Source organism: Dyella jejuensis (genome assembly GCF_044904675.1).
Lineage (GTDB): Bacteria > Pseudomonadota > Gammaproteobacteria > Xanthomonadales > Rhodanobacteraceae > Dyella_B > Dyella_B jejuensis.
In genome coordinates this window covers 1-57,671 of sequence record NZ_JADIKJ010000014.1, presented here as the reverse complement: position 1 = coordinate 57,671, position 57,671 = coordinate 1, and the positions used below count along the sequence as shown (strand labels likewise).

Here is a 57,671-nt window from a genome sequence, read left to right as displayed (position 1 = left end):
TGTACGTCAACCGCACGCCGGCCGATCCTTATCAGGGCTTCCATGCCGGCTGGAAACGTTCGGGCCTGGGCGGCGACGATGGCAAGCACGGCATGCTGGAGTTCACCCAGACGCGCCTCGTGGTCATGAGGTATTGAACCGCATGCATGCCAAGGGAGACATCGCCGCACACGGCGAGCAACAAGGAACGATCGGCAGCAAGCTCTATCGCTATACGCAACTGCTGCTGCTGGTGCTCGCCGGCGGCACCATCTATCCGGTGATCTATCTGCGGCAGGTCTACCAGACCAGCATGATCGCCGCGCTTGCCATCGACAACCAGCAACTGGGCTATCTGTATTCGCTGCTGGGTGCCGTTTTCATGGTCAGCTACCTGCCCAGCGGCTGGCTGGCCGATCGCATTGCGCCACGTGTATTGATCAGCGTGTCGTTACTCGGCACCGGCGCACTGGCGTTGTGGTACGCGACCCTGCCGGAGTTCCATGTCCTGCTGCTTATTTATGGTGGCTTTGGCTTGACCGCCGGACTCACGTTCTGGGCGCCCCTGGTCAAGCGCGTAAAACTATTGGCCGGCAAGAAGGAGCAGGGACGCTTCTTCGGCATCCTCGATGGTGGCCGCGGCCTGGTGGAAGCCTTGCTGGCGACGGCTGCCATCAGCCTGTTTGCCTACGTCCGGGAAGATCGGGGACAAACCCTGGCCGAAGGCTTCCAAAGCGTCATCCACTTGTATGCCTATGCCTGCCTGGCGCTCGGTGTCGTGCTGGGCCTGCTGCGTGATCCCCGGCAAGCCGGCGTGGCGTCCCGTGCCGGCAAGGCATCTGCCATCAAGGGAAACCTGTTCCAGGACCTGCGGTTGCTGGCGGGCTTGCCGGAGCTATGGCTGGTCACCGCGATCGTGTTTTGCGGTTATCACTTTTTCTGGGCTACCTACAGCTTTTCCGCCTACCTGGAAGAGGGCGGCCTGGGCCTGAGCGCGACGATGGCCGGCGTCATTACCACCATCAAATTGTGGATGCGCCCGGTCGGCGGTATCGGCGGCGGCTGGCTGGGCGACCGCTTCACCAACTTGCGCGTGCTGACCTGGGTGCTGGTGCTGGCCGGCGTCGGCATGTTCGGCCTGATCACACTGCCGAGGCTGCAGATCGTGCCGCTGGTGATCGCGCTGATCATTTTCATCGGCCTGATGAGCTACGCGATCCGCGGATTGTATTGGGCGATCCTCGATCAATGCCCGATTCCGGAACGGGTCACTGGCCTGGCGATCGGCATCATTTCCGTCGCCGGCTATTCGCCGGACGTGCTGATTCCGCTGGTCAATGGCTGGGTTACGCAGAAAATTCCCGGGACGCTCGGCTACCAGATTTATTACACCTACATCCTGGTGATGGGATCGCTCGGCGTGGTGGCCGCGATCGCCTTGAAGAAGCGCCTTGCGAACAGGAGCCGCGCATGAAGATCGTTTCCTTGCAGACGCATGTCGTCGCCGTTCCGCCTCCGCATATCGGCGGCATGTACTGGTTGTTCGTCACATTGAAGACGGATACCGGCATCGAAGGCGTGGGCGAGGTCTATGCCGCGACGTTTCATCCCAGGGCCATGGTGCCGATCATCGAGGATGTCTTCGATCGCCATCTGCTCGACCACGATCCCCACCACATCGAGCGCTTTTTCCGCCAGGCCTATTCGAGCGGCTTCACGCAGCGGCCGGACCTGACCATGATGGGCGTGGCAAGCGGCCTGGAAATGGCCTGTTGGGACATCATCGGCAAGGCCGCCAACAAGCCGGTGTACGAACTGCTCGGCGGCAAGGTCAACGAACGCCTGCGGTCTTATACCTATCTGTATCCCGTCAACGACAAAGGCGAATACGACTATGGCGATCCGGACCTCGCGGCCGAATACGCCGTGCGTGCGATGGAGCAGGGATTCACGGCGGTGAAATTCGATCCGGCCGGGCCATATACCGCCTATTCCGGGCATCAGCTTTCGCTGGATGTACTCGAACGCTGCGAAGCGTTCTGCCGCAAGATCCGCGAGGCGGTGGGCAATCGTTGCGACCTGTTGTTCGGTACGCACGGGCAGATGGTGCCATCTTCGGCCATCCGCCTTGCCAGGCGGCTGGAGAAATACGATCCGCTGTGGTTCGAGGAACCGGTACCGCCGGGCCAGGAAGAGGCCATGGGGCAGGTCGCGGCCAAGACCACGATCCCGATCGCCAGCGGCGAGCGCCTCACCACCAAATATGAATTCTTCAGGCTGTTGCAGGCAGGGGCTGCGTCGATCCTGCAGATGAACGTCGGTCGCTGCGGCGGGCTGCTGGAAGCGAAGAAGATCGCCAGCATGGCCGAGGCTTATTACGCACAGATCGCACCGCATCTCTATAACGGCCCGGTGGGCGCGGCGGCGAGTTTCCAACTGGCGGCATGCACGCCGAACTTCCTGATCCAGGAAAGCATCGGCACCTGGGATGGCTTTCATGCGCAGGTGCTTGAAAAACCGCTGCAATGGGAAGACGGCTACATCATTCCTTCCAGGGAGCCCGGCCTGGGCGTGGCATTGAACATGGATGTGGTGCGCAGCCACTCGCCGTACACCGGCGATCGCCTGCACCTGCAAATGGCGCCCGACCCGGTTGACGTCAAGGACCACTCTCCCGCACGCGGCTAAGCCCCCTTACCTGGCATTTGCTCATGACCTTCGACTACATCATCGTCGGCGCCGGTTCGGCCGGCTGCATCCTCGCCGATCGTCTCAGCGAATCGGGACGGTATTCGGTACTCGTGCTGGAGGCGGGCGGCAAGGACAACTCGCCCTGGATCAAGATGCCGGGCGGTTTCGTCAAGCTCTACTACCATCCCCGCTACAACTACATGTACTACTCGCAGCCGCAACCGCAGCTCGGCGGACGCAAGCTATATGCGCCGCGCGGCAAGGTGCTGGGCGGTTCCGGTTCGATCAACGCGATGATCTATGTGCGCGGCCAGGCGCACGATTTCGACGACTGGGCCGCCGGTGGCAACGATGGCTGGGCCTGGCGCGATGTATTGCCGTATTTCCGCCGGCTGGAAACGCATCCGGAAGGCGACAGCGACTATCACGGCGGCCACGGCCCGATCCATATCAGCTCGATGCGTGGCAAGACGCATCCTATCTGCGATGCATTCCTCGCCGGTTGCGAACAGCTGGGTTATCCACGCAGCGCGGATTTCAATGGTGCACAGTTCGAAGGCGCGGGCATTTACGATCTCAACACGCGCCGCGGCGAGCGCTGCTCCAGCGCCGTCGCATGCCTGCATCCGGCCATGAAGCGCCGCAATGTGCGGATACTGGCCGATGCGCGGGTCGAGCGCGTGCTGTTCGATGCGGAACGCCGCGCCATCGGTGTCAGGACGAAGCAGGGCGGTGTGCAAAAGGACTTCCAGGCGCAGCGTGAGGTGATTCTCGCCGCGGGCGCCGTCGGCACGCCCCAGCTCCTGCAGCTTTCCGGGGTGGGCGACAAAGCCTTGCTCGACCAGCATGGCATCCAGGCCGTGCATCATCTGCCCGCCGTGGGCGCCCATCTACAGGATCATCTTTGCGCCAGTTACTACTACCGGGCCAACGTTCCGACGCTCAATGACGAACTGCGCTCCCGCTTCGGGCAACTGAAGGTGGGCCTGCAGTACCTGCTGAGCCGCGGCGGCCCGCTGGCCATGAGCATCAACCAATCCGGCGGATTCTTCCGTGGCGACGACCGGCAGCTTCATCCGAACCTGCAGCTGTACTTCAACCCGCTCTCCTACCAGATTCCCAAGAGCAACAAGGCCTCCATCAAGCCGGAGCCATACCCGGGCTTCCTGCTCTGCTTCAATCCCTGCCGCCCGACCAGCCGCGGCAGCGTGCGCATCGCTTCTCCTCGCGCGGAAGATGCGCCGCTGATCGATCCCAATTACCTGAGCACCGACAAGGATATCGCCGAGGTGCTGCAAGGCAGCCGCTTGATCCGCCGCATCATGCAGGCGCCCGCGCTGCGTTCGGTCACGGTGGAGGAAACGCTGCCGGGACCGGGCGTGCAGGATGATGAAGCCATGCTCGGCTATTTCCGCGCCCACTGCGGCTCGATCTACCATCTGTGCGGTTCGGCGGCGATGGGCAGCGATCCGTCGAGGTCGGTGGTGGACAAGCACCTGAAAGTGCATGGCCTGCGGGGATTGCGCGTTGTCGATGCCTCCGTTTTCCCCAACATCACTTCCGGCAACATCAACGCCGCCGCCATGATGGTGGCCGAAAAAGGCGCCGCGCTGATCCTGGGGGATCGGACGTAACCCCCTGCAAGGAAGGCGGCATTGGCAGGCGAAATCCGGCTGGCGCGGGAGGATTTGCCGAGCTTCGTCACATCGCGGCCGCTCCGGTAATTTCACGGGAAGCCTGAAGAGCGGGCAAGGCGGACCTTTCGCCCGGCCCCGACCGGCCGGCGCCAAGCTGGCCGCTGCTGCACTCCGGCATGACCGGTCATGGGCCGCCGGCTACAATGCCGGGCTCCCCATCGTTCCGGAACCTGTATGGCAGCCCGATTGAATCCGCTCGACCTGTATGACGTCCGCTCCCTGCTCACCGACGAAGAGCGCATGGTGCAGGACACCGTCGGCCGTTTCGTCGACGAGAAGGTGCTGCCGATCATCGGCGATTGCTTCGACCAAGGCCGGTTCCCGAAGGAGCTGGTCCCGGAGATTGCCGGCCTGGGCCTGCTGGGCGCCACCATCCCCGAGCAGTACGGTTGCGCCGGCATGAACGGTGTCAGCTATGGCCTGATCTGCCAGGAACTGGAGCGCGGCGATTCGGGCCTGCGCAGCTTCGCCTCCGTGCAAAGCTCGCTGTGCATGTATCCGATCTACGCCTACGGCAATGAAGAACAGAAGATGCATTACCTGCCGAAGATGGCGGCGGGCGAGATCATCGGCTGCTTCGGCCTGACCGAGCCGCATGGCGGCTCCGATCCGGCCAATATGAAGACCAGCGCCAGGAAGGATGGCGGCGACTGGATCATCAACGGCGCCAAGATGTGGATCACCAACGGCAACATCGCGCAGATCGCCATCGTCTGGGCGCAGACCGAAGACGGTATCCAGGGTTTCATCGTGCCCACCGATAGCAAGGGCTTCACCGCGCAGGAAGTGCACAAGAAGATGAGCCTGCGCGCCTCCGTGACTTCGGCGCTGTTCTTCGACAACGTGCGCATCCCGGACGCCAACCGCCTGCCGAACGTGAAAGGCCTGAAGGGGCCGCTCGGCTGCCTCACGCAGGCGCGCTATGGCATTACCTGGGGACCGATCGGCGCCGCGCAGGCCTGCCTGAAGGAAGTGCTCGATTACACCCAGGAACGTGTGCTGTTCGGCCGCCCGCTGGCCTCGAACCAGGCCATCCAGCTGAAGATGGCCGACATGGCCCGGCGCATCACCGGCGCACAGCTGCTGTCGCTGCAGCTCGGTCGCCTGAAGGATGCCGGCAAGATGGAACCTACCCAGGTTTCGCTGGCGAAATGGAACAACTGCCGCATGGCGATCGACATCGCGCGCGACTGCCGCGACATTCTCGGCGGCGCGGGCATCACCGTCGAACATTCGGCGATCCGCCACGCGCTGAACCTCGAATCCGTCATCACCTACGAAGGCACCGAAACCGTGCACCAACTGGTGGTGGGACGCGAGCTGACTGGAATCAATGCGTTCTGACGCCTATCACGCCCCTCTCCTCTCGGGGGAGGGCCGGATGAGAAGAACGCTTGCGGTAGGCCTGCTCCGGCTCGATCGGGCTTTTTTGCACCCCGACCTACGATGCAAGATCGCTTCTTTCCTCGGTCCTTCCCCGAAGGGATAGAAAGATAAAGAACAGGCACAGCGAGAGAAGACCTTGTCGATTCCTGACCTTCGCATCGAAACCGAACGCCTGATCCTGCGTCCGCCCATCGCCGGCGACTTCGACGCTTACGCCGCGAACATGGCCGATCCGGAAGCCGCCCGTTTCATCGGTGGCAGGCAGTCGCGCGAAATGGCCTGGCGTGGCTTCCTCACGCTGGCGGGTGCCTGGGCGATCCAGGGCTTCGCGATGTTCTCGGTGATCGAGAAAGCCAGCGGCCGCTGGATCGGCCGCCTCGGTCCGTGGCATCCGGAAGGCTGGCCGGGCACCGAAATAGGTTGGGGGCTGGCGCGCGAGGCATGGGGTAAGGGCTATGCCCATGAAGGATGCGTGGCGGCGATCGGCTGGGCGTTCCAGCATTTGGGCTGGAGCGAGGTCATCCATTCGATCCACCCCGATAATCTCGCCTCCCGCGCCTTGGCGCGCCGCCTGGGCTCGACCTGCCGCGGCTTGCAGAAACTGCCTCCTCCTTATGCGGATTCGCCGAACGAACGCTGGAGCCAGACGCGGGAACAATGGCTGCGGCGGTCATGACCCAGGTCAGCCACGCGCTAGGGGAGGCCATCGCGGCAAGCGTGCCGGCATTGCATGCGTATTGCCGTGATCCGTGGGTGGTGGTCGGTAGTGCCGCCGCGGCGCTGGCCGGCGCGGCGGTCGAAGTCGCGGACGTGGATGTGCTGGCGAGCAGCGCGGATGCAGAACGCCTGATGGCGCTGTGGCAATCGCTTCGGGATACCCGTTTCGTGCCCGCCGGTGCCGAACGTTTTCGCTCGCGCTTTGCCCGTTTCCATTTTCCTGGCCTGCCGGTCGAAGTCATGGGCGATCTCCAGCTGCGGGGCTCCCAGGGATGGCAGCCAGTACAAGTGAAAGAAATCGTGCAGGTTGCCGTTGCGGGTGTGCCGGTGCCCATCCCGGCGCGTGGCGAGCAGATCCGCATGCTGGAAAGTTTTGGCCGTCCCAAGGACTTGCTGCGTATCCAGCGGTTGCGTGCCCTGTGAAAACCTTATCTTCGTCGTGAACGGCGGCCACGCGGCGCGCCAACCGATCATTCTTCCAGTGCCGCCAGGCGGCACCTCCTGCAGAGAATTGTTGCCCTATGTCTTCCACGCCCATCGCCGCCCGCCACAAAGGCTTCAACCGCGCCGAGATCGTCGACCAGAACTTCATCGAGTTCGTGCAGCAGTGGCAGGGCGAGGTGCGGCCCACGCCGCGCGACAGCGAAGCGGTGTTGCCGGGCAGTGCGCTCGACGCACGCGGCTTCCGCGAGCTGCTGGAATCGCAATTGATCTCGCGCCACCTCGACCTGATGGCGCGCGTGCTGCGCGTGCAGAACAAGGTGTTCTACACCATTGGCAGCTCGGGTCATGAAGGCAACGCGATGGTGGCGCGGCTTGCGCGGCATACCGATCCGGCCTTCCTGCATTACCGCTCCGGCGGCTTCATGGCCGAGCGGTTTCGCAAATTGCCCGGCATGGATCCGGTGATGGATTCGGCGTTGTCGTTCGCCGCCAGCAAGGACGATCCTGCGTCCGGCGGGCGCCACAAGGTGTGGGGCAGCAAGCCGTTGTGGGTATTGCCGCAGACCTCGACCATCGCCTCGCACTTGCCCAAGGCGCTCGGCACGGCGATTGCCATCGAGCAGGCACGGCGGATTGGCCACCCGTTGCCTGTCCCGCACGATTCCATCGCCATCTGCTCCTTCGGCGATGCCTCCAGCAACCATGCCACCGCGCAGACTGCCTTCAACGCGGCTGCGTGGACGGCGTACCAGAAGTTGCCGGCGCCGGTGTTGTTCGTATGCGAAGACAACGGCATCGGCATTTCGGTGAAGACGCCGGGCGGCTGGGTCGCCAACAATTTCCGGCATCGTCCCGATCTCGACTATTTCTTCGCCGATGGACTGGACCTGGCCGAAGGCTACGCGCAGGTGCAGCGCGCGGTGGAGCATTGTCGCCAGACGCGCCGCCCGACTTTCCTGCACCTGAAAACCACGCGCATCATGGGCCACGCCGGCACCGATTTCGAGATCGAGTGGCGCAGCATCGAAGAACTCGTATCGGTGGAAGCGTCCGATCCGCTGCTACGCTCGGCTGCCATCGCGCTCGAATCGGGCGTGTACGACAAAGAGGCGTTGCTGGCGCTCAACGAAGCGCTGCGCAAGCGTTGTTTCATGGCCGCGGAAGAGGCCGACCGGCGCCCCAGGCTCGAACGCCTCGACGATGTGATGGCCCCGTTGGCGCCGTACACGCCGGACAAAGTAAAGGCCGAGGCCGAACGCACGGACTATCAGGACCGGCGTATCACCGTATTCGGCAGCGAAGACAAGCTGCCGGAAAAACAACCGCCGCGCCATCTGGCGATCCAGATCAACCAGGCGCTGCACGAGGTGATGGCGAAGTATCCCGAAACCCTGCTGTTCGGCGAAGACGTGGCGCAGAAGGGCGGCGTATACACCGTCACCAAGGGCCTGCACAAAACGTTCAAGGGCAGCCGGGTGTTCAACACGCTGCTCGATGAAACCGTGATCCTTGGCCTGGCCCAGGGCTACGCCAACATGGGCATGTTGCCGTTGCCGGAAATCCAGTACCTGGCGTATTTCCACAATGCCTGCGATCAGATTCGCGGCGAAGCGGCGTCGTTGCAATTCTTTTCCAACGACCAGTACCGCAACCCGCTGGTGATGCGCGTCGCCGCGCTTGGCTACCAGCGCGGCTTCGGCGGCCATTTCCACAATGACAACTCGATCGCGGCCTTGCGCGATATCCCCGGCCTGGTGGTCGGCTGCCCCAGCCGCGGTGACGATGCCGCCACCATGCTGCGCACCATGCTGGCGCTGGCCAAGGTCGATGGCCGTGTCTGCGCGTACCTCGAACCGATCGCGCTGTACATGACCAAGGACCTCTACGAAGCGGGCGACGGCCAATGGCAGTTCACCTATCCCGCGCCGGGCGAAGCGATGCCGCTGGGCGAGGGCCGCGTGTATGGCGAAGGCGCCGATGACCTGGTGGTGTTCACCTTCGGCAACGGTGTGCCGATGGCGCTGCGTTCGGCCCGCACCATCGAGCAGGAACTGGGCTGGAAGGTGCGCGTGGTGGATTTACGCTGGCTGGCGCCGCTCAACGACGCTTTTATCGCGGCGCAGGCGAAGACCGCCAGGCGCATTCTCGTGCTGGACGAAGGCCGCAAGAGCGCAGGCGTGGGTGAGGGCATCATTACCGCGGTGGTCGAAGCCGGCCTGGGCGGCACGCCGCTGGAGCGCGTAGTGGGTGCGGATACCTACACCCCGTTGGCGGGCGCCGCGTTCCTGGTGTTGCCGGGGGATGCGGAAGTGGTCGCGGCAGCCAGGAAACTGGCCGCGCGGCACTGAAGGCCTGCGTCTGGATGACCGATACGGCTGCGCGCACGCAGCCGCATCGGTATCAACTTTCCGGTTCGTGCTTGCTGCGTGGTGCAGGATGCCCCGCGATTTCCGCGCGCCGTTCAAAAGTATGGACCTGGTTGCGGCCGTGGAGCTTCACGTAATACATGGCCTGATCGGCGCGTTCGATCAATGTTTCCAGCGTGTCGCCCAAGCTGCGCATGGCCAGGCCGATGCTCACGCTCAACAGCAATTCGTTCTGGTCGACGGGAATCTCCAGCCGGTGCACGCGCCGGCATAAGCGTGTGGCGACATGCACCGCCTGTTCCTGGTTCACGCCGTGCAGCATGGCTATGAATTCCTCGCCGCCATAGCGTCCCAACAGGTCGGTGGGGCGCAGTTCGTTGCTCAGTACTTCGGCTACCGCCATCAAGGCGCGGTCCCCGGCGACATGGCCCTGGCGATCGTTGAGCAGCTTGAAATGGTCCAGGTCCAGGAACAGCATGGCGATCGGCTGTTCGGCATTCGTCGCCTCGGCCAGCATCCGGTTGGCCGCTTCGGTCCAGGCGCGGCGATTGAGCAGGTTGGTAAGCGCATCGCGGTCGGCGAGCACGCGCACGTTGTCGCGGTCGCGCCGCATGGTCAGGGCGCGATCGGCCAGGCCCAGCGACAGCACGATCGCCTCGAACGCGCCCATGGCGATGCTGGCATCGTTGAGCCAATCCAGGCTCGGCAGCGCGCCGGTAGCCTGGGCGCCGGTCATCGCGGTCAGCACCAGCAGCGGCGTCCATCCGGCCAGGAAGAACCAGGCCTGGCGCGAGCCTCTCACGCCGGCCGCCAAGGCCGTAAACAGCAGCAGCACGGCGCCGAGTATCAGCACCGGATTGACCAGGGTCTGCGCCATCACCACCAATGCGGAAATGTGGCTGCAGCGCAGCAGCACGATCAGCGGCATCGCGATGCCGAGCGCGATCACCGGCACGCGCAGCGAAGCGGCGAACTGCTGCAAGTCGCAAAAGCGGCTGATGAACAGCGCCGCGAAAGATACCGAAAGCGCCATGGCGCCAGCGCCCACCAGCGTTTCCGATCCGGCCAGCCAGCTAAAGCCCAGCGGGTGAAACAGGAAGCCGGTCTGCACGCCTTGCACCACGACATAGCAAAGCATGTAGCCGGTGTACCAGGCGAAGGTCATGTCGCGCAGCATGAGGGCGAAGCACAAGGCCATCATCGCCATGGCCACCATCACCGCGAAACAGGCGGTGGCGAAAGCGAGCCAGTTGGTATCTTCCTGCAAGTAGTCATCCAGGCCTTGCAGTTCAAAACGTTCGGGGGCGGCCATGGCGGCGCCGGGTTCGAACTTCAGCAGGATAGGCTTGGCCTGGCCGCGATCGACCGCCAGCTCGAACGCCAGCCGGCCATGCCCATGCAACGGCGCGGCGAAATCGTCGAGCGCCAGCGTGCGGGCCGGGCCGTTGCTGCCGTACAGGGTGATCGAGCCCATGGGCGCGGGATAGATCGACAGCACCCGTTCCTCGCCGGAACCGGACGGCGCCGGTTGCAGCACGATCCAGCTGCCCAGCGCCTCGCGGGGGAATCGCTGCAGAATCGAGGGATCGAACGCCTTTAAGGTTCCGTGAGAAAAAGCGGCCAATACCTGCGCGGGGGTGTCGCCGCGCGTCACTTCGCGCCACGCTCCGCTCAGCGGCGCACGCGCGCTGGCGTGGACCAGGGAGAACCACAACAGCCAGGCCAGGGGCAAGGCGGCCAATAGCCACCTGCGCGCACGCCACCCTCTCGACAAAACGTCCCTAGTCACCGCAACCCCTTGTTCCTGAACGGTCCCTCATGCCTACCTCCCTAGTGGCACGACGACCCGGTATCCCCGCCGCCGGGCGGTTTCCCCTGTCGCGGCAGCACCGTCATTGTGAACTTTCGGCCAAGCAATGGAACGCTCGCCGACATGTCGCACAACCCCTATGCAGGGTACATGCCAGCGCCTGCGTGCTTTGTCGCGGGTGATTTCACAAGAAGTTGCGCAGGACTGGCGCATCTTCCGTTGGCCTGCGACGGCACGTGGCAGGTTGCGATAGGTTCGTTACTTGAGGAGAACGGCATTGAGCGCAGTCAAGGTAGCGGTGCTGGTCGGCAGCCTGCGCAAGGAATCTTTCAACCGCAAGCTGGCGCACGCAGTGGAACGGCTGGCTCCGCCGGAACTGTCGTTCGAACACGTGCGCGTGGATAACCTGCCGCTCTACAACCAGGATTTCGACCAGGACTATCCGCTGGTATGCCGGCAGCTGAAGGAACAGATCAAGGCAGCGGATGCGCTGCTGTTCGTCACCCCGGAATACAACCGGTCGATTCCCGGCGTGCTGAAGAACGCGCTGGACATTGCCTCGCGGCCCTACGGCACCAATGCGTTCGCCGGCAAGCCAGGCGCGGTCGTGGGGATCTCGGTGGGGGCGACGGGTACGGCGCTGGCCCAGCAGCACCTGCGCAATGTGCTGGCCTATCTGGACGTGCCCTTGTTGGGGCAGCCGGAAGTATTCATCAAATTCAGCGATGGATTGATCGATGACGAAGGCAACATCGGCCCGCCGGACACCAGGAAATTCCTGCAAGGATTTGTCGATCGCTACGTGGCCTGGGTACGCGGGCACGCGCAGGCCTGACATTCGTCTGCGTTACGCCGCCTGGCAGCAAGGACGCTCAGAGCGCGGGTTTCGGTGCACCGATGCCGCAATATTTTTCCAGTAACTGTTGCTGCACATCGTGCGGCGATTGCGCATCGCCAGATTGCAGGCGCGAATAGTTGCCGTCCGCGTGCAATTGCCAGGTGGTAGCGGTATCGGACAGATACAGGTCCAGTTCCTTGCGGATGCGCTGGCGCAGCTTGCGATTCTCGATCGGGAAGCCGGTTTCGACCCGGCGATCCAAGTTGCGTTCCATCATGTCCGCGCTGGCCAGGTACATGCTTTCCTCGCCATCGTTGGCGAACCAATAGATGCGACTGTGTTCGAGAAAACGGCCGATGACCGAGCGGACGCGGATGTGCTGCGACACCCCCGGGATGCCCGGGCGCAGGCAGCACATGCCGCGCACCAGCAAATCGATCTTCACGCCGGCGGCATTGGCCTTGTAGAGCGCGCGGATGATCTTCGCATCGGTCAGCGCGTTGATCTTGAGGATGATGTGCGCCGGCTTGCCCGCTTCGGCGTGCGTCGTTTCGCGCGCGATCAGGTCGAGCAGGGATTTCTTCAGCGTGAACGGCGCATGCAGCAGCTTTTTCATCTTCAGCAGCTTGCCCATGCCGGTAAGCTGGCTGAAGAGCTTGTGCACGTCCTCGCATAGCGCGGAGTCGGACGTGAGCAGGCTGTAATCGGTGTAGAGGCGCGCGTTGCCGCTGTGGTAATTGCCGGTGCCCAGGTGTGCGTAACGCTGCAGCTTCTGGCCTTCCCGGCGCTGGATCAGCATCAGCTTGGCATGCGTCTTCACGTCGACCACGCCATAGATCACCATCGCACCGGCCTGTTGCAGGCGGGTCGCCAGGCTCAGGTTGGATTCCTCGTCGAAGCGCGCGCGCAATTCGACCACGATGACCACTTCCTTGCCGGCGCGCGCGGCTTCGACCAGCGCGTCCACGATCTCCGAGTTGGCGCCGGTGCGGTACAGCGTTTGCTCGATGGTCAGCACGGCCGGATCCTTGGCCGCCTGGCGCACCAGGTCCACCACCGGCGCGAACGATTCGTAGGGATGCAACAGCAACACGTCCTGCTTGCCGATCACCTGGAACAGGTCCTCGGCCTTTTTCAGCGCCTTGGGGATGGCCGGTACGAAGGGTGGATACTGCAACTGCGGGTGGTCGCTGCGGGTGACGATGCCGAACAGGCGGGTCAGGTTTACCGGACCGTTGACCTCGTACAGTTCCGCTTCGGCGAGACCGAATTGCTTGAGCAGGTAATCGGTGAGTGGCTTTGGGCAATTGTCCGCCACTTCCAGCCGCACGGCATCGCCAAAGCGACGGGATGAAAGCTCGCCGCGCAATGCACGTGCCAGGTCGTCCATTTCTTCCGGATCGATGGTCAGGTCGGCGTTGCGGGTCAGGCGGAACTGGTAGCAGCCGCGCACTTCCATGCCGGGGAACAGCTCGTCGGCATGGGCGTGGATGATCGACGACAACAACACATAATTCTCGCCGCCTTCGCAGATCTCGTCCGGCAGGCGCATGATGCGCGGAAGCACGCGCGGCGCCGGCAGGATCGCCAGGCCCGAGTCGCGCCCGAACGCATCCACGCCTTCCAGCTCGACGATGAAGTTGAGGCTTTTGTTGACCAGCAACGGGAACGGATGGGTGGGATCGAGGCCGATCGGCGTCATCATCGGCGCCACTTCCTGGCGGAAATAACGCTGTACCCAGCGTTTCTGCGCGACCGTCCAGCTTTTGCGCCGCACGATGCGGATGCCATGCTGGTACAGCTCCGGCAGCAGGCGTTCGTTGAGGATGCCGTATTGGCGCGCGATCTGCCGATGCGCGATATCGCTGATCTCGGCCAGCGCCTGTTTGGGCGGGATGCCATCCGGTCCGACGATCTCGTGGCCGAAGGCCAGCTGGCTCTTCAGGCCGGCGACCCGGATCTCGAAGAATTCATCCAGGTTGCTGGAGAAGATCAGCAGGAATTTCAGCCGCTCCAGCAGTGGCGTGTGTTCGTCCAGCGCCTGTTCCAGCACGCGGTTGTTGAACTGCAACTGCGACAGTTCGCGATGGATGTAATAGGCCTTGTCATTGAGATCGACGGCGGGTGCTGCCGATGCGTCCGGTGCGCTGGCGGCGGGCGTGGCGTCCTGGTCGTTACGTTTGCTCATCGATGCACCGTTGGGGTGGCGGCGTTGGCGATGCCGCACTCGCCTTGGCCAAATCACTGCGCTGACAGGATGCCGTAGCACGTTGACATGGATATGACATCACGCATCAGCGACGCACATCACGCTCCATCCTGCAGCAGCAGATACTGACTGGGTGCGGCGCCCAGGGTACGCCGGAACGCCGCGGTAAACGCGCTGGCGCTGCTGTAGCCCAGCTCGATCGCGACACGAGTCACCGAATGTCCGCGTCCCAGCCGGGCCAGAGCGGCCAACAGGCATGCCTGCTGGCGCCAGGCGCTGAAGCTCATGCCGGTCTGTTCGCGGAACAGGCGCGTAAAACTGCGCCGGCTCATGCCAGCCCGATGGGCCATGGTGTCGATATCGATCTCTAGGGAAGGTGATTCCAGCAGCGACCGGCATAGCCGTGCCAGGCGCGGTTCCCGTGGCAGCGGCGTGCTCAGCGGCAGGCTGGGCATGGTGGCCATTTCCGCAACCAGCAGGCGCATCAGGTGATCGTCGCGCCCGCCGAAAGCATATTCCGCCGGCACATCGACCGCCTCGGACAGCAGCGCGTGCAGCAGCGACGACACGCCGATCACCGTGCAGCGCTCCGGCAGGCCGGCCTTTGCCGCCATGGCAGGAAGGATATAGGCGCTGCGCGTGCTGACCGGGCCGCCCATGTGCACCACGTGGGCCACGCCAGCGGGAATCCACAAGGCACGCCGCGGCGGCACCGCCCAGCTACCTTCGCCGCTAGTTACCGTGATCACGCCGGTGATGGCGTAGAGGCATTGCCCGCGCTTATGGGTATGGCTCGGGAGCACCGTGCCCGACGGATAGTCATTGCCGGTGGCGACGACGTCGCGCGGGATGTCCTCATAGGCGATGACGCGGGTATTGCGCATGGCGGGAGCGAAGCGGCGAAACAAAAAAAGGGGAGGGCGGCGGCCGTGGACAGGTCCAGCTCTTTCGCTTGCCTTTTTTCGGTCCGTGGATGCTTGCCTTTTGACCTCCGGATCGGCCCGATTTCGACATAAGCTGACCCGATAGTGCATGCAGGCCGCAAGCGACTACTTTAAGGTGGCCGCTGCAGCGAGGCAATCGCGCCCATGTCCCCATTCTCCTTCCGACAGACCATGCCCAACTCCGCCGATCCGGTTTCCCTGCCGTCCGCACCCGCCTCCGCGGTGCAGCGCACGGACTACGCCATCCTGGGTGCGATCAGCTTTTCGCATCTGCTCAATGACATGATCCAGTCGCTGATCCTGGCGATCTATCCGATCCTGAAGAGCGGCTTTCATCTCAGCTTCGGCCAGGTTGGCCTGATCACGCTCACCTATCAGGTGACCGCGTCGCTGCTGCAGCCACTGGTCGGGATGGTGACCGATCGCAAGCCGAAGCCGTATTCCTTGCCGGTGGGGATGGGGTTCACGCTTTGCGGCCTGTTGCTGCTCGCTGTCGCGCCGAGTTTTCCAGTGCTGTTGCTGGCGGCGGCCCTGGTCGGTACCGGCTCATCCGTATTCCATCCGGAATCCTCCCGCGTGGCGCGCCTGGCCTCGGGTGGCCAGCACGGGCTGGCGCAGTCGCTATTCCAGGTGGGCGGCAACACGGGCTCGTCGTTGGGCCCCCTGTTGGCGGCCTGGATCATCGTGCCGCATGGCCGCGGCAGCGTGGCCTGGTTCTCGCTCGCCGCCTTGCTGGCGATGGTGGTGCTGTTGCAGGTAGGGCGTTGGTATCGCCTGCACCATGTCAGCCGCGCCAAGACGGTGCGCCATGTGGCCGGCGAAGCCTTGGGACGCGGCAAAGTGGTGACCTGCCTGTCGATCCTCGGCTTGCTGATTTTTTCCAAGTATTTTTATCTGGCGAGCATCAGCAGCTATTTCACTTTCTACCTGATCCACACCTTCGGGGTGTCGGTGCAGAACGCGCAGATGCATCTGTTCGTGTTCTTGTTCGCGGTGGCTGCCGGATCGCTGATCGGCGGCCCGGTCGGCGACCGGATCGGGCGCAAGTGGGTGATCTGGGTGTCGATCCTGGGCGTGGCACCATTCACGCTTGCACTGCCGCACGCCAATCTGTTCTGGACAGGCGTGTTATCCGTCGTGATCGGGCTGATCCTGTCTTCCGCGTTCTCGGCGATCCTGGTTTATGCGCAGGAGTTGATTCCGGGCCGGGTCGGCATGGTCTCCGGCCTGTTCTTCGGGTTTGCCTTCGGCATGGGCGGTATCGGTGCGGCGGTATTGGGGCACGTGGCCGACGTGCATGGCATCGATTACGTATATTCGCTGTGCGCGTACTTGCCGTTGCTCGGCGTGCTGGCATTGTTCCTGCCGGACCTGGAGCGATCGATGCGCCTGAAGGCTGCCGCGAAGTAGCTGCCTGCGTCCGCTCCCATGGATAAAGAGGGGACTCGGGATTTTTACGCCGATGACTGATCGGGACAACAGCGAGTGAGGTTGCTCGCGGATAGCCCCGCGCCTCGATCCTCTTCCGGAGGAAGGGATCGAGGCGGATTTCGTCGGCCGTCTTTCAATGCTTTGCCGGCGGCGGTCCCTGTACCACCTGCATCAGCTTTTGCGGCTGCAGGTATTTCTTGAATGCCGCTTGCACCTGCTCCGGCGTCAGCGTCAGGAAGTGTTTCGCCGCCACCATCGGCTGGTCGAGCGGTTCGCCGTGCCAGGCCCAGCTGAGCAGCGCGCGCGCGATGCTGTTGATGCTGGAAACGCCGACCGGAATGGAGCGAATTTCATACTGGCGCGCGTTGGTCAATTCGTCATCCTTCACCGGCGACGTCTGCATGTCGACCAGGTTCTGGCGCACCAGTCCATCGACCGGTGCCACCTTGTCCGGATCGCTGCCGTATTGCACAAAGAAGATCGAGCGCGAGCGGTCAAAGCGCATGCCCGAGCCCGCGCCATAGGCATAGCCGTGCTTGACGCGGATGTCGGTCATCAGGCGCGAGGCGAAACCGTTGCCGCCCAGTACATCGTTGCCCAATTGCAGGGCGTAGCGATCCGGATTGTGCATGTTGAGCTCCAGCATCTGGCCCACCAGCACCTGGTCTTGCGAAGCATACGGATTATCGACGACGGTGTAGCCGGCCGGGTTGACCGATACCGGCTTGGAAATCACTTCCGGTTTGGCGCCTTCGGCCTTCCATGCGCCGAAGTAGCGTTCCACCGTGGCTTTCGCCTGCCCGGGCGTGACATCGCCGACCACCACGATCGTGGTGAGATCGGGGCGGTAGGTTTTCGCGAAGTAATCTTTAAGGTCTTGCAGGGTAAGCGCCGCGATGGTCTGCGGCGTGGGGCGGCGCAGCTCGGGATCGCCGGCCGGCAGCAAGCCGGTCATCAGCGCCTTCATCATCTTGTATTGCGGTGACTGCATCTCGCCGGCCAGGCTGCGCGCCAGCGTCTCCTGCTGCGCGGCAAATCCGTCTTGCGGCAGGGCAGGATGCAACTCGTTGTCGGCCAGCAACTGCATGGCGCGATCGAACTGATTGCTCAGCGCCGCCACGCCGAAATCGGTGCCACCGTTTTCCGTGGCCGAGATATCGTCGAGCGCCTTGTGGAACGCATCGCGGTCCAGCGTGGTCGAGCCGTAGTCGAACAAGGTGGCGAGCAGGCGCGCAGCGCCTTCCTGGCCGGCCGGTTCCTGCAACTTTGCGTTGTTGTCGATATGGCCGAGCACCGTCACCGTCTTGCTGATGGTCTCCGGCTGCACGATCAGGCGGATGCCGTTCGCCAACTGCATTTGCACTGGCGCGAGCGTCCAGCGCGGCATTTCCAGCTTGCTCAACCTCCCGGCGGCCCACTCCGGCAGCGGCGCGTCGAGCTTGTCGTTGCCGGCGAAGGATTCCGAACCGCCGAAGCCGGCGCTGTCCGGCGGACGCTGGCCGTTGTTGTCGGAGGTCAGCACCACGGTCACGCGGTCATCCGGCTTGAGGTAGGCGCGCGCCACGCGATTGACATCGTCCACGGTCACGTCGCGGATCTGTTGTTCGGCTTCCTCGGGCGAGCTCAGCCCCATCCACGCGATCGCCTGCGACCAGGCGCTGGCAAGCGTGACGGCGCTGTTCTTGTTGAACTCAGCCTGGGCGATTTCCGAGCGCTTGGATGCTTCGACCAGCTCGGCCGGCACTCCATGCTTGAGCAGCTCGGCGATGACGCCCTCAAGCTCAGCCTGTGCTTTTTTCGCATCGCCGCCCTTGGGAAAGCCGACCTCGATGGCGCCGATGCCGCCATGGCTGAACGGTTGCAGTTGTGCGTCGGCACTAAGCACCTTGCCTTGCGCCGCAAGCGCGGACAGCGAACTGCGTGCGTTGTTAAGCACATCCAGCAACACCTGCGCCGCGGCGTTGTCCCTGGTCATCATGCCGGGCATGCGATACAGGAACTGTACCGTGCCGGTGCCCTGCGGCGTGCTGGCGGCGATCGTTTCCGGCTTCACCGGCTGCAGCGCCACTGGTGTGGGGGCGGGCAGCGCGCGCTTGGGAAGCTTGCCGAACAGCTGCCGTACTTTGTCCAGCGTCTGCTGCGGCGCCACGTCGCCGACGATCACCAGCAAGGCGTTGTTCGGTGCGTACCAGTGCTGGTAGAACGATTGCAGGTGCGAGGATGTCGTCTTGTCGAACGAAGAGCGGGTGCCGAGCGGATCCTCGGCATAACCGGTGCCGGCGTACAGGATGCGCTCGGCCTTCTGGAACGCGAGATAGCCCGGATCGGAAATGTCGCGCGACACTTCCTGTTCGATGGCGCCACGCTCGCGTTCCCAATCCTTCTGCGTCAACAGCGCGCCTTCCATGCGCGCCGATTCGATGTGCAGCAGGAGGTCGAGGTAGTTCGATGGCGCCACGAAGTAGTACTGGGTGGCATCGTTGGTGGTGAAGGCGTTGTTGTCCGCGCCCATCTTGCCGGTCATTTCGTTGAGCTGGGCACCGGTCATGCCCTGGCTGTCGCGGAACATCATGTGTTCGAGCGCGTGCGCCGTGCCCGGAAAGCCGTCCGGCGTCTGGTAGCCGCCGGCGAGATAGGTGATCTGCGTGGTGACCATCGGCGACAGCGTATCGCGCACGATCACCACGCGCAGACCGTTGTCGAGGGTGGCGCGCAAGACGTTGCTGTCGTTGGCGACCGCCTTCGATGCGGCAGGGGCATCGGCGCGGGCGGGCGAGCCGACGGCAACCAGTCCCACGCCCAGCATCACGCTCCATGCCAATGTCTTCAAACGGCTCGACATCATGTTCGGGGTTCCTTGAGGGGCAACGGTAGACCGCCGGATGTTGCCATAGTGCCCCCACCGCGCCTACGTGCCGGAAGCGGTGCGCATGACCGACCCTGCGCCACTATCGGTGAGCGGCGGCGGGAGGTATCGTGCCGCGTAGGTTTCTGCGTCGAGGGAGCAAAGCCATGCTGGTCGTGACAACCGAGAACGTTCCTGGCCATCAAGTGGTGCAGGTGAAGGGGCAGGTGTTCGGCGTCGTGGTGCGCAGCCGCGGCATCGGCGGCAACGTGATGGCCGGACTGCGTTCGCTGGTGGGCGGTGAAATCCACGAATACACGCAAATGCTGGAAGAGGCCCGCCGCCACGCCCTCGACCGGCTGGTATCCAACGCCAAGGCGATGGGCGCGAACGCGGTGGTGATGATGCGCTTCGACTCCGCCGAAATCGGCCAGACCATGAGCGAGATCGTGGCCTACGGCACCGCCGTGGTGCTCGATCCGCCGACCTGAGGCAGGCTATGTTGCCTAGGGTGTTGTACGTGCTGGGCGGGTTGTTCCTGCTCGGCGCCGGCATCGCCGCGTTGACCGGCGTGCTCGTGGTATTGCTGCCGCAGTTGCTGTTCGGCGGCCTGCTGCTGGTGGTCGGCCTGGCGATCGAGCGCTGGCGCTACAAGCCGCTGCTGCGCAGCGGGCCGGACCCGCGCTGGAAAGACACCGGCGAACGTTTCGTCGATCCGGGCAGTGGGCGGCTTACTGCGGTGTATTTCGATGCGGAGCTTGGCGAACGCCACTATGTGGTGGTCGATGAAACGGTCCGGGTGCGTTAAGGATGCTCTGATCAATGCTACGTAGGCGTCACCGGCTCTGTCTGTTCGCAGACCATAGGTTCGTCGGCGAAGGCAGACTGGCCGTCTGTCGAGACGACGGACCGAAGGGATGCGGACAGACAGAGCCGGCCCCAACATATTCAATTTAAAGCGACGGGGTGATGACCAGAAGGCTCGCAGAGCGCGCCGCGCGGCTTGGCAAGACGGCCAGTCTTCCCGGCGCCGCACAACACACTCTGCGAGCCTTCTGGTCATCATGCCGCCTGCGTAGCATTGATCAGAGCATCCTTAACGCGCGGCTATCGGACCATTGGCTAGGATCGGCGTCCGATCCGATGAACTGAATATCCAGGAGTAACCATGCCATCAGGAAATCCGGTACTGCGCAACAAGGCGTTCCAGGGGCTGCCGGTCACCGGCGAGCGCATGACCATGAACGGCACCGTGGCACGCACCGCCCTGTTGCTGGTGCTGGCGGTCATCACCGGCGGCTGGACCTGGCAGCGCTTCGCCGATGTGGCCGCGGGTGGTGACATCGGCGCGGCCATGGCGGCGATCAGTCCCTTCATGTGGGGTGGCTTGCTGGCCGGCCTGGTGCTGGCGCTTATCACCAGCTTCATGCCGCGTTGGGCCGGCATCGGCGCGCCCTTGTATGCGATCGCGGAAGGTTTTGCGCTCGGCGGCATGTCGGCGCTGATGGAACTTCGCTTTCCCGGCATCGTGCTGCAGGCAGTGATGCTGACCGTGGGCGTGCTGGCGGTGATGCTGCTGGTGTATCGCGCGGGCTGGATCAAGGTCACCGACAAGTTCCGCATGGGCGTGGTGGCTGCCACCGGCGGCATTGCGTTGTTATACGTGGCGGACATGGCGCTGCGTGCGTTCACCCATATCCAGATTCCCTTTATCCACGACACCGGTGCGATGGGCATCGGCTTCAGCCTGCTGGTGGTGGGATTGGCGGCGTTCAACCTCGTGCTCGATTTCGACATGATCGACCGTGCCGCGCAACAGGGCGCGCCGAAGTACATGGAGTGGTACGGCGCGTTCGCGCTGATGGTCACGCTGGTGTGGCTGTATATGGAATTGCTGCGGCTGTTGTCGAAGGCTCGTCGCTAAGCTTTCGTTTTCCCCTCGGCAGAGAATCGAATCGCCAGCTTTTCTTCCTCTCCCCTCCGGGGAGAGGATTGAGGTGAGGGGACAACCTCGCCCGATTTTCCATTCGAGCGCGTTTCGGACCCTATTTCGCAAATAGGCTTCCTGGTCCCAATCCTCTCTCCAAGCCAGAGCGGAACAAGCCCGCAGCAATGCTACGCTTGGCGTTTTTCCGGCAGCACGGATGGGTATGACGAAAGAGGCGGGCCGTGGACATGCCTTGCTGGTCGGGGCGGGCATTCTGTGCAGCCGCCTGTTCGGGCTGGCGCGGCAGCGGGTGTTTTCCCATTATTTTGGCCTTTCCGACGCGGCGGACATTTTCAGCGCCGCGTTGCGCGTGCCCAACTTCTTGCAGAACCTGTTCGGCGAAGGCGTGCTATCGGCGTCGTTCATTCCGGTGTATGCGCGCCTGCTGGCGCAGCATAAGCAGGAAGATGCCGATCGCCTCGCAGGAGCCATCGCGGCGGTGCTGGCGCTGCTGATTTCGGTGATCGTCGCGCTGGGCGTGCTGGCGACGCCATACCTGCTCTGGCTGATCGCGCCCGGCTATACCGGCGAAAAACGCGCGCTGACCATCCTGATCGTGCGCATCCTGTTTCCCGGTACCGGCATCCTGGTGTGGTCGGCCTGGTGCCTGGGCATCCTCAATAGCCATCACAAGTTTTTCCTTTCGTATGCGGCGCCGGTGGTCTGGAACCTATCGATGATCCTGACCATGCTGGCGTTCCGCCACCTGGATGCCGACCGCCTGATCGTGTACCTGGCCTGGGGCACGGTGCTGGGTTGCCTGCTGCAATTCCTGGTGCAGCTGGGGCCGGTACTGAAGCTGGTGCCCGGCATGCGCCTGCGATTCGATCTGCGCAGCGCGCATGTAAAGCAAGTGGGCGGCAGTTTCCTCGGCGTGGCGGTGGGCCGCGGCGTGGTGCAGATCAGCGCGTTCGTGGATCAGGCCATTTCCACCTTGCTGGGCAGTGGCGCGATCGCTGGCATGACCACGGCGTCGTCCATCAACCTGCTGCCGGTAAGCCTGTTCGGCATGGCGATTTCCGCATCCGAACTGCCGACGCTTTCGCGCATGGCGGGCGATGAAGTCGATGCCGAAGTGGCGGGTAAATTGTCCGCGCGGCTCAACGGTGGGCTGGAGCGCATCGCGTTCTTCATCGTGCCTTCGTCGATGGCGTTCTTTGCCTTGGGCAATGTAGTGGTGGCCGCGCTTTATCAATCCGGCGCCTTCACCAGCAAGGATTCGCGTTATGTATGGGCGATCCTGGCCGGTTCCGGCGTAGGCTTGCTGGCTTCTACCTTCGGACGGCTTTACGCCTCTACGTATTACGCCATGCGCGATACGCGCACGCCGCTGCGCTTCGCGCTGGTGCGCTTGGCCTTTACGGCCGTGCTGGGCCTGGCCAGTGCGTTGTTGCTGCCCGGATGGCTGGGCGTCCCGGCGCAGTGGGGCGCGGTCGGCCTGACCGCGTCGGCTGGCGTGGCTGGCTGGATCGAGTTCCATCTCTTGCGCAGCAAGTTGAATAAGAAGCTCGGGCCCACCGGCGTGCCGGCGTCGATGATGGCCAAGCTATGGACCTCGGCGCTGGCAGCGGCCCTGGCCGCGTGCCTCGTCGAGCACTACCTGCCGGATCACGGGCCGATCATGACGGCGGCGTTCGTGCTGTCCGCATACGGCATCGCTTATTTCACCATCACCTATTTGCTGCGCATCAAGGTCTGCGTGGAAGTGATCGGCAAGCTTCTGCGTCGCGTTACCGGCCGCAGGTTGGGCTGAGCGCAGCGCCTAGCGGCGAAGATTGCTGCGCGCCAGGTCGATCAGTTCGTCGCCACGACCGTTCATGACCGTGCGCAATGCCCACAAGCTGAAGCCTTTCATCTGTTCCACTTGAATCTTCGGCGGCATCGACAGTTCCTGCCGGTTGGTCACCACATCGACCAGCGCCGGCCCACGGTGCGCGAACGCATCGCGCACTGCGCTTTCCAGCTCGCCCGGATCTTCGACCCGCACGCCATATATGCCGGCGGCGCGGGCGAGGGCGGAGAAATCGGGGTTATCCAGGCTGACGCCGGTCGGCAGGAAGCCGGACGCTTTCATTTCGAGTTCGACGAAGCCGAGCGTACCGTTATTGAACACCACGATCTTCACCGGCAGCTGATGTTGCACCAGGGTAAGCAAGTCACCCATCAGCATGGCGAAGCCGCCATCGCCGGACAGGCTGACGATTTGCCGCGAAGGATAGGCGGTTTGCGCACCGATTGCTTGCGGCATCGCATTGGCCATCGAGCCGTGCACGAACGAACCGAGCAGCCGGCGCTTGCCATTCATGTGCAGGTAGCGAGCCGCCCAGATGGTTGGCGTGCCGACGTCGCAGGTGAAGACGGCATCGTCGCTGGCGATATCGCTGACCACCTTGGCGACGTACTGCGGATGGATCGGCTTGCTGCCGGGCTTGCCGACGGCGAGATCGTTGAGACCTTCGCGCGCCTTCTTGTAATGCGCCAGGCTTTGCTTCAAATGCGTGTTGTCGCCGGCAGCTTTCAATCGCGGCAACAAGGCGGCGAGCGTGGCGCCTACCTCGCCGACCAGGCCGAGGTCGAGATGGCAGCGGCGCCCGAGGTTTTCCGCGCGCAGGTCGATCTGGCAGATTTTCGCGTGGTCCGGAAAAAACTGGCGATAGGGGAAATCGGTACCGAGCAGCAGCAAGGTGTCGCAGTTCATCATGGCTTCGTAGCCGGAGCTGAAGCCGATCAGGCCAGTCATGCCCACGTCGTAGGGGTTGTCCCATTCGACGTGCTCCTTGCCGCCCAGCGCGTGCACCACCGGTGCCTGCAAGGTTTCGGCCAGCTTGACCACTTCGTCATGCGCACCGGCGCAACCGCGTCCGCAGAACAAGGTGACTTTGCGGCCGTTGCCGAGCAACGCGGCAAGTTGATCCAGCTGGGCATCGGCGGGTATCACCCTGGGCGCCGCGGGCAACAGGCTGGCCGCGGTGGCGACCGGTCCGCTGGCTTCGCTCAAGGCCACGTCGCCCGGAATCACCAGCACGGAAACGCCGCGTTGTCCTACCGCCGTGCGAATGGCGATCTCCACGGCGCGATGGATCTGCGACGCGCTGCTGACCAGCTCGCAGTAATGGCTGCACTCGCGAAACAGGTTCTGCGGATGCGTCTCCTGGAAATAGCCGGAACCGATTTCCACCGAGGGAATGTGCGCCGCGATCGCCAGCACCGGCGTGCGTGAGCGCTGCGCATCGTAAAGGCCATTGATCAGATGCAGGTTGCCCGGCCCGCATGAGCCGGCGCATACCGCCAGTTCGCCGGTGAGTTGCGCTTCGGCGCCGGCGGCAAAGGCGGCTGCCTCTTCGTGCCGGTAATGGATCCACTGCAGGTCCCGGCGTTGGCGCAGCGATTCGGTGATGCCGTTGAGGCTGTCGCCGACCAGGCCGTGGATACGTTTCACGCCAGCGTGCGCCAGCGTTTCAACCAGCACATCGGCAACGTTGCGGATACTCATGGCGCAGTTCCTTGCGTGAACCAGGCAAGGCGGTCATCTTGGCAAAGCGTTGCTTTGATTTCCGTAAAGGCAGCGGCGGACGTCAAAAACCAGGTCACCCGGTTGCGCACGGTCCAGACAGGATCAGCGCTTGCCGATCACCATGGGCTCCGGTTCCAGCGTTACGCCGAAGCGCTCGCGGACACCTTCGATCACCCGTTGCGCAAAGTCCCATAGTTCCTCGCCGCTGGCTTTCCCATGATTGACCAGCACCAGCGCATGGCGGTTGGAAATGCCGGCATCGCCCTCGCGCAGCCCCTTGAAGCCGGCCGCTTCGATCAGCCAGGCGGCGGACAACTTCCAGCGTGCATCGTTGCCGGGCCATGCGACCAGGGCGGCATGCTCGCGCTTGAGTGTTTCGCCTTGCACGGCATCGACGAGCGGATTTTTGAAGAAGCTGCCGGCATTGCCGATGACCGCCGGGTCGGGCAGTTTGCGCGTGCGCAGGTGCACCACGGCTTCGGCGACATGAAACGGCGCGGGTTTGTCCACGCCCATGCGTGCCAGTTCTTCGCGGATGCCGGCGTAATCCAGCCGCAAGGCGTGCTGTCGAGGCAGGGCGAAGCGCACGGCGGTAACGATGAAGCGGTCCGCTTCGCGCTTGAACAGCGAATCACGATAGGCGAAGGCGCAGTCGGTGCGATCCAGCGTCACCACGTGTCGCTCGATCCGGTCCCAGGCTTCCACGCTCTCGATGAATTCGGCCACTTCGGTGCCATAGGCCCCGATGTTCTGGATCGGCGCCGCACCGACCGTGCCCGGGATCAGGATCAGGTTTTCCAGGCCGGCAAAGCCTTGCCCCAGCGTCCAGCGCACGAAATCGTCCCAACGCTCGCCGGCAGCGACAGCAATGCGTGCTAGGTCGCCATCCTGTTCGACGTGCACGCCGCGCGTTTCCATCGCCAGCACGGTGCCGTCAACATCGCCGGTCAACAGGATGTTGCTGCCTTCGCCCAGCACCAGCAGGCGACCATGGCCGACGGCGGGAAAGTCGAGCAGCTCCGGCAGCTTGCTGGCATCGCGCACTTCGGCCAGCAGTTTCGCGCGCGCGGCCACGCGCAGGGTGTTGCGCGTAAGCAGCGGCGCATGTTCGATCAGCGTATAGCCGCCCATGTCCACGCGCTCAACCGCCATCGCGCGATTCCTGCTGGCGGCGGATTTCGTTCGCGCATTCGGCGATCAACGCCGGACCGCGGTAGATCAGGCCGGAATAGATTTGCACCAGCGCGGCGCCAGCTGCGAGTTTTTCCGCGGCATGGTCGCCTTCGAGAATGCCGCCCACGCCGATGAGGCCGATGCGGCCGCCCAGCCGGCGGTGCATGCCGCGCACGACGTCGGTCGAGCGCGCCAGCAATGGTCTGCCGGACAGTCCGCCGGTCTCGTTGCCCAGGGGATCGTCGGCAACGGTGCGATGGTCGATGGTGGTATTGGTGCAGATCACGCCGTCGATACCGGTGCTCAGCAGGACCTCGGCAATGCTGTCCAGCTCGGCTTCGCCCAGGTCCGGGGCAATTTTCAGCAGCATCGGCTTGCGCTTGCCTTGCTGGGAGCCGAGCCGCTCCTGCGTTTCGCGCAGTATTTCGATAAAGCGGCGCAAGGTCGCTTCTTCCTGCAGGTCGCGCAGTCCCTTGGTGTTGGGCGAGGAGATGTTCACCGTGATGTAGCTGGCATGCGCATACACGCGCTCCAGGCAGAACAGGTAATCGTCCGCCGCCTTTTCGTTGGGCGTGTCCTTGTTCTTGCCGATATTGATGCCCAGCACGCCGCGATAGCTGGACTTCTGCACGTTGCGCACCAGCGCATCCACGCCTTCGTTATTGAAGCCCATGCGATTGATGATGGCTTCATGTTGTGGCAGGCGGAACAGGCGAGGGCGATCGTTGCCAAGCTGCGGACGCGGGGTCACCGTGCCCACTTCGATAAAGCCGAAACCCAGCGCGCCCAGCGCATCCAGGTGCGCGGCATTTTTATCCAGGCCGGCCGCAAGCCCGACCGGGTTCGGAAAACGCAGGCCGAACGCCTCGGTGGGTAAATCCGGTGGCGGCGCGGCGACGAAATGCCCTAGCCCGCTGCGATGGGCCACATCCAGGCCATAAAGGGTAAGCCCATGCGCGGTCTCGGCATCGAGCTTGAACAGCAACGGGCGAATCCAGTCGTACATCAGGACATCTCGCCAAGGTAAACGCGGGTGTCGTAGTCGAAGCTGATCTTGCCGTCGACCTGGCAGGCATCGAACAGCATGCGCAAAGCCTCGATCATCGGCGCGTGCTTGGGATGGCCGGCTTTCGGCGCATAGGAGGACGACATCAATCGTCCGCGCAAGGCATCGAAATCGAGCAATTGGCCATGATCGAAATGAGCGGTGCCGCGCCAGCCCGCGCCGAACCACTCGCGCATGCGCGGCTCGTCGGCATAGCGCTCGGCCACGCTGGTGTAGTCCGTGCCATAGGTTTGCAGCAGTGCTTCATAGCCTTCCAGGAACGGCGTGCCGGTAAGCCGGCGCGAATTCCAGTAGATGGCGGCGAGGCCGCCCGGGCGCAGGATGCGCTGGAATTCGCGGCGCGTGCTGGCCGGGTCAAACCAATGGAACGCCTGTGCCACCGAAACGAGATCGACGCTGGCGTCGTCCAGCGTGGTGGCATCGGCACGTCCGTCCACCGCGCGAAAGCGCGCATGGCTGGCCAGCCACGCCAGTGCGGCCTCGCGCATGGCGGCATTCGGTTCGACCGCGATGACGCTATGGCCGGCATCCAGGAACAGCTTGCTGGAGATGCCGGTGCCGGCGCCTACGTCGGCCACCTTCCAGTCGGGCGTTACACCTTGCGCGTGGTGCAGCCAGTCGAGCAGGGCGGTCGGGTAGGTGGGTCGGTAACGGACGTAGTCGGCGACGCGATCGCTGAAGCGTTCAGTGCTGCGCAGGTTATTCATAGGGTTTATCCATTCAGCAGCTGGCCGCCGTCGACGCACAGCGTCTGTCCGGTGATCCAGCTGGCCCAGGGCGAGGACAGGAACAAGGCGGCGTGCGCCACTTCTTCCGGCGTGCCGTAGCGGCCGAACGGAATTTTCGCCAGCACGGTGGCGTAGCGCACGGGATCTTCGCGCTTGCAGCGATCCCATAGCCCGCCCTCGAAATCGATCGAACCCGGCGCGACGGCGTTGACGCGAATGCGCTGCGCGGCCAGCGACAAGGCCTGCGAGGTGGTGTAGTGGCACAGAGCGGCTTTCATCGCGCCATAAGCGGCGCCATGGGGACGTGGCCGCAGCCCGGCGATCGAGCTGGTGTGCAGGATGCTGGCGTGCGGAGAGGCAGACAAATACGGCAATGCAGCGCGCGAAGCACGCACGGCCGCCATCAGGTCGACATGGAAGTCGGCCAGCCACGCCTCGTCGCTGTCATCAGGACCATAGCCGGTGGCGTTGTTGACCAGCACGTCGATGCCGCCGAGCGCTTGCGCGGCACTGGCGATGTATGCAGCGATGGCGGTTGCGTCACGCAGGTCGCAGGATTGCCGGTGCGCGGTGACGCCATGCGCGGCGATCGCCTCGGCCGTTTCATCCAGCGCGTCGTGTCCGCGCGCGCAGATCGACACGGCGGCGCCGGCAGCGGCAAAGGCCAGTGCCATGCCGCGCCCGATGCCCTTGCTGCCGCCGGCGATGACGATGCGATAACCGCGAAAATCGAACGGAGCGGATGGTGCGGGCGAGGTCATGCCACAGTCCTTCTTGAAGATATCCAGGCTCCTTCCAAGGAGTACTAAGGAGCCTGGACGGCGCCGCCAGGGAGGCGAACAGGAAGCAGGATGCGGGAACCATCTTGCGACAAGGCAGCGGCGGCGAGCATGGTCCCTGACCCGCATCCTCTCCCCGTGGGAGAGAGAGGATGCAAAGCCGCCTCAGAGATCGAACTTGATGCCCTGCGCCAGCGGCAGCGAATCCGAATAGTTGATGGTGTTGGTCTGCCGGCGCATGTAGACCTTCCATGCGTCCGAACCGGATTCGCGCCCGCCGCCGGTTTCCTTCTCGCCGCCGAACGCACCGCCGATCTCGGCGCCGGACGTACCGATATTGACGTTGGCGATCCCGCAATCCGAGCCCGCCGCGGACAGGTACTGCTCGGCCGCCTTCAAGTTCTGCGTGAAGATCGACGAGGACAAGCCCTGCGGCACGCTGTTTTGCAGCTCGATGGCTTCGTCCAGCGTCTTGAACGGCATCACGTACAGGATCGGCGCGAAGGTTTCCGTCTGCACCACTTCGTCGCTGTTGTGCAGGCCGGTGACGATGGCCGGCAGCACGAAGTTGCCCTTGCGGTCGGTGAGCGCGGCGCCGCCGGTACGTACCGTACCGCCGCTGGCCTTGGCCTTCTCGATGGCGGAAAGATACGCGCTGACGGCTTCCTTGCTGTTGAGCGGCCCCATCAGCGTGGTCGCCAGCGTGGGATCGCCGATCTTGCTTTCCACTTGCTTGTAAGCGGCGACCAGCTTGTCGGTGACCTCGCCGATGATCGACTCATGCACGAACAGCCGGCGCGTGGTGGTGCAGCGCTGGCCGGCGGTGCCGACCGCGCCGAACACGATCGCCGGGATCGCCAGCTTCAGGTCCGCGCTTTCGTCCACGATGATGGCGTTGTTACCGCCCAGTTCCAGCAGCGAACGGCCCATGCGATGGGCCACGCGCTCGCCGACCAGGCGGCCGACCTTGGTCGAGCCGGTAAAGCTGATCAGCGGAATGCGCCGGTCGTCCACGAATGCCTGCGAGAGCTCGGTGCCGGCATCGTTGAACAGGAAGAACAGGTCCGGATAGCCGCCGGCCTTCAGCGCCTCGTTGCAGATCTTCATTGTCGCGATCGCCGACAACGGCGTCTTCGGCGATGGCTTCCAGATGCAGATGTCGCCGCAGATCGCGGCCAGCATCGCATTCCACGCCCATACCGCCACCGGGAAATTGAACGCGCTGATGATGCCCACGATGCCCAGCGGCTGGTACTGCTCATACATGCGATGGCCGGGCCGTTCCGAATGCATGGTGTAGCCGTAGAGCATGCGGCTCTGGCCCACGGCGAAATCGGCGATGTCGATCATCTCCTGCACTTCGCCGTCGCCCTCGGGCTTGATCTTGCCCATCTCCAGCGCGACCAGCGAACCGAGTGCATCCTTGTGCTTGCGCAACGCTTCGCCGCACAGGCGCACGGCCTCGCCACGCTGCGGGGCGGGCGTGATGCGCCACACCTTGAAGGCTTCCTGCGCACGCTTGACGATGGTTTCGTAATCGGCGGCGCTGGAAGCGTGTACCGTCCCGATCACCTCGCCGGTGGCCGGGTTCAACGGCTGCAGCGTGCCGGCGCCGGTGTGCCGCGACCATTCGCCCTTGCCGAGATAGGTGCCCGACTGCTCGCCGCTAAGACCGAGCGCCTTGAGGATTTCGTGGGACATGCGTGCTCCTGAGCCTGGCGCCTGATGGCGCTTGAATGGGGAAATTCCCATTCTATCAGGCATGTAGTTCCGGGCGTGCCGCCGTACCGGCGCCCGCCGCGCCAGCGCGATCCATAGCAAATCGCCGTCCACCGGCTTGTCCTCTTCGCACCGCGTGTCCGTGGAAGCAGCCCGGGGCGGCATATGGCGCGTGAACGTTCACTTCAACGCCCGCCCCGGTTTGGCAGATTACCCTCTTCACTGATAAGGGATGAGGCATGACGCAACGCAATATCGGAACAGCCTTTTCCGAACTGAGCCAAAAGGAGTGCCGCGCGGTGCGGCGAGCGCTGGAGCGTTGCAAGGATCGCCACAAGGCCATCCATGAAGCGCGCAAGGCCGTCCGTCGTCTGCGAAGCATTTTGTCCTTGACCAGAGGCGATTTGGGCGACCAGGCCGAACCCATCGACAAAGCATTGAAACGCTTTGGGGATGGGCTCTCCTCCCTCCGTGATGCCACGGCGGTGATTGCTTCGGCGAAGTACATGGCCAAAAAGAAGAAAAATGGCGTCTGGCCTGAACTGGTCGCGCGACTTGAAACAGAACGGGATTCCCTGCTTGAAGCGGCGTTGCAAAAAGATCCCGATTTTCAAAAACGCCAGAAGCGGATTGACCGGCTCTCCCATGCAATCGAGCAATTGCCTTGGGCAAAGATCCGAAAGAAGTCGGTCGATGCCGTGCTCAAGAAGTCCGGCAAACGTGTCGAGAAGGCGCAACGCAAGTTCGAACAAGCCCCCAGGCCGGCACGCTTGCACAGCTGGCGTCGCCGGGTTCGCCGGCAACGGATGCAATTACAAACATGGCATAAGGTGGCCAATCATGCGGGGCATGACCTGCATCATCGTATTCGCACGCTTTCCAGGCTCTCCGATGCGCTTGGCTGGCGGCAAGACCTTCAAGTGCTTCGCAGCCATGTCCGTCACAGCGCGGAGGGCGATGAGCTATCTCAACTGATGTCGGATATTCGAGAAGCGATGCAACACGCAAGCCTCTGATCCTTGCGGAGTGCGACGCGGTTTCGCGTTCATGGGGAAGAACGATGGTTCAGTTGTAAAGACGGCGCTGTTGTTCGTCTTCACGCCGTGAACGGGCATCCCCGCACCAGCTGATGAGCGCATGCGTGGTTGCGGATGAGGGGGCTGCGCGCCCAACCGGCATCCACCTGCGGACCATCACGATCAGTCGAAAAACTCGGCGCATTCCCAGCTTCCCCTGACGAAGTTTTGCAGCCTAAGCGTCGGCATCCCCAAACGGTATAGGAGTTTTTCTGGCTTTCCTGGGCCTGACGCTTTAATCGATGGCATGTTTGCTACATCGGTAAATCGGGGAAAATCCTGTAGTCGAAGCAAGCGCACCAGCAGGCGCCCTGGTATGGCGTGGCATCGAACTTTTGGTCCAAGGCTGACACGGAGGGCGTCCATCACGACGGAGGTGCGGCCCAGGTTCCTTCGCTTTGCTTTCGTCCCGGTCATGGTGTCAGGTATCCTTGACCGCGTCAGGCATGCCTTAACCCTGAAAGTGTCCCCGTAGCTCAGCTGGATAGAGCGGCTTCCTCCTAAGCAAATTAATTGTCAAGCGCCCATTTCGTATGTTTGGTTTGATGCAGTACAAAGGCAAGGGCAAATGATGAATACGTTTGCTGATCCCTTGTCAGCAAGCGAGGTTGGAACTATTTCTAAACACGTAGCCAAGTGGGTTTGGCGATAGTTCAAAAGGCCTTCTCAGGAAGTGTTGAAAAAGCGACAGGAAGCCCGTGAGCGTGGCTGGGCAACGCTTAGAAAAAGGGTGAATCCACGCTTCAAAGAGTGCTTAGTGCGAAGGGAAGCCCAAAGGAAATTGCCTTGAAGACAGGGCTCTCTGAGCGCCGTGTTCCGTGACCTTACCTTCGCAACGCAAGCCGGGCGCCTACGTAAGCAATACGGATTCGTCCGAAAGCCAGTGATGTGCGATGCCGAATACGTCCCGCATGTAGCGACACAGCGGCATCCAGTCACCGGTGAATGCGGTGTATCTCAGCCGCACTTCCCAACCGCAGCCGGAACACCAGAACATCTCATAGAGCGGAAAATACGTTTCGATGGACCGGCTCGACCGGAGAATGGCGTTGAACAGGATCCGGCTGGTGCGGCCGTTGCCATCCATGAAGGGATGACAATTGGTGATGGTGACCATGGCGATCAGGGCGCACAGCAGCGGATGGGTCACGACATGACGTCGCAGATATCCGTGCAGCTCGGCGATTCGTGGCAGCACCTTGCCGACGTGCGCAAACCTGACTTTTGCGCCGCTTGCATCGGCGACCAGATAAACCGCTTTGGTTCGAAAACCCGTGCTTGTGCCGGTTGCTGATTGTGCGATCCGGCCGATCAGATCCAGAAAATTCTTTGGATCCGCCGAGGCCAGGGATGCCTCGACCAGCGGCAGAACATCTTCCAGGATGTGTGCTTCCCGAAATGACCGGCCTGGCTTGAAGGCCGCTGAAGCATCGTTCTTCATCGCCACCGCAGACAACTCGTGCCAGAGCACCTCCCAGCAGGGATCAAGCTCCCCAAGGCTTGGCCGGGCCGAGCCCGGCTTTCGCAACAACCTGGGCAGCAGCCGCCCGACAGGCCAATGTCTCATGGCCTGCACAGTCTCATCCCACGCTTCCAGCACCTGCCGCTCCAGCTCACCCGGCGAGGGAAGCGGAACCAGTGGCCGTTCGATGATCATCTTCGCGAGTCCGCGAACCTGAACGATCAGCCCGGTCGGGACCCAGCATCGTCCTTCGCGGCTTGAGCCGCTCCGGAAGACAAAGACGCAGCAGCCTCGATGACATCGGCGCCCTGCTTCACGTCCTGCTGCTCGGAACCATGCAGCGCCTGCTTGAAACCCTTGACTGCATTGCCGATATCCGGGCCCATCTTGGCCAATTTGCCGGTACCGAAAATAAGCAGCACGACGGTCAACAGAATCGCCCAGTGCCAGATACTGTCCATTCCCATATGCATTCCTCTCCGACTACGCGCAGACGTTCATGTAATCGCGGATGTCCCGCAAAACCGCCGGACGCGGCTCACACGGCGACCCTTCCACCGCATCCAGCAGATATTCGAAGAACCGGCGCCCCGACTTTTGATCGAGCAGGTTGGCCGATTCTATTTCGATCAACTTCGTCAGCTCATCCTCCGCAAGCTCCACTTCCTCGCCCGTCTTTCGGTTAAAGGAACTGAACGTGTCGAGGCTTTCCACCAGGGCCATCGGGCGTTCCAGGATATGAAACAGGTAGACCAGCCTTTCGGCCTCCGCGCCGATGACCTGCCTCACCTGATCACGATTTGCCGCATCCACGCTGGCACGCCGGAAGGCGTTGGTTCCGTAGATGCTGTGATACAAGCCCGCCAGACAGGTAACTTCCTCGCAGCCCCATTGGCGCAGGCGGTCCCGGGTGCCGCTCAAATGCTCATAGAGCGTACGGCCGCTGTGCGACTTTTCGCGCGTACCGATGGCGATGAGGAAATCGTCAGGATCCAGGGCCATGCGTCACCTCAGGCGGATTCGGCGCTCAACTGTGTCTTGATGACGACGGACACGCGCAGTTCCGGACACTCCCGGCTTGGCGCGTGCGCCATGTGCGGAATGGCACCATGGAAGCAGACCAGGCGCCCTGGGCGCGGATATACGGCGCGGATGATTTCGTCGTTGTGGCGCGAGAAAAACAGCGTCTCTCCCGACCAGTTTTTCCGCCACACGGGATGCGCGTAGTACAGCGTGGTGAAATAGTTTTCCTCGTCCGAGCTGTCGGTGTGCACGTAGCCTTCCACGCCAAAGGTGTGGCTGTTGGCGTAGACCCGAAGCGGTTCGTGGCCCTTGAGCAAACCGGTGGAAAGAAATTTCCACAGTTCCTGCACCGGTCCTGCGCTGGGATTTTGCTGCAACTCCTCTTCGCAACTTTTCCGGCTGCTGCCATCGCCGCCGGCGAAGTGGGCGTGCCAGAAGCAAAAGCGATCCTGGCGCTTGTTGGACCGCCAGCCGTATCGCCAGATCGGCTGCTGGATGAGATGGGTCAGTGACTGCTGCAGAGAGTCGGGAACAAGATCATCGTAGGTCAGCACTTCATCACGATCGATCAACATGGCTTTGGCATCCCTATCAGGCAAATGTTAGAAAATTCCGGAGAACGCTGGTGTGGCGTCGCCTTTGCGATAGACGCCGCACCCATTGTTCAATCACGCTCACGCCCCATCGTTATGGCGCGCATTCTCTCCCGGCCGCTCCGCACGTTGGTACCACAGGGCCAGTGGATAGGAGAACGCGAAAACGCAGGCGGCAATCAGTATCGCCCAGCGGTTCACCAGATGCGTCGAGAGGATTCCAGGCACTAGCAAGACGATCATGATGATCAGGATGCTCCGCAAGGCAGCGCGCTTGCCGAGCTGTCGCAAGAGGCCCACGCCCAGCCTGCCGATGAAGGCCAGGACTAGGCAGGTCACCGTGAGAGCAAATGCACCCGTCCAAAAGCCCGGGTGCACCTGCTTCATGGCGTAGGCATGCCAGATCATCAACCCCAGCAACGCGATAAACGCTGCAGCAGTGAAAACAACCTCAGTGGTGGAAGATGCCTTTTTCATACCTGTCGCCTCCGTCTCACGACCTTTTCAATCAGCTACCGCTGCACTGCGAGTAGCAGTCCTGCGGAACCAGCGAGACACAATTGTTGAAATTGGTGGTCGCGGTACCCGCACCGGCCTGGTATGCAATTTCTGCCGCGGCAACGCAAGCCAGCAGTACCGGCGGCGCCTCGATGGTTGCAGCACATAACAGATCCGCCGCCAGCTCCGCCTCCTGCGCCGCGTTGCCCGCATCCAGGTAACTCGCATTACAGGCATTGGTGTACGCGGTCTGGCAGCCCGAGCAGGCCGGAGGGATCTGATCGCTGTCGTCGTCGTCGTCATCGTCATCGTCACCACGGTCGTCGTCACCGCGAGTGTCGGAAGCGCCCGCTGCAATCATCATGGCGAGGGCGGCCGGCGTCTTGCTGGTGGTCGAACTGGCGATTTCGGTCGCGGCCATGCGGCTGTAGCCGGAGAATGCGCCAAACAGGCCGTCGCCGTTCAACGGATCCTGCCACCCATCGTCCACGCCATGCGGGGTCGCGGCATCGGCCGCCGGTACCGACGGGTCAAGCATCACGCTGCCATCCGGCCCGCGGATGATAGCCGCACCGCCTGACAACGAAACCATCTTCAACGCCTTGCCGCTGACCGGATCGTATTCGACCTGATAGCGGCGATTCGTGGCATCGGTATAGGTATCCAGGTCACCGGCCGTGTTGTAGGTGAACGAGCGCGACTGGCCCTGCCAGTTCGTCAACTGCACGATCCGCCCGGACGCATCGCGTTCCGCACGCGCCCATTCACCCTTGGTGTTGGTGATCATCTGCACAGCGCCGCGGGCATCGCGCTTGAAGGTGAATTGCATACCGTTGGAATCGGACCAGTCGACCAGTTGGCCGCGCGCGTTGCGATTGGCGTAGGCCGAATAGCCGCCCGGCATGGATTCCGACAGCAGGTGGCCGGCGTTGTTGTACTGGAACTGGGAGACACCATGCTTGGCGTCGACGAAGGACGCCAGCAGGCCCTGCTTGTTGTGATTGAAGGTGATGGAGCGACGAAAGTTCTGCAAGGTAGCCACCCGTCCGTTCACGGTCGTGCAGGTGTAGGTGCGAACTTTCCGGCTGCTGGTCGCAGACATCAGGCCACTGTTGCCATCATATTCAAACGACACGGGACCGGCCGCATCGGTGATGACCTGCGGCAGGCCCGCATCCGAGTATTGCCACTGTTTCCACTTGCGCCCTTTCGCGGAGTAGACCAGTCGACCCTGAGCGTCATACTTGTATTGATGGGTACCCGCCGCGCTGACAGTGCTGGTGAGAAAGCCCTGGTCATCATAGGCAAGCGACACCGAGTCCGCCGCCGACCGGCTGGACGTGAGCCCGGTAACCTGGCCCTTCGCATTGTGCGAGTAGCTCCACGTCACGCCGTTGCCATCGGTCGCCAACAGCATCGGATGACCCGCGGCGTCACTCGAGTAGGCGTAGCTGGTGGCGCCCGCGATGGTCTTCGATTGCGACACCTTGCCTGCGGCATAGCCGACGCCGAGCACTTCGGTGCCCGCCGGATCCACCACGCTGGCGAGCTGGTCGCCCTGATAGCCATACTGCCAAGCAGCTCCTGTGACATCCGTCGCACCCGACAGCATAGACCCGCCGTAGTTGAAGTTGACGGAACGTCCCGCACTGTCTTTCAGTGCGGTGATGTGCGGCGTGTCATCTTCCGACCAGATGACATCGATGCGATAACCCGCGGCGGCATTCAGCACCGCTGTGAGGCGCGCGTTGGCATCGCGCTGGATCACGACAGAGCCGGCCTGGCCGTAGTCAAAGGCGGAAAGGTGGTAAGCGTCGCCGATCTTGCTGTAGACCTTGGCAATGCCGGGTACCAGCTCCTCACGGAACGTATTGTCATCGACGCGGGAAAGTTTGCGGTGGCTGCTCAGACCCGGTGCCGAGGCGCTATAGACAGACTGACCGGCACCCGCCTGAAGCTGCACGACGTCGCCGGCCGCGGTGTATACCGTGGCACCGGAGCCGCTTACGGTTATGCGCTCGTCGACACTGAACGACCAGCCTTTGCCGAGCCCGGTATCCGCACTGGAAGCGCTGTTGTAGTAGCGAACGAGCGATACCGAAGGATAGCCCCTGAGCCTGACATCGGGGATGCCGAATACCAGGTTACCCGTGGATGACTCCACTAGTTGCACCGACGTACCGGCACGTGACGAGCGCTGAAGCGGCACGATCGCTCGCGGCAGCGAAACATGCTTGAGCAGCGTGGCGGAATCCAGAACGTTGCCGAAGATCCGCGTCAGCTCTTTGCTGGACGCGCAACTGGAGCAGGCCGGATCGGTCATGCGGTTGCCGCTGGTCGCGGCCAGGCTTTTCCCAAACGGCACCATGTCCAGTGCCGGAACGAAGAGCGAAGAAACGATCACCTTCAGTGTCTGTCGACGAGTAACCATCTCGCATTGTCCTTTTTCAAAATGGCGTCAGGGGGATTTGCATTCACGAACTGCAATTGGGTGCATGGCATTTGCAACGAGACAAATCTGTAACCAAGACAACACACTCCGCGCGTTGTGCCATCGGCACAACGCGGTCAAACCTGGCGTGAATCAACGAGGAAACTAGGAAGAAGAAAAGCGGAGAAACGCTCAACCAATCCTTCGGGCAATCAACACAGCTTCATATCCCTCCCTGGACGATGAAAAGACAGCAGTGGATGATGTTCGCAACGTTTACAGTGAGCCGTCAGTTTTGTGTCAATGAACGGGGTCCTCACTCTTGATGAAAAGAAATGTAAAGCGTGGAGGCAATGGCTTATCGCAAAAAAATGCATTCATGCAATAAAGACTTACAAATCCAGCGCGCGTTATTTTCTTTCGTCTCATCAGTCATAAAAAATCAATGTGTGCCGTCATAAATGGATCGGCAACATTAAAAAACGTGAAGACAATGTCAACGCCAGTGAGATAAGGACGTGTATTTCTTGCTCGTCATTTCAATGCGGGTCCGCCGCGGCCCAGGATGACGAGCGACAGCACAACCACTCATCAGGCGGCAACTATTTTTTATAGCCATCGCAATGACGATCGCCGCGGATCAATCTGGCGTAGCTTCGCCGAAGCACCTAAAGTCCAACGCTACGCAGGCACCGGAAACGCCTGGCACTTACCCTGGATAACGACATGTACGTTGATAACGCCACCAAGACCCTTTTCTTCCACAATCCTAAAACCGCCGGTCGCTCCATTGTTGTCGGCCTTGGCTTTGCAGAAGACACACATCACAAGCTGGTGCATTTCGACCCTGTGAATGCCCGGCGGTGCATCTTTCAGGACGACTGGGATCGTTTCTTTTCTTTTGGCTTTGTACGCAATCCATGGGACCGGCTTGTTTCGCTCTACGAATACCATAGGAGTGTGGAATATGGCGTCTTCCAGCGCATGAATGATTCGCATCAAATGGCCAGGCGTTATGATTTCGACGACTGGGTCTGTATCAACATGAACGCGACCAAGCGCAAGCGCTCGAACTGGTTCGGCACACCGCAGACATTCTGGATCGAAGGCGTTACGGCGGCCTACAAATTTGAAGAGTATGACCAGGCATTTCGCGACATTGCGCTGCGAATGGGCAAGCAGATGCCGGCTCCCTACATCAACAAGTCATCCCGGTCGCATTACCGGAACTATTACCTGAAAGACGCCACGATCGAGATCGTGGCGAATATGGACGCGCACGTCATCAGCAAATTCGGATATACATTTTGAATGCGCTGGCGTCTCGCCGAACCGGGATGTTCTAACGGCGCTTATCAAGCGGCGTCGCCATGCGCTCAGCCAATGCCTTGACCGACAACGGCTTGCGCAGCACGGTAATGGGGCTATGTGTGCCGGCTTCCAGATCGACCGCGCTGGTCGTAAAGCCCGTCAGCAATATGGCGGGCAAATGGGGGCGACGATGCATTTTTCAGCCTTTTTACTGAGCAACGCCCCAAAATATTCAACGACTTTTCCATCCTTCTCAACGGTAGAAAGGATGACGTTCAAGTGTGACGATGTAGACCAGCCACCATTTTTTAGGAGCGGAAGCCCTTCTTCCTGATACCTAATGATGAGGTCTCTTAACGTGTAGTTGGTTTCAACATCGCGTCTGATCTTGCCGTCCACAAGCAGGCTTGCGACTTCTGAACGTGCAAACGCTTCAGCTTTGGCAAGAGCTTGGAGCTTCGTTTTTCCCTCACCCCAATAAAACGTTTCGCGTAATTTTTGGACGTTACCATTCACGTCCTTACGCGAAATTCGCACCCGATAGTGAGTGGGGCGTTCTTCGATGTTTTGGGCTTTGGTAGCCTTTCTAGCCATGATTTTGTATCCTTCAGCGTCATGTTTGCCCTCGTCGCTTAAGGGATAAAGCGCGGTCCTCCTAAGACTGAGCTACAGGTTCGAGTCCTGTCGGGGGCGCCATGTTTTGTAAAAGTATCAGTTTTGCCCCGTTGAATTTGCCCCAATAAATCCTTCGCTCTATCAGCAACTTAGGGGTGGGCTAAGGCAAAGAAATTTTGCCTCATAAGAAGCAGGTCGCACGTTCGAATCGTGTCGGGGACGCCACCTTTCAATCCCATCGGCCGCAGCGTCGTCCCAAGCAGCAGGCCAGACGGTCTAACTGCTTGAGGCTGAAGGGCGAAGCGCTTTCGCGCAGGTCGGCGTTCAACTCCGACCGGACTGTTCGTCGTAGGACCAACCGCTCAGCGCGCGTCCGATACCACCGAGACGCCTTCCTGCACCTGCACGCGGTTGCCCGGATCGTGATCCATGCGGGTCGTGCGCGTTACGCCGTCATAGATGTACTGCACGTCGTAGCCGACGATACGATCCGTGGCGTCGTTCACGGTCTGGCATTCGCGTTCGGTGGTTGAAACAACCCGGTTTTGCTGGTGCGCGGCTTCGATGCGGTTGCCGGCATAGCCGCCGCCCACGGCACCGGCCACCGTCGCCAGCGTATTGCCCTTGCCATGGCCGACCAAGTGGCCGAGCAGGCCGCCGGCCACCGCGCCGATGGCGGTGCCTGCCAGGTGATGCTGGTCCTTCGGTGGCTCGGTGCGGTTCACCACCACGTCCTGGCATACCTGCGTGGGACGATTCGCCGTGTCGTGCACGGGCGTCACGCTGAGCACCTGCGCATATTGCGGACCGGCATGGGGCGCGGCCTGCAATGATCCGGCGTCATTCAGCGCAGGATCCGCATTGGCGTCATGGTTGCAGCCTGTCAAGCCGGCGACAGCAACGGTTACGCCGGCTGCGCAGAGCGCCTTGAAAATCATTGTGCTCACTTTCTTCAATCCCCTTGTCAGTCGCCGGCGCGAGCAGGCTTTCATTCTTGCGGTCCGTTGGCAATCGCGAAGCGAGCGATCCCCGGATCCGCATGATGCCTTGCGCAAGCCATTCAATGTTCGAGCCAGGTCGCAAGGCGCGCAGGCGATTGAACGGCGGCCAAGACAGGCATGAAAAAATATCGCAGGTGGCCGGCACGGTCCGTTGTTTTATGCGCAGGATGTCGTGTTCGAGGGCTTTTGCAGCGTGCGAGGCGCTCCCTCATCTGTACTCAAGAACCGCGCTCACGCACCGGTTACCACAATGCGGTTGCGACCGGCAGTCTTGGCCTCGTACAGGGCGGCGTCGGCGCGACGGATCAGGTCGAAGCTGTCGTGATCTTGCCGCCGCAGCCAGGCGACGCCCATCGAACAGGTTACTTTCACGCGCGCACCATCACCGCCGAACGGGCTTTCGGCAATGTGCTGGCACAGGGTTTCGAACGGCGCCGGATCGCCGGGAGTCGCACCAGGCACAACCGCCAGAATTTCCTCGCCACCGTAGCGCCCCAGCGTGGCGCCAGCCGGCAGCGCACTTCGTAGCCGCGTGGCAGCCTCGATCAGCACGGCATCGCCGGCCAGGTGGCCGTAATGATCGTTGATGCGCTTGAAGTGGTCGAAATCGATCAGCGCCACGGCCAGCGGCCGCTTGTGGGTCAAGGCGTCAGCGATGGCGAGGGACAGTATCTCCAGTACGTGCGAGCGATTGGGCAAGCCGGTCAGTGCGTCGTGCGTGGCCTGTTTCCACAATGCAGCACGCGCTTCTTCCAGTGCCTGCTTGTCCACTTCCAGCTCGCGCGTGCGCAACGCGACCATCTGTTCGAGTTGGCGTGCGCGGGCGCGCAGGTGCCGGGTGCGCAACTGCCAGGTCAGCACGGTGACCCATGCAAACAACAGCAGCCCGCCCAGCACCGCCGGCGTGCGTTGCCACCATGGCGGTACGACGCGCAGAGGCAACTGCATCACTGGCGAGAGCTGCCGGTCATCCGGATCGTAGGCTGCCACCTCGAATACAAAATCACCGGGCGGAAGCGGCGGATAGTCGACCTGGGGCCGGTCTGACGTCACCCACTTGCGCTCCAGGCCTTGCAGCCGATAGCGATATTGGAGGTTCCGGCGGGTCGGTGCACCCATGGTGGCGAAGCGCAGGGTCAGTGGCTGCGTGGGCGCGTAGTCGAAGCGATAAGCGGATGCCGGCGGCTGGATCGAGCCGCCGCGACTGAGTTCGGTGACGGCGACTTCCAGCGGTTCGGGCGATACCAGCGAGGCTGGATGCAGCAGGTGGGAAATGCCGTTGCTGGTGCCAATCCAAACCGAGCCGTCGTTATCTTCGAAGAAGGCGTTCTCGGCGATGTCGTCCCAGATCAGGCCATCGTCTTCGGTGAGGCGGCGCCAGCGTTGGCCGTTGAAAAGTTCGACGCCATCGGTGCCGCCGATCCATAGCCAGCCGCGACGGTCGTGCTGAATGAAATAGATGCGGGTGTTGTCGAGGAGGTTGTCGTCCGTGTGTTGCACCGTCAAGACACCGTCGCCGCTTACATGGCCGTGCCATAGGCCATCGAAATCGCCGGCGATGTAGAGTTCGCCGTCGGGCAGCACATCCACATGCGTGAAATCCTGGCTGGATGGCGCGCCGATGACGCGGATGCGTTGCCACCGGCCATGGTCGAGCCTGAACAGTCCGGCCTCGCCGGAGAACCACAGCCGGCCCTGCGCGTCTTCTTTCGCGTCCTTGAATACATTGTCGGGGACGACGCCTTCACCGGCACGCTTCAAGGTATGGCCGTCATACACATACAGGCCGCGCGCGGTGCACAACCATGCCCGTCCCTGGCTATCGACGAACATGCGGCCGATATAGGCCGGCGCGTGCGCAACTTCTTCGGTGGTGCCTTGGCGGGAGCGATAGCGCAGCAACTCGCCCGAGTAGTAGGCGGCCAGCATGTCGCCGCCGGGCAGGGCGTGCAGGTCGATGGTCTCCTGGGCCAACGGCGGCGCTTGCAGCGGCCATGGCGTCAGCCGCGAAGCGCCGGGCGCGAGCACGCTGCCACCCAGCTCGTTACCGGTCCACAGCGTGCCGTTGTCGGCGCGCGCGATCGCCCAGCTGGGGCTGCTGTCCAGCCCTTGCCTGGCCTGCCAGCTTTCGATCTGTTCGTAGCCCAGCCATTGCAGCACGCCACGTCCGTAGGTGCCGATCCACAACACGTGGTTGCGGTCGTACAGCAGTGCGTCGATGCCGATATCGGGCAGGCCGTTGCTTGCGTCGATGATGCGCCAGTCGTGCCCGTCCCAGCGGGCGAGGCCATCGTTGGCGCGCGTGAGCAGGCGGCCCTGGTCGTCCTCGATCATGTCCAGGTAGGCCGTGACCACTCGCGCGCCCGGCAAGTCATGGCTGGCGAACGTGGCGTTACCGGGAGTTAGCGCGCGGATGTAGTAGGGGCTGCGGACCCATTGCGTGCCGTCGCGGGTGCGCAGGTAGGACGTCCAGGTGTCTGGAGGAATACCTTCGCGCTTACCCCATACATGCAAATGCCCGGCGCTCAACTGGCACAGCGACTTGCCGCAGCCGAACCACAGCGCATGCCCGTCGGCGAATACGCTGGCAATGTCCGCCAGCTCCGGCGTCGTGCCCGCCGCCGCGTCGAAACGGATGCGTGCATGCCATTCCGTGCCCGCCGCGTCGATCGTCCACAGGCGATGCTGGCTTACCGCATAGAGCCGGCCGTCCAGATCGGTGAGCGTGGCGCCCGGATCGATCGGCAAGGCATGCCCCTGCGCCGTGACCGGCGCGAAGCGCTGACCATCGCCCACATAAAGGCCGGTCCGGGTGCCCACCCACATGCGGCCCTTGGCGTCCTGGTGCAGGGCGCTGATAAAACTGCCGCGCAGGCCGCTTTCCGCGCCAATGCGCTGGAACACGTGGCCATCGAAGCGAAACAATCCATGCTCGGTACAGACGTACACGAAACCGCGGCGATCCTGCAGCAGGCAGTTGTCTTCCAGGCTGCCAAGCCCCTGTGCCTGGGTGAAGGAAGCGAGGCTGATGGCCTGCCCGAGGGCGGGATTGGGCAAGCAAAAAAACATGGCGATCCAGGCGGCGACTACCGCGATGCCACGCAATGGGCGCCGTTGCTGCACGGAGCCAATCGCCGGTCCTGCCATGCCTGCTTTCAACGCCCGTCCCCTGTTGCTTCGGGCTGCCCGCGCCCGGGCCTCCCTCTATGGCTGACCCGCGTGCGCCGCGCAGGTCCGTGCCAACGATAGCGCAGGTTAGCGCCCGGACGAAGGTTGGCGGATGGCAAAGGTCCGGGTGCTGCCCGTCGAGGGCAGCGGGCCGCGATATCCGTCACTGCCTGCAGAGCGGGTATTCCTCAGTCCGGGACCCGCTCCAGTATCCGGGCCTCTACCAGGCTCGGTGCGATCTGCAAAAAAGCCGGGAGGCGCGTTGGTCCTCCCGGCTCAATGCGTGCAATCGACGGTATTGGGCGCGGAGAAACCAACCCGCCAGCCTCGCCGCCTACGGCATTTACGCGGTGCACTCATAGATGACGCCAGTCACGCCATTAACCGTTTTTGATTTGGCCTTGCATTGTCCCTTGCTTTGATAAAAGGCGAAACTGCTGCCGTTACTGCTACTTTGCTTCGCTCCATTCAGAAACCAGGAAAGAGGCAGCGAAGAGGGCTTGTAGCCGCCGCCATATCCGCCGCCGCCACAGCCATAAGAACCGCAACTGGCGCCATAGTTGGGTTTGACCGCCGACGGGACGGAGGTGGCTTGCGCCGATGCCGCGCGTGGCGACGATTTCGGTGCTGACAACCTCACGTCTTCGTCGTCTGCTGGATCGTATTCGAAACCCTGCGGATGTCCGGATGAGTTGAACAGGTTTCCTATGATGTCACCGACGGAGCCCGGCTTGCCCGATGCCATGCCGGTGATGTTGCTGGTGACACTATCGCTGGTATCAATAAGTTGTTTTAGCTTGGCCCCGTAGAAATAACCCTTGGATACGCCGGGCTGGCCATCGCAATTGGCGGCGATGTCGCCACTTTCGTCTTCGCCCACGGCCGAGCAGTTATAGCCGCCGTCGGGCACGCCAATGTCCTTGAGCGGCAGGTTGTCCACCGTGCCTGTGAAAACGCGCGAATATCCCTCATCGGTCAGCTTGTCGATAACCAAATTCCCCGAATCGTTGATTTCAATACCGATGCCTTGCTTGGCGTCGAGCTTCTCCACGGATGTGCCGCTTCCCGCCCAATACACGGCTCTTGGATCACCGTCGGCGTCGGCGCAGGTGCCCACGGCATCGCCATTGACGTTGACGCTCACCGCGGCGCATTCGTGTCCGGCCAGGTCATCCAGCGCGGTGGCCGTATACGTTCCGCCTGAACTCGTCCAGCGCATGGCCTGGTTACGGGTTTTGCCATTTTTTTGAATGGTGCAAAACCCCACGACGATGGGCGAGGCGGCGTTGTCGATTGCCAATGGTTCGCAACCTACCACCGACTCGTTATCAGTAACGGCGGGATTCAACAATAGGTCAGGGCTGGTAGTGCCGCTTGCCCAAAGCACGGCTTCATCATGTCCGTCGCTGCTGGTACTGGTTCCTATGACGATGCCCTGAGCATTGACTTTGCCTGCCGAATCGCTGTCGTCGGCAGGTGCATTATCGCCCCCTGGAAAGGAAGCAATACGGATGGCGCGGCGGTGTAGTTGCCGCTTGAATCGGCGGTCCAGGCCACGGCTTGATCCACATCGTCGGCGTCGTCGCAATCGCCGCTGATGGTGCCGTCGTCGCCAATCGATCCGGCATTGCACAGTTTGCCGTCCGCAAGCACCGGTAAGGGGATAGGGGCGCTCTGGCCGGGAAGTACATAAATCGCTTCGCTAAGCTCACCGGTATCGCTGCTGCTTATGCACTCGCCAATTACCGTGCCGTTGCTGTTGACGTCTGTCGTAGAGCAATCGGTGCCGCCGGGCAAGTCGCCGAAATTGATCTCCTGGGCTTGAAGTGGAACGGCCATGGCACCCGCCGCGCTACACAACGCCAACGCTATGAGGCTTTTCCGCAACATGATCTGCATGACGTTTCCCTCTCATGTGGAAGAGACGAAAGTCATCGCCAGCAGCGCCCTTCCATCACCGCTAGCAATGTGATTGTTGCCGGAAGATATTTGCCGCAAAAATCCAAACTATGCTTTTCGAGCATTCCAGGCCGAATCGGCTTTGATCGCTGGCAGGATCGCCATGGAATGACTGGCGGATCGAATATCGCCAGCCAGGCCGGACGATCCGATCGTCAACGTGCGTGCAATGAGTCGGCTTGAACGCCTGCGGCTCATGATCATTCCTTGCCGGAAATACCCTGATTGAGCGAAGCACCGGTGCGGCAGGTGCGCCGTTTGCTGCGCCGGATCGTAGGGAGGGCCGAATAAAGCCCCCGTCTTCGCGCTGTGAATGCCTGGATGGAATGAAGACTCGTTTTAATAATGCGATTAAATAGTTGATGGGAAAATATGATTTAACATATGCCATGATTTGTAGATATTTCTGATAAATTTTTCGCCTGAAAATTAATCGATAAGAGGGACGGGCTGGTTAATGATCGAGGATGGTATTAAGTGGGACAGGTAATAAATGGCTTGCATAATAAAATGGTGCGGTAATGGAGTGTTGCGCGTAATAAAATTGAAACAGGTGCGTGGTGACGGATTAAGTTTTTCCATTCACTTGAGCGATAACGCATCGAGCGTGGACTTTGGCCGGGAGGCCTGAACAAGCCTGGTTGGTTAGGGGTCGACATTGGCGAGAGCAAGCCGGCATGGATCGCGCCCCTTGCATGGCGGTTGCAGCTTCACCGGAATGGTGCCGGCAACAGCTGCATGTGATGCGCCCAGAGATGAGATGGAAGCGGCCCGCAACGGCGTCATTCTGACGTCCGATCTTTCGCAACCTGTCCATGCTTGGATCGTGAGTCAACTTCAGCGCGGTGGCGAACGTACAGAGTTGGCGAAACGGCGACTTTGGAAGCCGGCCAGCCCGGAGGCTGCCTTGCATGCCCATTGTGGAAACGTGCATGCCGCAACGCACACGCGCCATGGTCAATTCAGTCCGACGGACCTGACCCTCGAATGGGTGTGGAAGCTGTGAACGTGCCAACACATGATGTGGAAGTCAACTGTGATAAACGAGACGGGCTGGAAACAAATCAGCTAACTTCGCGGTTCATTACCGTTGGACTTCGCAATAGGAGACCTATCTATGAAGCGACATCTCGCAGTTGCCCTTGGTTTTGCCGTCGGCATTGGTTCGCTCGCAATCCACGCGCAGCAAGCGCCCTCGCGGCATGATGATGCCCACGCATCCAGTCATGCCAGCGTTGCACACGGTTCATTTAAACAAGGCGGTAAATCGCAGCAATTCGGCAAGGGCGATAAATTGCCCTCACAATTTCGCGGAAACGATCGCGTCGTTAGCAACTACAGCGCCAACCATTTGCGCCAGCCGCCCAGAGGCTACCACTGGGTACGCGATGACAGCGGAAACTTCGTCTTGGTGGCGATCACGACTGGCGTGATCAGCGAGATTCTTTCCGGGCAGTGAGCCTTGCTACGTCGTGGAGCCTCCGCAACGTGGCTCCTTCGTAGTGCTGCTTGAACGAAATCGCCCTCGTGTCGAGGGCGATTGTTCATCGCCCGGACTGGCTCTTGAGCTCACCCATGGCCCGCCGGTTCGCCAGCCGTCCAGATGACCCGCCCATGCACGCACCGTCATTTTTGCGCTCGGCGAGATACTGGGACGGTTGCAGGCAGTTCTCGCCCTAGTTGTATTCGGCGTGTGCCAACTGCCTCCGCGCCGGCGACTTTCGTGGTGGCCGCTTGATCAATCCGGATCAATGCCGTGGCGTAGCCGCATTCCATGCTCGTCGATATTTGCCGGGTGCTGTCAACGCGAAACGGTTTGCTGCCATTCCCTGGTGACCCAACTCGGCCACGAGCATGCCGCTCACAAGAACGTCCAAAGGCGAGTGTTCTCGCGCTCCACTGACGTCTCAAGCATGAGACGCACAGACATGTCGCCTCGGGCATGCCAGCCCCTATCATCAATCAAAGGGCCAAGACTGATAAGCAGTTCGCATATTTGATGCGTCCTGATGAGGCTGGGTCCGTCTTGGTGCTAGCTATGGGGTTGGCGATGGATCGGCAGTTTCATTTCAATTCGGGCCTGCCAAGGCCCGGCTCTACATGCGCTTTTGGCGGAACTGAGCCGGAGCCGCGCTTTTACGCGAGGCGGCCGTCTATGGCGGGTCGGCCTGTCGGCAGCCTTGGCTACCAGGCTGATGCGTCCCGCCTGCGTGCCAGTACGCCGAGCCTGCATGCCTTGCGCAAGAAGATCGCCGTGGGCGCCGACCGGCTGCTGCCAGATCTCTTTCACCGCTTCGAAACCGCCGTTTCTAGCACAACCCGGCGCTGAATCCGCGTCGGGTGCGCATCGTCCGGATCGGCTACAAAATTTTTCGGTCGGCCACGTAGCGCCCGAAAAAAAGCCGGTGAGGCGGCGAACTCATACCAATAACCAGTTATTGCCGGCCACAGGGGGCCATCGCCATGAACCGCATCTATCGCATCGTTTTCAATCGCACGCTTTGCATCCCGCAAGTCGTGTCTGAACTGGCGACGTCATCCGGTGGCGCCACGATCGGCCAGGTCGATGCGTTACCCCGCACGGAACTGAAGGCGCGAGCCTTGGTGATCGCGCTGGGGCTTGCACTGAGTACATTCGTGTTGCCCGCCTTGGCGCAGACCTGTACGCCCACCACCGGAACCCTGGCCGCTTCGTGCGCGGGAACAACCGCTTCCAACGGCGGCACGGGCGCGAACGGCGCAGGCGCTACGCCAAGCGCTGCCGGTAGCGGGGCGGGCGGCTCATCCGGCGGTGCGGGCGCGGGAGGTGCGTTTGGCGGCGCCGGCGGCGCACCCTATCCATTTGGTACCGGTGCGGGCGGCGGCGGCGGTGTCTACGGTGGCGGCGGCGAAAGCGGGGGCTATTTCTCGGAGGCTGCGGTCGCGGGCGGCGGCGGCGGAACGCCGGCCTTGGTAGCAACCGGAAGCCTGACTGTTAATACCGGAGTTACCGTCACCGGAGGCAGCGGCGGTGTCGGCGCCAGCAACGGAAACGTGGGCTATGCACAATTTGGTTCCAATGGCACGCCCACCAGTTTTGGCGCTGGCGGCGGTGGCGGCGGCGCGGGTGTCAGCTTTGGGGTCGGCAGCGCTTCGCTCACCAATGCCGGGACCATTGCCGGCGGCAATGGCGGTAACGGCGGCGGCGGCTACATTCCTGGTGCCGGCGGCGGCGGCGGCATGGGGCTCAGTGTCAGCGGCGCGGGCAATACCATCGGCAACTCAGGACTTATCACGGGCGGCAACGGCGGTGCCGGCGGGGCCACCTCGGCGAGCGGCACCAACGGCTTCGTACAGTATGCCGTGGCGAACGGTGGCGCCGGTGGTGCCGGGCTAAGTGTCAGCGGAAGCGGTAACACCATTATCAATTCCGGCGTCATCACCGGCGGCGCGGGCGGGGCGGGTACTGACCATGCCGGCGCTGGCGGCGTCGGCGTCGGTATATCAGGCAGCAACAACCTGCTCATCACCAGCGGCCTCATCGCTGGCGGACTGGACGGGGCGGGCGCCAACCCGAGCGATGCCGTCGAGATCACCGGTAGCGACAATACGCTGGAACTGCTCAGCGGCTATAGCTTCAACGGCAACGTTGTCTCCACGCCAGGCAACGGCAACGTGCTTTCGCTCGGCGGATCGACCAGTGCAAGTTTCGGTGTAGCGGCAATCGGTGCGCAATTTACGGGCTTCGACAGCTACCTCAAGTCCGGCAGCAGTACGTGGACGCTGACCGGCACCATCGCGTTGGTGACACCCTGGACGATCAGCGCGGGCGTCCTGTCCATTTCGTCAGACAGCGCACTTGGCGCGACGACGGGAACGGTCACCCTCAACGGCGGCACGCTGCAAACGACGGACGCCAGTCACACGCTTTTGCATAACATCGTGGTGGACAGTGGCGCGATCTCGGCATCAGGCAACTTGACTTTCAACGATCAGGTCAACGGCGCGAACAATAGCCTGGCCTTGAATTCGCAAGGTGTGATCACCGAATCGGGTTCGGCCACTATTCAATTGGGTATGCTGACGGGCTCATCGACGGGCAGCACGACCCTTACCAGCGCGTCGAACCAGATTGCCACGCTCGGCAATTTCACCGCCACCAACTTCACGCTTGCGACCTCCGGTAACCTGACCCTTGCGGGCAACATCACCACGACGGGCGGCTCCACCGGCCTGAGCATTGAGGGAAACCTGACGCAGTCAAGCGGCGCCATCACTGCCGGCACGTTGACTGTTTCGGCAACAAACGCGGTGCTCAATGACGCAGCAAATAATGTGTCGATACTTGCGAACGCCATCGTGTCGGAGAGCGGCAATTTCAGCTTTGTCGACAGTAGCGCCCTGCGGATCACGGGAACCGTGTTGGGTGGCGCCGCGGCGTTTACCGATACCGGTGGCGCGATCGTCGATACGGGAACGGTCACCACGAGCGGTGCGTCCGGTACCACGATTGGCGCAGGCACGATCTTCCAGGTGGGTAACGGTGTTGCCGCCGGATCGATCTTGGGCAATGTCACGAACAACGACGAGCTGGTTTTCCAACAGCCCTCGGCGACCACCGTGGGCGGCGTCATCAGCGGCAGCGGGTCGCTTTACCAGGAAAGCGGCGGCAGCATTTTGTATCTGACCGGTGCCGACAACTACACCGGCAGCACGGTGATCCAGTCCGGCACATTGCTGGTCGGTAATGGAGGTGTCGCGGGCTCGATCAGTTCGAGCCCCACAGTCATGGATAACGGCACGTTCGGTTTCGACCTCAGCAGCAGTATCGCTTACGCCGGCGTGATCAGCGGCAGCGGCGCATTCGAACTGCTCGGCAGCGGCACCGTGACGTTGACAGGTACGGATACTTACACCGGTGGCACAAGCATTGGCTACGGCGGCACCTTGCAGCTTGGCAGCGGCGGTACCACCGGTTCGATCGGCGGCAACGTCACCGACAATGGCACGCTGGCCTTCGACCACAGCAGTGCGCTGACTTTCGCGGGTGTGATCGGCGGCATGGGTGGCTTGAAGCAGATCGGCACAGGTGCCACCACGCTCAGCGGTGCAAACACCTACACGGGCGCAACGACCATCAGTGGCGGCACGCTCGCATTGAGCGGCTCGGGTAGCATTGCGGACTCCAGCGATGTGGCTGACAACGGCACCTTCAGCATCAGTGGCACCAACAGCGGCGCATCGATTATGTCGTTGAGTGGTTCCGGCAGCGTTACGCTCGGCAATAAAACGCTGACGCTGTCGAACGCAGCCAACACGTTCAGCGGTGCCATGACCGGCAGCGGGGGCCTTGCGCTGAATGCGGGAAGCGAAACGCTGACCGGAAACAATACCTACAGCGGTGCCACGACCATTAACGGCGGCACGCTGTCGGTGAGCAGTGGCGGCACGGTTGCCAGTTCGTCCGTCGTGGACAATGGCATGTTGCTTGCCGATGGCGCCGGTACCTCTGTCACCGCCACCATGGCAAGTCTCACCACGCCATTCATGGTGGGCGATAACGGCACGGGCGCGCTGACGGCAAGCCATGGCGCGGCGATCGCCAGCGCCAATGAATTCAACATCGGCCAGAACGCTGGCGACACCGGCACGGTGGCCATTGCCAGCGATGCGACGTTGAGCACGACTGGCAGCATCAATGTCGGCAAATACGGTACTGGAACGTTGAGCGTTTCCGGCGGCGGCAGCGTGGTCGACAACGGCTTTTTGTCGATTGCCGATCAGGCCGGCGCCCATGGCACGATCACCGTGAGCGACAGCGGCTCAAGCATTACGGAGGCGGACGAGATCGCCGTGGGCAACCACGACGGTACCGGTACGCTGACGATCGCCAATGGCGGCATGGTGAGCGCACCCTTGGTGGTAATCGCCGCGGATCCGGACGCGGCCGGCACGCTCAATATCGGCGCCGCGGCGGGTAGCGCGGCGGTGGCGTCGGGCACACTTGACACGGCCAGTGTTGCGTTCGGCAACGGCAGCGGTTCGTTGGTATTCAATCTTACCGACGCCGGTTACGTTTTCGCTCCCTCGATCAGCGGCAACGGTGCGGTCGAGGTGCTGGCGGGCACGACCATCTTTACGGCCGACAACAGCTATACCGGCAGCACCACCATCGGCGGCGGCAGCTTGCAATTGGGCAATGGCGGCGCCAGCGGCTCGATCGCCACCGATGTGAGCGACAACGGCGTGCTGGCCTTCAATCGATCCGATGACACCACGTTTGCCGGTGCGATCAGCGGCGGCGGCAGCGTGGCGCAACTGGGTCCGGACAACCTCACCTTGTCCAATACCAACACCTATGGCGGCGGCACCACGATCGCGGCCGGCACCTTGACCGGCACCACGGGCAGTTTCGGCAGCGGTGCCGTCACCGATAACGCGGCGATGGTGTTGTCGCAGTCCACGGATGGCACCTTCGCCAACGCGATCAGCGGCAGCGGCAGCCTGGCGGTGAACGGCGCGGCGGCGATCACGCTCAGCGGCACCAATAGCTACAGCGGCGGCACCACCGTCAACGGCGGCACGCTGATTGGCGACAGCAATAGCCTGCAGGGCGCGATCGTCGACAATGCAGCGCTCAACTTCAACCAGGGTTTTGATGGCAGCTTCGCCGGCGCGCTGTCTGGCGCAGGCACGCTGGGCAAGACGGGCGCCGGCGCGTTGAGCCTGTCGGCTGACAGCAGTGCCTTTACCGGTGCCACCAGTGTAAGCGGTGGCACCTTGCTGGTGGATGGTGCGCTGGGCGGCAATGTCGACGTAACCGCGACCGTGGGCGGCCAGGGCACGTTGAGCGGCAACGTAACGATCGAGAACGGTGGCGTGCTGGCACCGGGCGACCAGGGCGGCAGCATCGGCACGCTGAATGTCGGTGGCGACCTGCTGATGCAGCAGGGTAGTGCGTACAGCATGGACGTCGGCACGCCGGGTGCTCCGCTGGGCCTGGCGGGCAGCAGCGATAGCGTCAGTGTCGCTGGCAATCTCACCCTCAACGGCGTCACGCTCAACATCAATGATGCGGGCGGCATGGGCCCCGGCATCTATCGCATCTTCGATTACGCCGGCACGTTGAGCGAAAGCAACGGCGGCATCACGCTCGGTACCATACCCGCGGGCGATACGCTGAGCATCCAGACGCTGACCGCCGACAAGCAAATCAACCTCGTCGATAGCACTGGGCTGACGCTCAGCTTCTGGAATGCCAACGGCCAGGCGTCCTCGACGCAGGCCGGTGGCGGCAGCGGCACCTGGTCGGTGACTTCGCAGACCTGGACCGACGCCAACGGCGACATCACGGCGCCGATGGGACCGCAGCCCGGTTTAGCCATTTTCAGCGGCGCTCCCGGCACTGTGACGGTAGATAACAGTGCCGGCGCGGTGAGCGCCACAGGCCTGCAATTCGCCAGCGGCGGTTACCTGATGACCGGCGATACGCTAACGCTGGTAGACAACGCCGGCGCCGCGCCGATCATTCGCGTCGGCGATGGCAGCAGCAACGGCGCGAGCTACTCGGCCGAGATCGACAACGTGTTGGCCGGCACCGCCGGCCTGGCCAAAGCCGATTACGGCACGCTGATTCTCGCCGGCAACAATACCTACACCGGTGGTACGACGATCAGTGGCGGCACGTTGCAAATCGGCAACGGCGGCACTACCGGTTCGATAGTGGGCGATATTGCCAACAGCGGTGCGCTCATGTTCGATCGTTCCGACAGCACGAGCTTCACCGGCATCATCAGCGGCAGCGGCAGCGTCGCGCAGATCGGTGGCGGTACGCTCACGCTGACCGCCGCCAACACCTTCACCGGCGCCACCACGATCAGCAACGGCACCTTGGCGCTGAGCGGCGCGGGCAGCATCGCAAGCAGCAGCGGCGTAAGCGACAGCGGCACGTTTGATATCAGCAACGCCAGCAACGGTGCGTCGATCAACCGTTTGTCTGGCAATGGCAGCGTACAGTTGGGTGCGCAGACGCTGACGCTGACCAGCGCCGCCGATACCTTCAGCGGCGTGATCGCCGGCAATGGCGGATTGACCATCGCTGGCGGTACGGAAATCCTCACCGGCAGCAACACCTATGCCGGCGCTACCACTATCAGTAGCGGCACACTCGCCCTGGGCAGCGGCGGTAGCATCGGGAATAGCAGCAGCGTGAGCGACAGCGGCACGCTCGATATCAGCAGCACCAGCAACGGTGCATCGATCAACAGCTTGTCCGGCCATGGCAACGTGGTGTTGGGCACCCAGACGCTGACGCTGACCAACTCTGCCGATACCTTCAGCGGCGTGATTGCCGGCAGCGGCGGCTTGGCCATCGCCAGCGGCACGGAAATCCTCGCCGGCAGCAACACCTATACCGGTGGCACCACCATCAGCGGCGGCACACTGGCCTTAAGTGGCGGCGGCAGCATCGCGAGCAGTGCAGCGGTGAACGATAACGGTACGTTCGATATCAGCGCCACCAACAGTGGGGCGTCGGTCAGCAGCTTGTCCGGCAATGGCACTGTGGCACTGGGTGCCCGCACGCTGACGCTGACTAATGCCGCCGATACTTTCAGCGGCGGGATTGCCGGCAGCGGCGGCTTGGTCATCGCCAGCGGTACGGAAATCCTCGCCGGCAGCAACACCTATACCGGTGGTACGACCATCAGCGCCGGCATGTTGCAAGTCGGCGACGGTGGTGCGGCCGGCTCGATCGCCGGCAATGTTCTCGACAGCGGCAAGCTCGTATTCGATCGCTCGGATGTGGTGAATTTCGGCGGATCGATCAGTGGTAAAGGTAGCGTGGCGCAGTCCGGAGCCGGCACGACAGTGTTCATGGGCGCCAACACCTACACCGGTGGCACCACGATCAACAAGGGTACCTTGCAAGTGGGCAATGGCGGTACCGCTGGTTCGATCGCTGGCAATGTCGCCAACAACGGCACCCTCGCATTCGATCGTTCGGATAATGTCGTCTTTGGAGGACTGGTCAGCGGTAGCGGCAGCGTGATGCAAGCCGGCAGCGGCAGCCTGACACTTACCGCCGCTAACAGCTACAGCGGTGGCACCGAACTCAACGGCGGTGCCTTGGATGTGGGCAGCAACGCGGTGATCGGTAGCGGCACGCTGGCGATGGCGGCAGGTACGACGCTGAACCTCGATGCAAGCTTCACGCTCGCCAATACGATCACGCTTTCCGGCGATCCAACCATCAATACGGGTGCCGGCCAGACCGATACGCTCAGCGGCGGCATCAGCGAAGGCACGCAAGCTGGCGATCTGGTCAAAACCGGCACCGGCACACTGGTACTGACCGGCATGGATACCTACACCGGCGCCACGAATGTCGCGGGCGGCACGCTTGACGTCGAAGGCCATCTTGCCAGTACCGTCAGCGTGGCGAATGGTGCGACCCTGATCGGCAACGGCAGCATGGGCGGTCTGGAAGTTGCAAGCGGCGCAACGATAGCTCCAGGCAACAACAGCGTCGGCACCTTGACCGTCAATGGCAATGTGACCATGGCATCGGGTTCGCAGTACCAGGTGAATGCCACCGACACTGGCAGCAGCGATCTGATCAAGGCCACCGGGACGGCAATGCTGGGCGGCGGATCAGTCGTCACCATTGCGGCAGGTAATAATTGGAAGCCGTACACCCATTACACCATCCTCACGACAGGTGGCGGCGTGAGCGGCGGTTTCGGTGCGGTCAGTTCCAACTTCGCCTTCCTCACGCCTACGCTCAGTTACGACTCGAACAACGCCTACCTGACGCTGATGCGTAACACCACGGGCTTCCCGGTCGTCGGTGTTACGCCCAACCAGATCCACACGGCCGCCGGCGTCGAAGCACTGGCCTTCGGCAACAACGTGTTCGACGCCATCCTGCCGATGGCTGTCGCGCCGGCACGCAATGCGTTCACCGAATTGTCGGGCGACAATCTTGCCAGCACGCGCACCGCGATCGTCGATGACAGCCGCTTTGTGCGCGATGCCATCAACAGCCATCTGCAAGGTGTGCAGGGCAGTGGGGACGTGTCGCAAAGCGACAATGACGGCAGCATATGGACCAGCGCATGGGGCCACGGCGGAGATCACGACAGCGATGGCAATGCCGCGCGTATGAGCGATACTGGCAGCGGCTTGCTGGTGGGCGCCGATCGCAATCTCGACGCATGGCGTCTGGGCGCTGTTGCCGGTACCGGCGAGCTCTCCAATAACAGCACCTACGGGGCGGCCGATGCGCACAGCACCGATACGGTGTTTGGCCTGTATACCGGCTACAACGTGGATGCGTGGCAATTCCAGGGTGGCGTGGCCCATAGCTGGTATCAGACACACAGCCATCGCCAGATCGATCTCGCCGGTGTCAGTGGCACCGATGACGCCAGCTACGCCAATGGCGTGACCCAGGCCTATGCCGATGGCGGTTACCAGTTCACCTTCTCGCAGAGCAGCCTTACGCCATACGTCGATCTCGCCCGGGTATGGATGCATCAGGCTTCGATCAACGAGGTGGGCGGCCCTTCGGCACTCGATGTGCAGGCCAACGGTACCAGCGTGAACTACGGTACGCTGGGATGGCGCGGCATGTTCTCGCCCACGCCTGGATTGCAGCTGCATGCCAATGTCGGTTATCAGCATGCGTGGGGCGACCTGGAATCGATCGACACCCAGTCGTTTGCAAGCGGCGGCACCGACAGCTTCAGCGTTGCCGGCCTGCCTGTTTCCAGGAACGCGGGTCTCGTCGATTTCGGCATGCGCTTCGCACTCGGCAAGAACGTGAGCGTGGATGCGAGCTATCACGGACAATTCGCCCGCGACATGAAGGACGAGGGCGCACGCATGTCGCTCAATGTCCAGTTCTGACTGAGAGTCAAATCAAGTCTGTGCTGGAATCAACAGCCCGTCCGATGGAATGAACGCGGCGGGCCGGTGTGTCCACAGGCGCACCGGTGCGGGCTACCTCGTTACTGCATCACAACACCGTTCTGCCGTAATCGCGGCAGAACGGTGGCTGCACCACATTGAGAAAAAATGTGGTCACTTGCGCCTTTCAGCTACGCATGACTCTATGGCGATGGCCGGCGATGGTTAGGGGGCTTCGTCTTTGGTGGCCGCTTCGCGGCCATGGAAATTATTTCGCTTTCAGGAAAAGCAATTGGCTTGGACAGCAGCGAAGCATTTTTTTCCGTCGGCTGTGCGCCCACCGGATAAACATCGCGAAGATCGCCCTTGGATAGAACAGTGTGCACCCGTTCGCGCATCTCATCGCAGTAAGCCATTAAGGCGTCCCGTGGACTATCTGCTTCGTCGGTGACGAGATAGACGGAAGGAAGGTTGCCGACGATCACCCATGGCCATTCGCCTATGGCCTCACCATCGGAAATCGTGAAAGTAGACGGTTAACTCGGAATAGAAAAACCTCAACCACACCGCCTACGTCTAGCGACAGCAGCCTTTCCTTGCCGTCAAAACGGTAGGTGATTCGCCACACTTTGAGCCGTTTGAGTTGAGCAAGAGATACGAACCGCCACCATTGGCAAGTTTCTATGGCTTGTCAGTGGGTTTAGATCTGTGGATTGCAGTATCAGACGGTGTGCCACGGAGGTAATACCCTCCATGGGTGAATCAGCTACCCCTAAACCTATCCCTGCTTAATCCGGACTCGATGGACCAGATAGGGCTTGGCTCGACACGAAAAAAGGCCAGAACCGTTGCTAATGCAAGGATTTCTGGCCTTCTTTGGACTTGCTTGACTGCTATCTGGTGCGGAAATAGGCGTCGAATCATGGCTCTAAAATGGCTTGGTTAAGCCATTTGAGGATGTCCTGTTTCGGTTCATGCCCCCGAATATGCCCCCACGTATCCCCTGCTTGGAATCAGGTTTGTCATGATCGTGCGGAAAGGTCGAAGGAGGGAAGGGGAATTATCGCGATTAGGGTAGGTTATCGCAGGTGGGTTTACGGTTTCCTCCTCTTCGATCGTTCAAGGCTGACGTCTTTTCCTGTTTAGCCCAAAGAGCTGATCATGAACCGCCCCGGGATTCGCGGAGGCTCCAACTCTTGAGAGAATGGAGCCATGACAAAGTTAAAACAGTTTTCCCCGGAAGTCCGCGAGCGTGCGGTGCGGATGGTGCAGGAGCACCGTGGTGAATACCCATCGTTGTGGGCGGCGGTCGAGTCGATCGCGC

At 62.2% G+C, this 57,671-nt stretch carries 42 protein-coding genes and 1 tRNA gene (1 of these 43 running past the window's edge); 20 read left to right on the top strand and 23 right to left on the bottom strand.

Annotated elements, in window-relative coordinates:
- The 8 genes from aldA to ISP15_RS12960 all read left to right on the top strand — a co-directional run.
- Window positions 1-137 carry the 3' end of an aldehyde dehydrogenase gene (aldA, locus tag ISP15_RS12995; RefSeq protein ID WP_404547955.1) on the top strand. Its footprint begins 1,288 nt before the window's first position, so 137 of the gene's 1,425 nt are visible here — the last part of the coding sequence; its start codon lies beyond the left edge, outside the window; the stop codon is at window positions 135-137.
- Window positions 138-142: 5 nt separating this feature from the next.
- Window positions 143-1,453 (top strand): MFS transporter, encoded by a 1,311-nt coding sequence (locus ISP15_RS12990; RefSeq protein WP_404547954.1) that lies wholly within the window; start codon window positions 143-145, stop codon window positions 1,451-1,453.
- Window positions 1,450-2,667, top strand: a complete 1,218-nt coding sequence (locus ISP15_RS12985; protein ID WP_404547953.1) for a mandelate racemase/muconate lactonizing enzyme family protein — start codon at window positions 1,450-1,452, stop codon at window positions 2,665-2,667. The genes ISP15_RS12990 and ISP15_RS12985 overlap by 4 nt, the downstream gene beginning before the upstream one ends.
- Before the next feature lie 23 nt (window positions 2,668-2,690).
- Window positions 2,691-4,304 carry a GMC family oxidoreductase gene (locus ISP15_RS12980; protein WP_404547952.1) on the top strand — a complete coding sequence of 538 codons (1,614 nt, stop codon included), beginning with the start codon at window positions 2,691-2,693 and terminating at the stop codon, window positions 4,302-4,304.
- 237 nt (window positions 4,305-4,541) lie between these two features.
- Entirely contained in the window at window positions 4,542-5,711 is a 1,170-nt protein-coding gene (locus ISP15_RS12975; RefSeq protein ID WP_404547951.1) for an acyl-CoA dehydrogenase family protein, read from the top strand.
- 178 nt (window positions 5,712-5,889) lie between these two features.
- Window positions 5,890-6,429 carry a GNAT family N-acetyltransferase gene (locus ISP15_RS12970; protein WP_404547949.1) on the top strand — a complete coding sequence of 180 codons (540 nt, stop codon included), beginning with the start codon at window positions 5,890-5,892 and terminating at the stop codon, window positions 6,427-6,429.
- Entirely contained in the window at window positions 6,426-6,893 is a 468-nt protein-coding gene (locus ISP15_RS12965; RefSeq protein WP_404547948.1) for a nucleotidyltransferase family protein, read from the top strand. The genes ISP15_RS12970 and ISP15_RS12965 overlap by 4 nt, the downstream gene beginning before the upstream one ends.
- A 98-nt stretch (window positions 6,894-6,991) precedes the next feature.
- Window positions 6,992-9,262, top strand: coding sequence for a thiamine pyrophosphate-dependent enzyme (locus ISP15_RS12960; RefSeq protein WP_404547947.1), 2,271 nt, complete (start codon window positions 6,992-6,994; stop codon window positions 9,260-9,262).
- 52 nt (window positions 9,263-9,314) lie between these two features.
- Here ISP15_RS12960 and ISP15_RS12955 read toward each other — a convergent pair whose 3' ends face one another.
- Window positions 9,315-11,021, bottom strand: a complete 1,707-nt coding sequence (locus ISP15_RS12955; RefSeq protein WP_404547946.1) for a GGDEF domain-containing protein — start codon at window positions 11,019-11,021, stop codon at window positions 9,315-9,317.
- Window positions 11,022-11,367: 346 nt separating this feature from the next.
- On the opposite strand from ISP15_RS12955, the gene ISP15_RS12950 reads away from it, so the two are divergent.
- Complete coding sequence (locus ISP15_RS12950) at window positions 11,368-11,925, top strand: NADPH-dependent FMN reductase (RefSeq protein ID WP_404547945.1); 558 nt, start codon at window positions 11,368-11,370, stop codon at window positions 11,923-11,925.
- A gap of 37 nt (window positions 11,926-11,962) precedes the next feature.
- Here ISP15_RS12950 and ppk1 read toward each other — a convergent pair whose 3' ends face one another.
- On the bottom strand, window positions 11,963-14,116 hold the full coding sequence (gene ppk1 / locus ISP15_RS12945) for a polyphosphate kinase 1 (protein ID WP_404547944.1): 2,154 nt from the start codon (window positions 14,114-14,116) through the stop codon (window positions 11,963-11,965).
- A 119-nt stretch (window positions 14,117-14,235) separates the two neighbouring features.
- Window positions 14,236-15,021, bottom strand: a complete 786-nt coding sequence (locus ISP15_RS12940; protein ID WP_404547943.1) for an AraC family transcriptional regulator — start codon at window positions 15,019-15,021, stop codon at window positions 14,236-14,238.
- 204 nt (window positions 15,022-15,225) lie between these two features.
- Here ISP15_RS12940 and ISP15_RS12935 point away from each other — a divergent pair, with 204 nt between their 5' ends.
- Window positions 15,226-16,491: an MFS transporter gene (locus ISP15_RS12935; RefSeq protein ID WP_404547941.1), complete on the top strand. Its 1,266-nt coding sequence runs from the start codon at window positions 15,226-15,228 to the stop codon at window positions 16,489-16,491.
- A gap of 154 nt (window positions 16,492-16,645) precedes the next feature.
- Here the strand turns inward: ISP15_RS12935 and ISP15_RS12930 are convergent, their stop codons facing one another.
- Window positions 16,646-19,357 carry a M16 family metallopeptidase gene (locus tag ISP15_RS12930; RefSeq protein ID WP_404547940.1) on the bottom strand — a complete coding sequence of 904 codons (2,712 nt, stop codon included), beginning with the start codon at window positions 19,355-19,357 and terminating at the stop codon, window positions 16,646-16,648.
- Window positions 19,358-19,524: 167 nt separating this feature from the next.
- Here ISP15_RS12930 and ISP15_RS12925 point away from each other — a divergent pair, with 167 nt between their 5' ends.
- From ISP15_RS12925 to murJ, 4 genes are all read left to right on the top strand, one after another.
- Window positions 19,525-19,848 (top strand): YbjQ family protein, encoded by a 324-nt coding sequence (locus ISP15_RS12925; protein ID WP_192678064.1) that lies wholly within the window; start codon window positions 19,525-19,527, stop codon window positions 19,846-19,848.
- Between the two features lie 8 nt (window positions 19,849-19,856).
- Complete coding sequence (locus ISP15_RS12920) at window positions 19,857-20,165, top strand: hypothetical protein (RefSeq protein ID WP_404547939.1); 309 nt, start codon at window positions 19,857-19,859, stop codon at window positions 20,163-20,165.
- A 360-nt stretch (window positions 20,166-20,525) separates the two neighbouring features.
- Window positions 20,526-21,281 (top strand): Bax inhibitor-1/YccA family protein, encoded by a 756-nt coding sequence (locus ISP15_RS12915; protein ID WP_404547938.1) that lies wholly within the window; start codon window positions 20,526-20,528, stop codon window positions 21,279-21,281.
- Window positions 21,282-21,501: 220 nt separating this feature from the next.
- Window positions 21,502-23,097 (top strand): murein biosynthesis integral membrane protein MurJ, encoded by a 1,596-nt coding sequence (murJ, locus tag ISP15_RS12910; protein ID WP_404547937.1) that lies wholly within the window; start codon window positions 21,502-21,504, stop codon window positions 23,095-23,097.
- A gap of 9 nt (window positions 23,098-23,106) precedes the next feature.
- Here the strand turns inward: murJ and poxB are convergent, their stop codons facing one another.
- From poxB to amaB, 6 genes are all read right to left on the bottom strand, one after another.
- Window positions 23,107-24,837, bottom strand: a complete 1,731-nt coding sequence (gene poxB, locus ISP15_RS12905; protein ID WP_404547936.1) for a ubiquinone-dependent pyruvate dehydrogenase — start codon at window positions 24,835-24,837, stop codon at window positions 23,107-23,109.
- Window positions 24,838-24,960: 123 nt separating this feature from the next.
- Window positions 24,961-25,989, bottom strand: coding sequence for a UDP-N-acetylmuramate dehydrogenase (gene murB, locus ISP15_RS12900; RefSeq protein ID WP_404547982.1), 1,029 nt, complete (start codon window positions 25,987-25,989; stop codon window positions 24,961-24,963).
- A gap of 10 nt (window positions 25,990-25,999) precedes the next feature.
- Complete coding sequence (locus tag ISP15_RS12895) at window positions 26,000-27,037, bottom strand: quinone-dependent dihydroorotate dehydrogenase (RefSeq protein ID WP_404547935.1); 1,038 nt, start codon at window positions 27,035-27,037, stop codon at window positions 26,000-26,002.
- A complete protein-coding gene (locus ISP15_RS12890; protein WP_404547934.1) occupies window positions 27,037-27,804 on the bottom strand; it encodes a class I SAM-dependent methyltransferase in 768 nt (255 codons plus the stop codon). Before ISP15_RS12890 ends, ISP15_RS12895 begins: the two co-directional genes overlap by 1 nt.
- A 5-nt stretch (window positions 27,805-27,809) precedes the next feature.
- Complete coding sequence (locus ISP15_RS12885; protein WP_404547933.1) at window positions 27,810-28,586, bottom strand: SDR family NAD(P)-dependent oxidoreductase; 777 nt, start codon at window positions 28,584-28,586, stop codon at window positions 27,810-27,812.
- 183 nt (window positions 28,587-28,769) lie between these two features.
- Entirely contained in the window at window positions 28,770-30,305 is a 1,536-nt protein-coding gene (gene amaB, locus ISP15_RS12880; RefSeq protein ID WP_404547931.1) for an L-piperidine-6-carboxylate dehydrogenase, read from the bottom strand.
- Between the two features lie 257 nt (window positions 30,306-30,562).
- Here amaB and ISP15_RS12875 point away from each other — a divergent pair, with 257 nt between their 5' ends.
- Window positions 30,563-31,339, top strand: coding sequence for a CHAD domain-containing protein (locus ISP15_RS12875; RefSeq protein ID WP_404547930.1), 777 nt, complete (start codon window positions 30,563-30,565; stop codon window positions 31,337-31,339).
- Between the two features lie 910 nt (window positions 31,340-32,249).
- On the opposite strand, the gene ISP15_RS12870 is transcribed toward ISP15_RS12875, so the two are convergent.
- The 6 genes from ISP15_RS12870 to ISP15_RS12845 form a co-directional block, all read right to left on the bottom strand.
- Window positions 32,250-33,056: a Fic family protein gene (locus ISP15_RS12870; RefSeq protein WP_404547929.1), complete on the bottom strand. Its 807-nt coding sequence runs from the start codon at window positions 33,054-33,056 to the stop codon at window positions 32,250-32,252.
- A 26-nt stretch (window positions 33,057-33,082) separates the two neighbouring features.
- On the bottom strand, window positions 33,083-33,283 hold the full coding sequence (locus ISP15_RS12865) for a twin-arginine translocase TatA/TatE family subunit (RefSeq protein ID WP_404547981.1): 201 nt from the start codon (window positions 33,281-33,283) through the stop codon (window positions 33,083-33,085).
- Between the two features lie 61 nt (window positions 33,284-33,344).
- Window positions 33,345-33,863 (bottom strand): DUF6817 domain-containing protein, encoded by a 519-nt coding sequence (locus ISP15_RS12860; protein ID WP_404547927.1) that lies wholly within the window; start codon window positions 33,861-33,863, stop codon window positions 33,345-33,347.
- 8 nt (window positions 33,864-33,871) lie between these two features.
- Window positions 33,872-34,459 (bottom strand): 2OG-Fe(II) oxygenase, encoded by a 588-nt coding sequence (locus ISP15_RS12855; RefSeq protein ID WP_404547925.1) that lies wholly within the window; start codon window positions 34,457-34,459, stop codon window positions 33,872-33,874.
- Between the two features lie 99 nt (window positions 34,460-34,558).
- Entirely contained in the window at window positions 34,559-34,954 is a 396-nt protein-coding gene (locus ISP15_RS12850) for a hypothetical protein (RefSeq protein ID WP_404547924.1), read from the bottom strand.
- Window positions 34,955-34,985: 31 nt separating this feature from the next.
- Window positions 34,986-37,406, bottom strand: a complete 2,421-nt coding sequence (locus ISP15_RS12845) for a DUF6531 domain-containing protein (protein WP_404547923.1) — start codon at window positions 37,404-37,406, stop codon at window positions 34,986-34,988.
- A 726-nt stretch (window positions 37,407-38,132) separates the two neighbouring features.
- Here ISP15_RS12845 and ISP15_RS12840 point away from each other — a divergent pair.
- Entirely contained in the window at window positions 38,133-38,717 is a 585-nt protein-coding gene (locus ISP15_RS12840; protein WP_404547921.1) for a sulfotransferase family 2 domain-containing protein, read from the top strand.
- 31 nt (window positions 38,718-38,748) lie between these two features.
- Here the strand turns inward: ISP15_RS12840 and ISP15_RS12835 are convergent, their stop codons facing one another.
- Window positions 38,749-38,913 (bottom strand): hypothetical protein, encoded by a 165-nt coding sequence (locus ISP15_RS12835; RefSeq protein ID WP_404547920.1) that lies wholly within the window; start codon window positions 38,911-38,913, stop codon window positions 38,749-38,751.
- On the bottom strand, window positions 38,877-39,311 hold the full coding sequence (locus ISP15_RS12830) for a hypothetical protein (protein WP_404547919.1): 435 nt from the start codon (window positions 39,309-39,311) through the stop codon (window positions 38,877-38,879). The genes ISP15_RS12835 and ISP15_RS12830 overlap by 37 nt, the downstream gene beginning before the upstream one ends.
- A gap of 27 nt (window positions 39,312-39,338) precedes the next feature.
- On the opposite strand from ISP15_RS12830, the gene ISP15_RS12825 reads away from it, so the two are divergent.
- Window positions 39,339-39,413, top strand: a tRNA-Arg gene (locus ISP15_RS12825).
- A 281-nt stretch (window positions 39,414-39,694) separates the two neighbouring features.
- Here the strand turns inward: ISP15_RS12825 and ISP15_RS12820 are convergent.
- From ISP15_RS12820 to ISP15_RS12805, 4 genes are all read right to left on the bottom strand, one after another.
- Window positions 39,695-40,270 carry a glycine zipper 2TM domain-containing protein gene (locus ISP15_RS12820; protein WP_404547980.1) on the bottom strand — a complete coding sequence of 192 codons (576 nt, stop codon included), beginning with the start codon at window positions 40,268-40,270 and terminating at the stop codon, window positions 39,695-39,697.
- Window positions 40,271-40,564: 294 nt separating this feature from the next.
- Complete coding sequence (locus ISP15_RS12815; protein ID WP_404547918.1) at window positions 40,565-43,456, bottom strand: ligand-binding sensor domain-containing diguanylate cyclase; 2,892 nt, start codon at window positions 43,454-43,456, stop codon at window positions 40,565-40,567.
- 388 nt (window positions 43,457-43,844) lie between these two features.
- A complete protein-coding gene (locus ISP15_RS12810) occupies window positions 43,845-44,849 on the bottom strand; it encodes a hypothetical protein (protein WP_404547917.1) in 1,005 nt (334 codons plus the stop codon).
- 74 nt (window positions 44,850-44,923) lie between these two features.
- Window positions 44,924-45,400, bottom strand: a complete 477-nt coding sequence (locus tag ISP15_RS12805; protein WP_404547916.1) for a hypothetical protein — start codon at window positions 45,398-45,400, stop codon at window positions 44,924-44,926.
- Between the two features lie 1,177 nt (window positions 45,401-46,577).
- Between ISP15_RS12805 and ISP15_RS12800 the strand changes: the two genes are divergently transcribed.
- From ISP15_RS12800 to ISP15_RS12790, 3 genes are all read left to right on the top strand, one after another.
- Window positions 46,578-46,919, top strand: coding sequence for an RcnB family protein (locus ISP15_RS12800; protein WP_404547915.1), 342 nt, complete (start codon window positions 46,578-46,580; stop codon window positions 46,917-46,919).
- Window positions 46,920-47,615: 696 nt separating this feature from the next.
- A complete protein-coding gene (locus tag ISP15_RS12795; protein ID WP_404547914.1) occupies window positions 47,616-47,789 on the top strand; it encodes a hypothetical protein in 174 nt (57 codons plus the stop codon).
- Between the two features lie 134 nt (window positions 47,790-47,923).
- A complete protein-coding gene (locus tag ISP15_RS12790) occupies window positions 47,924-56,347 on the top strand; it encodes an autotransporter-associated beta strand repeat-containing protein (RefSeq protein WP_404547913.1) in 8,424 nt (2,807 codons plus the stop codon).
- A gap of 203 nt (window positions 56,348-56,550) precedes the next feature.
- On the opposite strand, the gene ISP15_RS12785 is transcribed toward ISP15_RS12790, so the two are convergent.
- On the bottom strand, window positions 56,551-56,832 hold the full coding sequence (locus tag ISP15_RS12785) for a hypothetical protein (protein ID WP_404547911.1): 282 nt from the start codon (window positions 56,830-56,832) through the stop codon (window positions 56,551-56,553).
- Window positions 56,833-57,671: the final 839 nt, after the last annotated feature.

What these genes read in the sequence shown, in the direction of transcription:
- murJ (WP_404547937.1), top strand. Translation starts at nt 21,502, where the DNA reads ATGGGTATGACGAAAGAGGCGGGCCGTGGACATGCCTTGCTGGTCGGG.
- ISP15_RS12875 (WP_404547930.1), top strand. Translation starts at nt 30,563, where the DNA reads ATGACGCAACGCAATATCGGAACAGCCTTTTCCGAACTGAGCCAAAAG.
- ISP15_RS12925 (WP_192678064.1), top strand. Translation starts at nt 19,525, where the DNA reads ATGCTGGTCGTGACAACCGAGAACGTTCCTGGCCATCAAGTGGTGCAG.
- ISP15_RS12930 (WP_404547940.1), bottom strand. Translation starts at nt 19,357, where the DNA reads ATGATGTCGAGCCGTTTGAAGACATTGGCATGGAGCGTGATGCTGGGC.
- ISP15_RS12845 (WP_404547923.1), bottom strand. Translation starts at nt 37,406, where the DNA reads ATGGTTACTCGTCGACAGACACTGAAGGTGATCGTTTCTTCGCTCTTC.
- ISP15_RS12840 (WP_404547921.1), top strand. Translation starts at nt 38,133, where the DNA reads ATGTACGTTGATAACGCCACCAAGACCCTTTTCTTCCACAATCCTAAA.
- ISP15_RS12795 (WP_404547914.1), top strand. Translation starts at nt 47,616, where the DNA reads ATGGCGGGTCGGCCTGTCGGCAGCCTTGGCTACCAGGCTGATGCGTCC.
- ISP15_RS12800 (WP_404547915.1), top strand. Translation starts at nt 46,578, where the DNA reads ATGAAGCGACATCTCGCAGTTGCCCTTGGTTTTGCCGTCGGCATTGGT.
- amaB (WP_404547931.1), bottom strand. Translation starts at nt 30,305, where the DNA reads ATGTCCCACGAAATCCTCAAGGCGCTCGGTCTTAGCGGCGAGCAGTCG.
- ISP15_RS12890 (WP_404547934.1), bottom strand. Translation starts at nt 27,804, where the DNA reads ATGAATAACCTGCGCAGCACTGAACGCTTCAGCGATCGCGTCGCCGAC.
- ISP15_RS12850 (WP_404547924.1), bottom strand. Translation starts at nt 34,954, where the DNA reads ATGAAAAAGGCATCTTCCACCACTGAGGTTGTTTTCACTGCTGCAGCG.
- ISP15_RS12935 (WP_404547941.1), top strand. Translation starts at nt 15,226, where the DNA reads ATGTCCCCATTCTCCTTCCGACAGACCATGCCCAACTCCGCCGATCCG.
- ISP15_RS12830 (WP_404547919.1), bottom strand. Translation starts at nt 39,311, where the DNA reads ATGGCTAGAAAGGCTACCAAAGCCCAAAACATCGAAGAACGCCCCACT.
- ISP15_RS12855 (WP_404547925.1), bottom strand. Translation starts at nt 34,459, where the DNA reads ATGTTGATCGATCGTGATGAAGTGCTGACCTACGATGATCTTGTTCCC.
- ISP15_RS12960 (WP_404547947.1), top strand. Translation starts at nt 6,992, where the DNA reads ATGTCTTCCACGCCCATCGCCGCCCGCCACAAAGGCTTCAACCGCGCC.
- murB (WP_404547982.1), bottom strand. Translation starts at nt 25,989, where the DNA reads ATGGGCGGCTATACGCTGATCGAACATGCGCCGCTGCTTACGCGCAAC.
- poxB (WP_404547936.1), bottom strand. Translation starts at nt 24,837, where the DNA reads ATGAGTATCCGCAACGTTGCCGATGTGCTGGTTGAAACGCTGGCGCAC.
- ISP15_RS12940 (WP_404547943.1), bottom strand. Translation starts at nt 15,021, where the DNA reads ATGCGCAATACCCGCGTCATCGCCTATGAGGACATCCCGCGCGACGTC.
- ppk1 (WP_404547944.1), bottom strand. Translation starts at nt 14,116, where the DNA reads ATGAGCAAACGTAACGACCAGGACGCCACGCCCGCCGCCAGCGCACCG.
- ISP15_RS12975 (WP_404547951.1), top strand. Translation starts at nt 4,542, where the DNA reads ATGGCAGCCCGATTGAATCCGCTCGACCTGTATGACGTCCGCTCCCTG.
- ISP15_RS12820 (WP_404547980.1), bottom strand. Translation starts at nt 40,270, where the DNA reads ATGATTTTCAAGGCGCTCTGCGCAGCCGGCGTAACCGTTGCTGTCGCC.
- ISP15_RS12805 (WP_404547916.1), bottom strand. Translation starts at nt 45,400, where the DNA reads ATGCAGATCATGTTGCGGAAAAGCCTCATAGCGTTGGCGTTGTGTAGC.
- ISP15_RS12835 (WP_404547920.1), bottom strand. Translation starts at nt 38,913, where the DNA reads ATGCATCGTCGCCCCCATTTGCCCGCCATATTGCTGACGGGCTTTACG.
- ISP15_RS12920 (WP_404547939.1), top strand. Translation starts at nt 19,857, where the DNA reads ATGTTGCCTAGGGTGTTGTACGTGCTGGGCGGGTTGTTCCTGCTCGGC.
- ISP15_RS12885 (WP_404547933.1), bottom strand. Translation starts at nt 28,586, where the DNA reads ATGACCTCGCCCGCACCATCCGCTCCGTTCGATTTTCGCGGTTATCGC.
- ISP15_RS12790 (WP_404547913.1), top strand. Translation starts at nt 47,924, where the DNA reads ATGAACCGCATCTATCGCATCGTTTTCAATCGCACGCTTTGCATCCCG.
- ISP15_RS12895 (WP_404547935.1), bottom strand. Translation starts at nt 27,037, where the DNA reads ATGTACGACTGGATTCGCCCGTTGCTGTTCAAGCTCGATGCCGAGACC.
- ISP15_RS12915 (WP_404547938.1), top strand. Translation starts at nt 20,526, where the DNA reads ATGCCATCAGGAAATCCGGTACTGCGCAACAAGGCGTTCCAGGGGCTG.
- ISP15_RS12965 (WP_404547948.1), top strand. Translation starts at nt 6,426, where the DNA reads ATGACCCAGGTCAGCCACGCGCTAGGGGAGGCCATCGCGGCAAGCGTG.
- ISP15_RS12870 (WP_404547929.1), bottom strand. Translation starts at nt 33,056, where the DNA reads ATGATCATCGAACGGCCACTGGTTCCGCTTCCCTCGCCGGGTGAGCTG.
- ISP15_RS12860 (WP_404547927.1), bottom strand. Translation starts at nt 33,863, where the DNA reads ATGGCCCTGGATCCTGACGATTTCCTCATCGCCATCGGTACGCGCGAA.
- ISP15_RS12980 (WP_404547952.1), top strand. Translation starts at nt 2,691, where the DNA reads ATGACCTTCGACTACATCATCGTCGGCGCCGGTTCGGCCGGCTGCATC.
- ISP15_RS12990 (WP_404547954.1), top strand. Translation starts at nt 143, where the DNA reads ATGCATGCCAAGGGAGACATCGCCGCACACGGCGAGCAACAAGGAACG.
- ISP15_RS12985 (WP_404547953.1), top strand. Translation starts at nt 1,450, where the DNA reads ATGAAGATCGTTTCCTTGCAGACGCATGTCGTCGCCGTTCCGCCTCCG.